This is a genomic window from Williamsia sp. z34 (assembly GCF_059553395.1).
Genome location: NZ_JCANWW010000009.1, coordinates 112,844 through 169,662 on the forward strand (window position 1 = coordinate 112,844; position 56,819 = coordinate 169,662).

The 56,819-nt window shown below is 65.0% G+C and carries 53 protein-coding genes and 2 riboswitches (2 of these 55 running past the window's edge); of the genes, 26 read left to right on the forward strand and 27 right to left on the reverse strand.

Translation table 11 applies throughout. The features are described 5' to 3' along the window. Positions 1-132, forward strand: the final stretch of a protein-coding gene (locus AC51GT_RS20850; protein ID WP_496330026.1) for a TetR/AcrR family transcriptional regulator. The gene continues 474 nt to the left of window position 1, outside the view; only the last 132 of its 606 coding nucleotides appear in the window; its start codon lies beyond the left edge, outside the window; it ends in the stop codon at positions 130-132. A 46-nt stretch (positions 133-178) separates the two neighbouring features. On the opposite strand, the gene AC51GT_RS20855 is transcribed toward AC51GT_RS20850, so the two are convergent. Continuing rightward, positions 179-1,024, reverse strand: a complete 846-nt coding sequence (locus AC51GT_RS20855) for a mycofactocin-coupled SDR family oxidoreductase (protein ID WP_496330027.1) — start codon at positions 1,022-1,024, stop codon at positions 179-181. Positions 1,025-1,486: 462 nt separating this feature from the next. Between AC51GT_RS20855 and AC51GT_RS20860 the strand changes: the two genes are divergently transcribed. Then, entirely contained in the window at positions 1,487-2,248 is a 762-nt protein-coding gene (locus AC51GT_RS20860; protein ID WP_496330028.1) for an FAD binding domain-containing protein, read from the forward strand. On the opposite strand, the gene AC51GT_RS20865 is transcribed toward AC51GT_RS20860, so the two are convergent. From AC51GT_RS20865 to AC51GT_RS20890, 6 genes are all read right to left on the reverse strand, one after another. Further along, entirely contained in the window at positions 2,241-3,083 is an 843-nt protein-coding gene (locus AC51GT_RS20865; protein ID WP_496326873.1) for a mycofactocin-coupled SDR family oxidoreductase, read from the reverse strand. The two genes, AC51GT_RS20860 and AC51GT_RS20865, sit on opposite strands and share 8 nt — an antisense overlap. Before the next feature lie 175 nt (positions 3,084-3,258). Further along, positions 3,259-5,508: an AAA family ATPase gene (locus tag AC51GT_RS20870; protein WP_496330029.1), complete on the reverse strand. Its 2,250-nt coding sequence runs from the start codon at positions 5,506-5,508 to the stop codon at positions 3,259-3,261. A 19-nt stretch (positions 5,509-5,527) separates the two neighbouring features. Continuing rightward, complete coding sequence (locus AC51GT_RS20875) at positions 5,528-6,457, reverse strand: CDP-alcohol phosphatidyltransferase family protein (RefSeq protein ID WP_496326875.1); 930 nt, start codon at positions 6,455-6,457, stop codon at positions 5,528-5,530. Then, positions 6,454-7,167 carry a phosphatidylserine decarboxylase gene (locus AC51GT_RS20880; RefSeq protein ID WP_496330030.1) on the reverse strand — a complete coding sequence of 238 codons (714 nt, stop codon included), beginning with the start codon at positions 7,165-7,167 and terminating at the stop codon, positions 6,454-6,456. Before AC51GT_RS20880 ends, AC51GT_RS20875 begins: the two co-directional genes overlap by 4 nt. 94 nt (positions 7,168-7,261) lie before the next feature. Next, the gene (gene moeA / locus AC51GT_RS20885; RefSeq protein WP_496330031.1) at positions 7,262-8,497 is read right to left on the reverse strand and encodes a molybdopterin molybdotransferase MoeA; all 1,236 of its coding nucleotides are present in this window, start codon (positions 8,495-8,497) and stop codon (positions 7,262-7,264) included. Continuing rightward, complete coding sequence (locus tag AC51GT_RS20890) at positions 8,497-9,858, reverse strand: dipeptidase (RefSeq protein WP_496326878.1); 1,362 nt, start codon at positions 9,856-9,858, stop codon at positions 8,497-8,499. Before AC51GT_RS20890 ends, moeA begins: the two co-directional genes overlap by 1 nt. Before the next feature lie 90 nt (positions 9,859-9,948). Between AC51GT_RS20890 and AC51GT_RS20895 the strand changes: the two genes are divergently transcribed. Beyond that, positions 9,949-10,737, forward strand: coding sequence for an HAD-IIA family hydrolase (locus AC51GT_RS20895; protein ID WP_496330032.1), 789 nt, complete (start codon positions 9,949-9,951; stop codon positions 10,735-10,737). A gap of 12 nt (positions 10,738-10,749) precedes the next feature. Here AC51GT_RS20895 and AC51GT_RS20900 read toward each other — a convergent pair whose 3' ends face one another. From AC51GT_RS20900 to AC51GT_RS20910, 3 genes are all read right to left on the reverse strand, one after another. Then, positions 10,750-11,205: an SRPBCC family protein gene (locus AC51GT_RS20900; protein ID WP_496326880.1), complete on the reverse strand. Its 456-nt coding sequence runs from the start codon at positions 11,203-11,205 to the stop codon at positions 10,750-10,752. Positions 11,206-11,304: 99 nt separating this feature from the next. Next, a complete protein-coding gene (locus tag AC51GT_RS20905; protein ID WP_496330033.1) occupies positions 11,305-12,444 on the reverse strand; it encodes an acyl-CoA dehydrogenase family protein in 1,140 nt (379 codons plus the stop codon). A gap of 36 nt (positions 12,445-12,480) precedes the next feature. Next, positions 12,481-13,653, reverse strand: coding sequence for an acyl-CoA dehydrogenase family protein (locus tag AC51GT_RS20910; RefSeq protein ID WP_496326882.1), 1,173 nt, complete (start codon positions 13,651-13,653; stop codon positions 12,481-12,483). A gap of 422 nt (positions 13,654-14,075) precedes the next feature. Between AC51GT_RS20910 and AC51GT_RS20915 the strand changes: the two genes are divergently transcribed. The 7 genes from AC51GT_RS20915 to AC51GT_RS20945 all read left to right on the forward strand — a co-directional run bounded on the left by AC51GT_RS20915 (position 14,076) and on the right by AC51GT_RS20945 (position 21,169). Next, entirely contained in the window at positions 14,076-14,882 is an 807-nt protein-coding gene (locus tag AC51GT_RS20915) for a class I SAM-dependent methyltransferase (protein WP_496330034.1), read from the forward strand. Between the two features lie 14 nt (positions 14,883-14,896). Continuing rightward, positions 14,897-15,679, forward strand: coding sequence for an AraC family transcriptional regulator (locus AC51GT_RS20920; RefSeq protein ID WP_496330035.1), 783 nt, complete (start codon positions 14,897-14,899; stop codon positions 15,677-15,679). Between the two features lie 181 nt (positions 15,680-15,860). After that, positions 15,861-16,877 (forward strand): iron-siderophore ABC transporter substrate-binding protein, encoded by a 1,017-nt coding sequence (locus AC51GT_RS20925; RefSeq protein WP_496326885.1) that lies wholly within the window; start codon positions 15,861-15,863, stop codon positions 16,875-16,877. Positions 16,878-16,915: 38 nt separating this feature from the next. Then, complete coding sequence (locus tag AC51GT_RS20930) at positions 16,916-17,917, forward strand: FecCD family ABC transporter permease (RefSeq protein ID WP_496330080.1); 1,002 nt, start codon at positions 16,916-16,918, stop codon at positions 17,915-17,917. An 11-nt stretch (positions 17,918-17,928) separates the two neighbouring features. Then, on the forward strand, positions 17,929-18,957 hold the full coding sequence (locus tag AC51GT_RS20935; protein WP_496326955.1) for a FecCD family ABC transporter permease: 1,029 nt from the start codon (positions 17,929-17,931) through the stop codon (positions 18,955-18,957). After that, positions 18,954-19,757 (forward strand): ABC transporter ATP-binding protein, encoded by an 804-nt coding sequence (locus AC51GT_RS20940; RefSeq protein WP_496326886.1) that lies wholly within the window; start codon positions 18,954-18,956, stop codon positions 19,755-19,757. Before AC51GT_RS20935 ends, AC51GT_RS20940 begins: the two co-directional genes overlap by 4 nt. A 296-nt stretch (positions 19,758-20,053) precedes the next feature. Then, complete coding sequence (locus tag AC51GT_RS20945; protein WP_496330036.1) at positions 20,054-21,169, forward strand: HNH endonuclease; 1,116 nt, start codon at positions 20,054-20,056, stop codon at positions 21,167-21,169. Positions 21,170-21,343: 174 nt separating this feature from the next. Here the strand turns inward: AC51GT_RS20945 and AC51GT_RS20950 are convergent, their stop codons facing one another. Genes AC51GT_RS20950 through AC51GT_RS20960 form a run of 3 tightly spaced genes read right to left on the reverse strand, consistent with a single transcriptional unit; the run spans position 21,344 to position 23,924 of the window. Continuing rightward, positions 21,344-22,357, reverse strand: coding sequence for an ABC transporter substrate-binding protein (locus AC51GT_RS20950; RefSeq protein WP_496326888.1), 1,014 nt, complete (start codon positions 22,355-22,357; stop codon positions 21,344-21,346). Further along, complete coding sequence (locus AC51GT_RS20955) at positions 22,354-23,112, reverse strand: ABC transporter ATP-binding protein (RefSeq protein WP_496330037.1); 759 nt, start codon at positions 23,110-23,112, stop codon at positions 22,354-22,356. Before AC51GT_RS20955 ends, AC51GT_RS20950 begins: the two co-directional genes overlap by 4 nt. Further along, positions 23,112-23,924 carry an ABC transporter permease gene (locus AC51GT_RS20960; protein ID WP_496326956.1) on the reverse strand — a complete coding sequence of 271 codons (813 nt, stop codon included), beginning with the start codon at positions 23,922-23,924 and terminating at the stop codon, positions 23,112-23,114. The genes AC51GT_RS20955 and AC51GT_RS20960 overlap by 1 nt, the downstream gene beginning before the upstream one ends. A 256-nt stretch (positions 23,925-24,180) precedes the next feature. Here AC51GT_RS20960 and AC51GT_RS20965 point away from each other — a divergent pair, with 256 nt between their 5' ends. From AC51GT_RS20965 to AC51GT_RS21000, 8 genes are read left to right on the forward strand one after another with little or no spacing between them, the layout of a single operon-like run. Further along, entirely contained in the window at positions 24,181-24,705 is a 525-nt protein-coding gene (locus AC51GT_RS20965; RefSeq protein WP_496326890.1) for an MSMEG_0572/Sll0783 family nitrogen starvation response protein, read from the forward strand. 9 nt (positions 24,706-24,714) lie between these two features. Beyond that, the gene (locus AC51GT_RS20970) at positions 24,715-25,842 is read left to right on the forward strand and encodes an MSMEG_0568 family radical SAM protein (protein ID WP_496330038.1); all 1,128 of its coding nucleotides are present in this window, start codon (positions 24,715-24,717) and stop codon (positions 25,840-25,842) included. Positions 25,843-25,844: 2 nt separating this feature from the next. Next, the gene (locus tag AC51GT_RS20975; protein ID WP_496330039.1) at positions 25,845-27,254 is read left to right on the forward strand and encodes an MSMEG_0567/sll0787 family protein; all 1,410 of its coding nucleotides are present in this window, start codon (positions 25,845-25,847) and stop codon (positions 27,252-27,254) included. Then, on the forward strand, positions 27,251-28,144 hold the full coding sequence (locus AC51GT_RS20980) for a carbon-nitrogen hydrolase family protein (RefSeq protein ID WP_496330040.1): 894 nt from the start codon (positions 27,251-27,253) through the stop codon (positions 28,142-28,144). Before AC51GT_RS20975 ends, AC51GT_RS20980 begins: the two co-directional genes overlap by 4 nt. Then, positions 28,137-28,454: an MSMEG_0570 family nitrogen starvation response protein gene (locus tag AC51GT_RS20985; protein ID WP_496330041.1), complete on the forward strand. Its 318-nt coding sequence runs from the start codon at positions 28,137-28,139 to the stop codon at positions 28,452-28,454. The genes AC51GT_RS20980 and AC51GT_RS20985 overlap by 8 nt, the downstream gene beginning before the upstream one ends. An 11-nt stretch (positions 28,455-28,465) precedes the next feature. Next, on the forward strand, positions 28,466-29,731 hold the full coding sequence (locus tag AC51GT_RS20990; RefSeq protein WP_496330042.1) for an MSMEG_0569 family flavin-dependent oxidoreductase: 1,266 nt from the start codon (positions 28,466-28,468) through the stop codon (positions 29,729-29,731). Positions 29,732-29,742: 11 nt separating this feature from the next. Then, positions 29,743-30,579: a carbon-nitrogen hydrolase family protein gene (locus AC51GT_RS20995; RefSeq protein ID WP_496326896.1), complete on the forward strand. Its 837-nt coding sequence runs from the start codon at positions 29,743-29,745 to the stop codon at positions 30,577-30,579. After that, positions 30,576-31,664: an MSMEG_0565 family glycosyltransferase gene (locus AC51GT_RS21000; RefSeq protein WP_496330043.1), complete on the forward strand. Its 1,089-nt coding sequence runs from the start codon at positions 30,576-30,578 to the stop codon at positions 31,662-31,664. The genes AC51GT_RS20995 and AC51GT_RS21000 overlap by 4 nt, the downstream gene beginning before the upstream one ends. A 24-nt stretch (positions 31,665-31,688) precedes the next feature. Here the strand turns inward: AC51GT_RS21000 and AC51GT_RS21005 are convergent, their stop codons facing one another. Further along, positions 31,689-32,027, reverse strand: coding sequence for a hypothetical protein (locus AC51GT_RS21005; RefSeq protein WP_496330044.1), 339 nt, complete (start codon positions 32,025-32,027; stop codon positions 31,689-31,691). Positions 32,028-32,082: 55 nt separating this feature from the next. Continuing rightward, a complete protein-coding gene (locus AC51GT_RS21010; RefSeq protein WP_496330045.1) occupies positions 32,083-32,529 on the reverse strand; it encodes a GNAT family N-acetyltransferase in 447 nt (148 codons plus the stop codon). A 207-nt stretch (positions 32,530-32,736) separates the two neighbouring features. Here AC51GT_RS21010 and AC51GT_RS21015 point away from each other — a divergent pair, with 207 nt between their 5' ends. Next, positions 32,737-34,338 (forward strand): ABC-F family ATP-binding cassette domain-containing protein, encoded by a 1,602-nt coding sequence (locus tag AC51GT_RS21015; protein ID WP_496330046.1) that lies wholly within the window; start codon positions 32,737-32,739, stop codon positions 34,336-34,338. On the opposite strand, the gene AC51GT_RS21020 is transcribed toward AC51GT_RS21015, so the two are convergent. Then, positions 34,242-35,468, reverse strand: coding sequence for a benzoate/H(+) symporter BenE family transporter (locus tag AC51GT_RS21020; protein WP_496330047.1), 1,227 nt, complete (start codon positions 35,466-35,468; stop codon positions 34,242-34,244). The two genes, AC51GT_RS21015 and AC51GT_RS21020, sit on opposite strands and share 97 nt — an antisense overlap. A 77-nt stretch (positions 35,469-35,545) precedes the next feature. Here AC51GT_RS21020 and AC51GT_RS21025 point away from each other — a divergent pair, with 77 nt between their 5' ends. Together AC51GT_RS21025 and AC51GT_RS21030 are read left to right on the forward strand one after the other, a co-directional pair. Continuing rightward, the gene (locus AC51GT_RS21025; protein WP_496326902.1) at positions 35,546-36,265 is read left to right on the forward strand and encodes a GntR family transcriptional regulator; all 720 of its coding nucleotides are present in this window, start codon (positions 35,546-35,548) and stop codon (positions 36,263-36,265) included. A gap of 2 nt (positions 36,266-36,267) precedes the next feature. Further along, complete coding sequence (locus AC51GT_RS21030) at positions 36,268-37,050, forward strand: DNA-formamidopyrimidine glycosylase family protein (RefSeq protein ID WP_496330048.1); 783 nt, start codon at positions 36,268-36,270, stop codon at positions 37,048-37,050. Here AC51GT_RS21030 and AC51GT_RS21035 read toward each other — a convergent pair. Further along, positions 37,013-38,293: an MFS transporter gene (locus AC51GT_RS21035; RefSeq protein WP_496330049.1), complete on the reverse strand. Its 1,281-nt coding sequence runs from the start codon at positions 38,291-38,293 to the stop codon at positions 37,013-37,015. The genes AC51GT_RS21030 and AC51GT_RS21035 overlap by 38 nt on opposite strands. A gap of 324 nt (positions 38,294-38,617) precedes the next feature. On the opposite strand from AC51GT_RS21035, the gene groL (AC51GT_RS21040) reads away from it, so the two are divergent. The 4 genes from groL (AC51GT_RS21040) to AC51GT_RS21055 all read left to right on the forward strand — a co-directional run bounded on the left by groL (AC51GT_RS21040) (position 38,618) and on the right by AC51GT_RS21055 (position 44,298). Beyond that, positions 38,618-40,243, forward strand: coding sequence for a chaperonin GroEL (groL, locus tag AC51GT_RS21040; RefSeq protein WP_496326905.1), 1,626 nt, complete (start codon positions 38,618-38,620; stop codon positions 40,241-40,243). Positions 40,244-40,417: 174 nt separating this feature from the next. Then, positions 40,418-41,845, forward strand: coding sequence for a wax ester/triacylglycerol synthase domain-containing protein (locus AC51GT_RS21045; RefSeq protein WP_496330050.1), 1,428 nt, complete (start codon positions 40,418-40,420; stop codon positions 41,843-41,845). Positions 41,846-42,646: 801 nt separating this feature from the next. Then, positions 42,647-43,600: an alpha/beta hydrolase gene (locus AC51GT_RS21050; RefSeq protein WP_496330051.1), complete on the forward strand. Its 954-nt coding sequence runs from the start codon at positions 42,647-42,649 to the stop codon at positions 43,598-43,600. A 38-nt stretch (positions 43,601-43,638) separates the two neighbouring features. Then, a complete protein-coding gene (locus tag AC51GT_RS21055; RefSeq protein ID WP_496330052.1) occupies positions 43,639-44,298 on the forward strand; it encodes a DsbA family oxidoreductase in 660 nt (219 codons plus the stop codon). A 286-nt stretch (positions 44,299-44,584) separates the two neighbouring features. On the opposite strand, the gene AC51GT_RS21060 is transcribed toward AC51GT_RS21055, so the two are convergent. From AC51GT_RS21060 to solA, 5 genes are all read right to left on the reverse strand, one after another. Then, entirely contained in the window at positions 44,585-45,331 is a 747-nt protein-coding gene (locus AC51GT_RS21060) for a GAF and ANTAR domain-containing protein (protein WP_496330053.1), read from the reverse strand. Positions 45,332-45,599: 268 nt separating this feature from the next. After that, positions 45,600-46,316: a GNAT family N-acetyltransferase gene (locus AC51GT_RS21065; RefSeq protein ID WP_496330054.1), complete on the reverse strand. Its 717-nt coding sequence runs from the start codon at positions 46,314-46,316 to the stop codon at positions 45,600-45,602. Next, on the reverse strand, positions 46,301-47,476 hold the full coding sequence (locus AC51GT_RS21070) for an LLM class flavin-dependent oxidoreductase (protein ID WP_496330055.1): 1,176 nt from the start codon (positions 47,474-47,476) through the stop codon (positions 46,301-46,303). Before AC51GT_RS21070 ends, AC51GT_RS21065 begins: the two co-directional genes overlap by 16 nt. A 9-nt stretch (positions 47,477-47,485) precedes the next feature. Then, positions 47,486-48,388: a glutathione S-transferase C-terminal domain-containing protein gene (locus AC51GT_RS21075; RefSeq protein ID WP_496330056.1), complete on the reverse strand. Its 903-nt coding sequence runs from the start codon at positions 48,386-48,388 to the stop codon at positions 47,486-47,488. 2 nt (positions 48,389-48,390) lie between these two features. Then, complete coding sequence (gene solA / locus AC51GT_RS21080) at positions 48,391-49,521, reverse strand: N-methyl-L-tryptophan oxidase (protein ID WP_496330057.1); 1,131 nt, start codon at positions 49,519-49,521, stop codon at positions 48,391-48,393. A 242-nt stretch (positions 49,522-49,763) separates the two neighbouring features. Then, positions 49,764-49,881, reverse strand: a riboswitch (SAM riboswitch). A gap of 192 nt (positions 49,882-50,073) precedes the next feature. Beyond that, positions 50,074-50,186: riboswitch (SAM riboswitch) on the forward strand. Positions 50,187-50,271: 85 nt separating this feature from the next. On the opposite strand from solA, the gene AC51GT_RS21085 reads away from it, so the two are divergent. Next, complete coding sequence (locus tag AC51GT_RS21085; protein ID WP_496330058.1) at positions 50,272-51,471, forward strand: aminotransferase class V-fold PLP-dependent enzyme; 1,200 nt, start codon at positions 50,272-50,274, stop codon at positions 51,469-51,471. Here AC51GT_RS21085 and AC51GT_RS21090 read toward each other — a convergent pair. The 5 genes from AC51GT_RS21090 to AC51GT_RS21110 all read right to left on the reverse strand — a co-directional run. Then, the gene (locus AC51GT_RS21090; RefSeq protein ID WP_496330059.1) at positions 51,468-52,667 is read right to left on the reverse strand and encodes a PP2C family protein-serine/threonine phosphatase; all 1,200 of its coding nucleotides are present in this window, start codon (positions 52,665-52,667) and stop codon (positions 51,468-51,470) included. The genes AC51GT_RS21085 and AC51GT_RS21090 overlap by 4 nt on opposite strands. Continuing rightward, the gene (locus AC51GT_RS21095) at positions 52,664-53,473 is read right to left on the reverse strand and encodes an alpha/beta fold hydrolase (protein WP_496326918.1); all 810 of its coding nucleotides are present in this window, start codon (positions 53,471-53,473) and stop codon (positions 52,664-52,666) included. Before AC51GT_RS21095 ends, AC51GT_RS21090 begins: the two co-directional genes overlap by 4 nt. A 168-nt stretch (positions 53,474-53,641) precedes the next feature. Next, positions 53,642-55,291, reverse strand: a complete 1,650-nt coding sequence (groL, locus tag AC51GT_RS21100) for a chaperonin GroEL (RefSeq protein WP_496330060.1) — start codon at positions 55,289-55,291, stop codon at positions 53,642-53,644. Positions 55,292-55,345: 54 nt separating this feature from the next. Continuing rightward, positions 55,346-56,371, reverse strand: coding sequence for an NAD(P)-dependent alcohol dehydrogenase (locus tag AC51GT_RS21105; protein WP_496330061.1), 1,026 nt, complete (start codon positions 56,369-56,371; stop codon positions 55,346-55,348). Further along, positions 56,368-56,819, reverse strand: the 3' portion of a protein-coding gene (locus AC51GT_RS21110; protein ID WP_496330062.1) for an iron-sulfur cluster assembly protein. The gene runs 376 nt beyond the window's last position; 452 of the gene's 828 nt are visible here — the last part of the coding sequence; its start codon lies beyond the right edge, outside the window; the stop codon is at positions 56,368-56,370. Before AC51GT_RS21110 ends, AC51GT_RS21105 begins: the two co-directional genes overlap by 4 nt.

Consider the following 56,819-nt stretch of genomic DNA (forward strand, 5'->3'; position numbering starts at 1 on the left):
ACCGGCATGGCTCGCAACCTCCGCAATGAGGAAGCGGTCGGCGTGACCGCCGGCCATGCCGAACTCTCGGCGTTCATCGAGCGGTTCATCGACGAGTATTCCTCCGTGCCGTCGTCGAAGCGCGACGCGTGAGCTGCCAGAGCTGTCCTGGATCAGTCCCTGAGAAGCCGTCGAGGTGCTACTTCAGCAGGCTTCCGCCGTCGACGGCAAGTGAGGTGCCGGTGACGTAGCGGGATTCGTCGGAGGCCAGGAACAACACTGCGTTGCTGATGTCCTCGGGTTCGACCCAGCCGATCGGCAGGACGTGCATCATCCTTGCGACCACCTCGAGGTCGTCGGGGCCCGGGTTCTCCAGGTCGGGTCGGAACATCTTCATCGTGCCCTCATTCATGAACATCGGGGAGTTCACGTTGGTCGGCAGGACCGAGTTGACGCGGATCGAGTGCTGCCCGAGTTCGACGGCGAAACTTCGCATGAGCCCGATGACGCCGTGTTTGGCAGCGATGTAGTGCCCGGTGTTCGGGTAGGCCTTCATGCCGCCGACCGAACTGGTCAACACGATGGATCCGCCATTTTCGGACGACAGTAGATGTGGCACAGCGGCTTTGACCGTCTTCCAGACACCCGACAAGTTGACGTCGATCATCTCCTGCCAGTCCCGCTCGCTGGTCTTGTCGAGGGTCTCGCCGCCGTTGCCGATGCCCGCGTTGGCAACGATGACATCGAGTCGCCCCAGTTCTTCGACCCCTTTGTCGACCGCCGAGACGAGTGCGTCGAAATCGCGCACATCGACGTGGGAGGCAATGATCCGGCGGTCCAGATCCTCGACCAGCTTGACGGTCTCGGCGAGGTCTTCCGGCGTAGACGCCGCGATGAGTGGCTCGACCTCGTCGGAGATCGGCCCGCAGATGTCGACCGCGATGATGTCGGCACCTTCTTGTGCCAGGCGCACCGCGTGGCTTCGTCCCTGCCCCCGGGCTGCTCCGGTGACGAAGGCGACTTTGCCCTCCATACGTCCCGCCATTGTCCCACCGATCCTTTCGAAGTTGATTGCGTGTCGGCTCGCTTGGCCGCCGGTACAAAACTGATCACTCGATCAGGACTCTCCCACTGCGGCGATGTTCTGTCAACGGCGACAACGGAACCGCTGTGAAGACAAAGGGTGAGGGTAATTGTTGCAGCAGTGCGTAATCGAGTCTCCGCGGAATCAATCTCCAGGTCTGCATGATCCTGCCGGTCGACGAAATATGATCGGTCGATCAGGATGGATTCGGCGAAATGCTTGAAACTCTGAAGGGGAGGAGTTAGCTTTGCCGGGTAGTCGACGGAACCCCTCGCGCCGGTGTTTTCGGCAGCCGCGTGCAGCCGGCGGGTCGTCGCTGCTGTCTCCCAAGCCTGACGACCCCGGATGTTCTCCGAGAGGAAAGACCATGACTGCACGTCGCATGTTTGTCGTCGTGGCTGGGAGCGACGTCAAATGAGCGTGGTGCCGATTAACGTGCCGGGGGTCGAATTGCAGGGCGTTGAACTCGGTCCGGATTCGGTCTGGATCGGTGCGGGTACAACGCATGCCGCGATCAGACACTCGCGGCTGATTCGAGAACATGTCCCTTTGCTCCGGCCGGCGACTCCGGTGATCGGGTCTCCCGGCGCCCGCGGCGACGAGACGATCGGCGGATCGATCGCTCACGCCGATGCCGCGGACGGGTACGCCGCGGTGGCATTGGCGCTGGACGCCGAGTTCGAGACGATCTCACCGCGTGGCAGCCGGACCGTCGAGGCGACGGACTTCTTCACCGGGCCGTGGGAAACGGTGTTGGCCGACGGCGAGGTCCTGACCGGGATCGTGGTTCCCTGCCGCTACGACCGGGGTGGGTACGCCATCGAAGAGCTCGGGCGGTGCGGTGGTGACTCCGCGGCGGTGGGTGCGGCCGTGGTCGTCTGGCTCGATGCCTACGGCCGCGTCGATCACTGCGCGACCGCGCTGTTCGGCCTGGCCCCGTCGGTGGTGCGGGCTCTTGCTGCCGAGCTGGCGGTGGTGGGTCGACACGTGGGGGACATCTGTCCCGAAGACGTTGCTGCTGAATCGATCCGGGGGTCTTGCGGTTTCGGTGACCACCGTGGCCGGGCAGGTGCTGTGGTGGTCGCACGCGGGTGGCGTCGGGCCGTTCGGGACGCGCTGTATCCACGAGGGGCGCGTTGCCTGCCCCTCGTGGATACCGACGATCAGCGGTGCGGGCCTACTTGAGGCAGCTGCCGGCGTCGACGGACAGCGTCACACCGGTGACGTAGCGGGATTCGTCGGAGGCGAGGAAGAGAACCGCGTTGCTGATGTCCTCGGGCTCGACCCAGCCGATCGGTAGTACGTGCATGAACTTCGCGACGAGTTCCAAGTCGTCGGGCCCGGGATTCTCCAGATCGGGTCGGAACAGCTTCATCGTGCCCTCGTTCATGAACATCGGCGTGTTCACATTGGTCGGGTGCACAGAGTTGACGCGAATCGAGTGCTCGCCGAGCTCGACGGCGAAGCTGCGCATCAGCCCGACAACGCCGTGCTTGGCGGCGATGTAGTGGCCGGTGTTCGGATAGGCCTTGAGTCCACCGACCGAGCTGGTCAGGATGATCGAACCGCCGTTGCCGCCTGAGATCAGGTGTGGGACACCGGCCTTCACCGACTTCCAGACGCCGGAGAGGTTGACGTCGATCATCTCCTGCCAGTCCCGTTCGCTGGTCTTGTCCAGGGTGTCACCGCCGTTACCGATGCCGGCATTGGCAACGATGACGTCGAGTCTTCCGAGTTGCTCGACGCCGCTGTCGACGGCAGCCTTGAGTGCGTCGTAGTCACGGACATCAGCCTGTACCGCAACGATCCGGCGGTCGAGGTCCTCGACCAGCTTGACGGTTTCGGCGAGGTCTTCCGGCGTGGACACCGCGATCACGGCCTCCTCGTCGGAGATCGGGCCGCAGATGTCGACCGCGATGATGTCGGCACCTTCCTGCGCCAAACGTACTGCGTGACTTCGTCCTTGCCCGCGCGCTGCCCCCGTGATGAAGGCGACCTTGCCCTCCATGCGTCCCGCCATCGTGCACCAACCCTTTCGAGATCGACTCAACGTCGGTTCTCGCTCGGAGCCGACGATTGCGTAAATGCTGAACACTCGCTCAGCACACTTTCACCAAACGGGTCAGCGTGTCAACGTTTTGACTGAACAGGCGAATTCGGACCTTGACGAGGGGAGTTGCCGTATTCTGCGGCCCTCAGGAGCCGCGTTTGTCGGCGTATTGCCGAAGGTTCTCCACCTGGTCGGGGTCGAGAGAGGGTCGAACCTTGGCCCGGGCCGCGGCCACATCCTCGGCTGTCACGGTCGCGGCGTCGATGTTGCGGCGCATGGCGGCCAGGGCTGCCTCACGCAGGAGCGCCGAACAATCTGCCGCGGAATAACCGTCCAGGTCGGCGGCGAGTTCGTCGAGGTCGATGCCTTCGGCGAGCGGTACCGACCGGCTCGAGGTTCTCAGGATGTCGCCGCGGGCCTCGGCGTCGGGCGGTGGGACGAACACCAGGCGTTCGAGCCGCCCTGGCCGCAACAGCGCCGGGTCGATCAGGTCGGGCCGGTTGGTCGCGCCCAGGACGACCACATCGCGCAACGGTTCGACGCCGTCGAGTTCGGTGAGCAGCGCTGCGACCACGCGATCGCCGACCCCGGAATCGGAGGACTGTCCTCGTCGCGGTGCGAGGGCGTCGATCTCGTCGAGGAAGATGAGCGAGGGTGCGGATTCGCGGGCCCGGTCGAACAGGTCGCGGACCGCCTTCTCTGAACTGCCGACCCACTTGTCCATGAGCTCGGCACCTTTGACGCTGTGGACACTGAGTTGCCCGGATGCGGCCAGTGCGCGGACCACAAACGTCTTGCCGCACCCGGGCGGACCGTAGAGCAGTACGCCGCGTGGTGGGTCGACACCGAGCCGGGTGAAGGTGTCGGGATGCCGGAGCGGCCACAGGACGGCCTCGGTCAGGGCCGCCTTGGTCTCGACCATGTCGCCGACGTCGTCGAGGGTGATACCGCCGACGGCAACCTCCGGTGAGGCCGACCGCGACACCGGCCGGATCACCTCGAGAGCGCCGCTGAGGTCGGCCTCGGTCAGTTTGGGGGGCTTGCCATCTCGTGCGCTCCGGGCGGCGGCGCGCAGCGCGCCTTCGCGGGTCAGGGCAGCGAGGTCGGCGGCGACGAAGCCGGGGGTGCGGGAGGCGATGTCGCCGAGGTCGATGGTCTCGGTGGGGACGTCGGTCAGCAGTGCGGTGAGTAGTCCTCGCCGGATTTTGCTGTCCGGCAGCCCGATCGACAGTTCCCGGTCGCAGAGGTCGGGATCGCGCAGTCGAGTGTCGAGGTTCTCCGGCCGGGAACTGGTGCAGATCAGCGCGACCCGCGGAGCGGTGATGGCGGTCCGCAGGGCGTCGAGGATCAGGGCGGAGACCGGATCGGACTCGGCGGGCAGCAGTGCTTCGACATCGCTGATCAGCAGGACCGACCCTCGGTCGTCGGTCGAGGAGACCAATTGGGTCACAGCGTCTCTGACCGCACCGAGCCGGGCCGATGATTCCAGGGCGCCGGTCACCGGACCGTCGAGGTAGATCAGGTTGCGGTCGGCGCAGACGGCCCGGACCACCGTGGCCTTGCCCGCGCCGGGCGGGCCGGAGACGATCGCGCCGAGCCGGGCCTGGGCGCCGAGCGCGGTGAGCAATTCGGGGTTGTCGAGCGCCAGTCCGATCCACTCGGTGAGCTTGTCGACCTGGGCGTGAACCCCGACGAGTTCATCGACCCGGCGCACCGGCGGCGCCGGTGTACTCGGAGTCTGTACCTGCATCGGTGTGCTCGGGGCGCGCGCGGGTGTCGTCGATGCGGCCGTCGGGGCGCTCCGGTCGGCCCACAGCACTGCGGTGTCGGGCTGCACACTGACCGGACCGGCCGGTTCGGCGGCGACGACGGTCAGCAGTTCATTGGTCCAGGTGATGCCGACCGAACGTGCCAGGGTTCGCGTCGCCTCGGAGGTGGCGAAGTCGGGGCCGAGGTCGCGGGGGAGCAGCGAGACCACGTCGCCCACCGTCACCACCTTGCCGAGCAGGGCCCGGCGCAGCGTTCGTTCGTCGACCGATTCCGAGGTCAGGGACGAACCCCGGACCACGATGCGGGTGGCACCGTGGACGACGGCCGCAGTGAGTACGACCGGTGCATCGGCTTTGATCCCGGCGTTCGACAGCGTCAGTTCGTCGAGCAGTGCGATGCCGGTCGGTTCGGCCGCCGAGGTCGCGGCGATGACCGCGGTGGTGGTCCGGGATCCGATGACCGCGACGCCATCCCATTCGCGCAACCCCAGACCGGTGAGCACCTCGGGGTGCACCCGGACGATGCCGCGGCGGGCCTCGGCGGCCGACAGGTTGAGTCGTGCGGTCAGTGTCAGCTGCGGTGATCCGGAGTGGGCGGGATCAGCGGCAGCGGATTCGGATGTCACAGCAGCAAAACTACCGGTATCAGGACCCGGGACGCCGTAATCCGAGGCGGGCCGCGGATTGGGTCGGACGTCCGCGACGCACCTGACGGATCGCTCGGCGCTCGGCACGCCGTTCCCGCGGATGGAAATCCCAGGTCTCCGGCCGGCTGGCGACCCAGCGCTTGGTGCGCCAGGCGAAGGGGACGTGGACCAGATAGAGGCCGATGGCGGCGAACATCAGGGCATACGGGTAGGTCAGCAGTGCGGCGGCGACCAAGGCCACCCCGATGAGTACCAGCACCATTGCATTGGGCGGTACCGCAATCGATTTGAGTGACGCCGTGGGTAGCCGGCTCACCGCCAGCAGCGCGGTGAAGGTCATCCAGCCGCCGACAAACGCGTCCGAGGTCCACCAGCCCGAGCCGAACTGCTGGTCGAGTGCAATCGGCAGGATCGCGATCAGGGCGGCGGCCGGTGCGGGCACCCCGACGAAGTAGTCCTTGGTGTACTGCGGACGGTCGTCGTCGTCGATCAGGGTGTTGAAGCGGGCCAACCGCAAAACGATTGCGCAGCAGTAGATCAGCGACAACAACCAGCCGACGTCATTGCCCTGCAGCATGAGGACGTACAGGGTCAGTGCCGGTGCGACACCGAAGTTGATGGCATCGGCCAGCGAATCGAGTTCGGCGCCGATCTTGGTTGTCGCGCCGAGCAGTCGCGCGATCCGTCCGTCGATGCCGTCGAGCAGAGCCGCCGCGGCGATCATCGCCACACACAGGTCGACCCGGCCGTCGAGTGCGAACTTGGTCGCCGACAAGCCGGCGCAGATCGCGAGCACCGTGAACGCCGACGGCACCAGCAACTTGCCGGTGTTCAGGGTCCCGGCGCGACTCGGCCGTCGGCGGCCGTTTGTCTGGGTTACGTGGCGGGAGGCTGTGCGCTGGGTTTCGCCCCGTCCGTAGGCAATCATTTCAATTGCGCCAAAACGGTTTCCGCACCCACCGCGCGCTGGCCGACAGCAACCAGCGGGCGAGTGCCCTCGGGGAGATAGAGGTCGACCCGGGAGCCGAACCTGATCAGGCCGTAGGTGTCCCCGAGTGTGACCTGATCACCGGGTACGGCGTCGCAGACGATGCGACGGGCCAGCAGGCCGGCGATCTGGACCACCGCCAGTTCGGCGCCGTCGTCGGTACGGATCAGCATCGAGTTGCGTTCGTTGGCCTCGCTGGCCTCCGGGAGGTCGGCGCTGAGGAATGAACCGGACCGGTATTCGATCGCCTCGACCTTGCCGGCGGCGGGAATGCGCTGCACGTGCACGTCGAAGACCGACAGGAAGATCGAGATCCGGGGCCGCGGGGTGTCGCCGAGTCCGAGTTCGACCGGTGGCGCCGCGTGGTCGACGAGGGCGACCTGCCCGTCGGCGGGCGCGACGACAACACCGGGCGCGTTGGGCGGTACCCGGGACGGATGGCGGAAGAACGCGGCGGTGGCGAGCGCGGCAATGGTGGCCGGAGTGCGAATCCAGCCATGGCGGCGTCCGGCAACGGCAACGGCCGCGGGAACCGCGACAAACGGGATACCGGCCCGATGTAGCGGTGGCACGGTCTCGCGGATGAGGTCGGCGATGTGAGCCAGACCGGTGGTCGGCTCGGCGTCTGTCGGAGTGGGGCGTCTGGCCATGTCGGTCATTGTTCCAGGCGAATGTCCGGCGCCGCGTCCGGTGCCGATGAGGCGGCTGTTGCTGCAGGTCCGCAGCGAGGTCGGCGATCGCTGGTCATAGTTCTTCCAGAACCAGGACGTCGACCGTACTGCCGGCGTCGACCTTGTCGGTGTCGGCGGCGATGTCCAACAGGACGTTGGCCGACGCCATGAACGCGAGGTGATGTGACGCCGGCGGTCCGATGGTCCGGACCCCGACGACGCCGTCGGCCGTCGTCAGTTCTCCGCGGCGGAATTGCCGTTTTCCCTTGGGCGAGGTGAAGGCCTCGGTGACCGACGCCGCGACCGTCCGGCGCTGCGGCGGCAGTCCCATCGCGGACCGGAGCGGCGGGCGGACGAACACCTCGAAGGACACCTGGGCGCTGACCGGGTTGCCCGGCAGCGTGATGATCGGGACCGCATTGCCCGCCGCGCTCGTGTAGGAGCCGCAGCCCTGCGGCATCCCGGGCTGCATCGCCACCTTCACGAACTCGACGCCCTGGCCGGTGAGGGCGTCCTTGACCACCTCGTAGGCGCCCGCACTGACTCCACCCGAGGTGATGATCAGATCGACGCCCGAGCCCTCTTCGCCGTCGATGTAGCTGTCCAGGCGGGCCCGGAACTCGTCGACGTCGTCGGGCACGAAATGAACCTGCTCGGCCTGCGCGCCGGCCTCGATGGCCGCGGCGGTCAACATCGCACTGTTCGACTCATAGATCTGGCCGAACTCCAATGGGGTGCCCGCCGGGACCAATTCGGTGCCGGTGGAGAGGATCAGCACGCGCAGTGGGGCGTAGACCGGTAGTTCGGCCAGGCCCAGTGCAGCGGCCAGACCGAGCTGCGGGGCTCGCAGGACTCGCCCGGCCGGTAGCGCGCGGGCTCCGGCAGCGATGTCGGAGCCGGCCCGGCGGATTGCCGTACCCGGTGCGGCGGCGGCGAAGATCTGCACGTTGTCGGTGCCGCCGTCGGTCCGTTCGACCTGGATCACCGCATCGGCGCCGGCCGGCATCGGCGCCCCGGTCATGATCCGGTGCGCGGTACCGGGTGCCAGCGTCAGCTCGTCGGTGCGTCCGGCGGGGATGTCGGCGGCGACCGGGAGCGTTACCGGGGTGTCCTCGGTGGCGGTGGCGATGTCTGCTGCGCGGACGGCGTAGCCGTCCATGGCCGAGTTGTCGAAGCCGGGCAACGTGATCGGGGCGTCGATGTCATCGGCCAGTGCCCGGCCCAGCGCGGCCGCGGCGGGCACGGTGACCACACGTGGCGCCGGGAAGAGTGCGGCCACCACTCCCTGGTGTTCCGAAACGCTGCGCATCAGTTCTGGGCTCCGTACTTCGAGAGGAAAAGGGCAAGGGACAGGGCTGTTTTGGAGATCTCGTCGGGATCGACGCTCTCATTCGGTGCGTGGATCCGGCAGGCCGGCTCCTCGACGCCGAGCAGTGCGATCTCGGCACTGGGGCAGATTTCTGCCAGCACCGTGCACAGGGGGATCGATCCTCCCTGTCCGGAGTGGACGACAGGTCTGCCGTAGGCCTTGGCCATCGCCGCGGTCAGAGCGGTGTACCCGGGGCCGGTGGTGACGGCCGAGAACGGGGCCCCGGTCGCCTGGATCTCGACATCGACCCTCGCATGCCACGGAATGTGCTGGCGTAGATGATTTTCCAGGGCGATCGCCGCCTCATTGGGATCCATGCCGGGCGGTACCCGCAGGTTCAGCTGTGCGGCCGCCCGCGGGTTGATCGCGGCCGGGGCGCCTGCCGTCGGCGGTGCGTCGATGCCGATCACCGTCACCGCGGGGCGGGCCCACACCATTTCGGCGGCCGAACCCGAACCGATCAGGTCGACACCGTCGAGGGTGGTCGAGTCGGAACGGAACTGCGATGGGTCGTAGGGGGCACCGGACCAGGCCTGATCGTTGGGAAGTCCGTCGATGGTGGTGTTTCCGTCGGCGTCGCGCAGCGTTGCCAGGCCGGCGATCAGGGCCGCGAGTGCGTCCGGTGCGCCGCCACCGAACTGCCCGGAATGAACCTCGGAGGCAAGGGTTTCGGTGGACACCTTCACCGCGGCCATCCCGCGCAGGCTGGTGGTGAGGGTCGGGATCCCGGGCGCGACATTGCCGGTGTCGCAGATGAGGATCATGTCGGCCTGGAAGAGCTCGGGCCGGGTGCGGGCCAGGTGGTCGAGTCCTTCGCCGCCGGCTTCCTCGGATCCTTCGATGACGATGCGGATCCCGACCGGGGGGAGCGGATCGAGTGCGCGCAATGCGGTGAGGATGGCGACCAGGTTGCCTTTGCAGTCGGATGATCCACGGCCGAACCAGCGGCCGTCGCGCTCGGTCAGCGAGAACGGGGCGCTGTCCCACAATTCCTCGGGGCCCGACGGTTGCACATCGTGATGCGAGTAGAGCAGGACCGTCGGCGCACCGGCGGGGCCGGGCACGAACCCCAGGATCGTCTGGCTCCCGTCGACGGTGTCCATCACCAGGGAGTCGACACCGGCATCGGAGAATGCTCCCCGGACCCAGGCCGCGCTGGCCCGGCAGTCGTCGCGCTTGGCGGGATCGAGATGCACCGAGGGCAGTGCGACGACGTCGGCGAGGTCGGAATACGCGCGTGTCATGAGGCCGGTGACTCGTTTGGACAATGCGGAGAACTGGGGTGCACGTTGGTCGGCCATGCCGCCAAGCATGCCGGAACGGAAGGGTGCCTGTCAGCAACCGACCATCCCACCGTGCGGCCGCGCAAGGGCAGGACTAGTTTTTTAGGCATGGCTGAAGGGTTGTTACTCGACATCGACGGGGTGATCGTCACGTCGTGGGAGCCTTTGCCCGGTGCCGTCGAAGCGCTCGAGACGATTGCCGAGTCGGGGATGCCCCGGATGTTCTTGACCAACACCACATCCAAGTCGCGCAGTCAGATCGCGCAGACGCTGACCCGGGTCGGTTTCGCGGTCGACGACAGCGAGGTGCTCACTGCCGCCGTGCTCACCGCCGAATACCTGCGTACCAAACACCCGGGCAAGCGGGTGGCGGTCCTCAACGAGGGGGACGTCAGCGACGACATGGAGGGGATCGACCTCGTCTCCGACGACCCCGACGTGGTCGTGTTCGGCGGTGCCGGCCCCTCGTTCACCCACGAGCTCCTGTCGAAGGCGCTGGGCTGGATGATCGATGGCGTTCCGGCCGTCTCGATGCACCGGTCGCTGTCCTGGTCGACCGCGACGGGGCCGAAGGTCGACACGGGTATCTATCTCGAAGGCCTACAAAAGGCGACCGGCAAGAAGATCCCCGCGATCGGGAAGCCGTCTCCACTGGGGTTCCGGTCCGCGATCGAGATGCTCGGGGTCACCGACCCGGGCGAGGTGGTCATGGTCGGTGATGACATCTACAGCGATGTCCTGGGTGCGCAGAAGGCCGCCATGGTCGGGGTGCTGGTCCGCACCGGAAAGTTCCGGCCCGAACAGCTCGCGGTACTGGAGGCAGACGAGTTCGGGCAGGTCCCCGACCATGTCATCGACTCGATCGCAGACCTGCCCACACTGCTCGAAAAGCTCTGATCAGCCCCCCGGTCAGGAAACGGCGAGCTTGATCTTCGTCAGCGTCTGATTCATCCCGTCGACCAACTCGGCATCAAAGGGCTCCTCGCCGCCCATCGCGGCATTGATGAGGACCTGGGAGACCTTGCTGGTGCCGTTGGGTGCCTCTCGGCGTTCGGTGAGCGTCACGCCGTCGACCGAGGGAGTGATGGTGAAACTCCACACGCTGTTGTTCTCGGCGATCTTGTAGGCGATCTCTTTGTTCGGCTCGAACCGCACCACCTTCGACCTGGTCGGCCACACCAGCAGTCCGCGCTTGTTGATGTTGATGGTCTTGGTCCCGAGGGTGACCGGTCCGCCGCCGCGCACGATGGTCTTGCGGCACTGCGGGCTCCATTCACCCATCCGCTGCAGGTCGGACACCACCTTCCAGACCTGCTCCGGGGTGGCTTTGATCTCGGTGGACGCTTCAAGCAATGGGGCAGCCATGGGAGTTCTCCTGTCGAGGTTCTTACGTCACCGACGAACTCGGCCGGTACGGCGTCGTCGATGAACCGCCCGGGCCGACTTCGTCAATGGACGTTGTCACTATCCGATCAGGATCTTGTCATAGTCTGCGATGCGATCGGAGAGGGTCCGCAGATGTTCCGCGCTGCCGCCGAGAGTGTGTTCGATGGCCAGCAGCCGGCTGGCGTAATGGCCCACCGGATATTCCGCGGTGATCCCGATGCCACCGTGCATCTGGATCGCTTCCTGTGCGACCTTGCGGGCCGACCGGCAGATCTGCAGTTTGGCCCGGGAAGCGATGACCGGGTCGATGTCGCCGTCGGCCAATGAGACCGTCGCGTAGAGGCTCATGCTGCGGGCGAGCTCGACGAGGACGTACATGTCCGCGGCCCGCTGCGTCAGTGTCTGGAACTTGGCCAGCGGCACTCCGAACTGCTTACGCTGCTTGAGGTACTCGGCCGTCAGGCGCAGGGTTTCGTCCATGGCCCCCACGGCTTCGGCGCACAATCCGACCTGGGCGAGTACCTCGCTGCGGATCAACGCGGCCGACGTGTCGCCGGCACCGAGCAGCGTCGCCGGAGCGTCCTGCAGCTCGATCTGGGCACCGCGCCGCGAGTCATGGGTACGGAACGGCGTGCGGGTGATGGCGGTGCTCGATGGTTGAGCTCCGCCGGTATCGACGAGGAACAGCGCCACGGCATTGTCGAGGCGAGCGGTGACGACGAGGAGGTCGGCGCAGTCGCCGTGCAGCACAGGGTTCTTGGTGCCGGTCAAGGTGTAGCCGTCACCGGAGGGGGTCGCGGTTGTCGCGACCGCTGCGTTCGGCCAGCGGTCACCGGGTTCCTGATGGGCAAAGGCGGCCAGCAGTTCACCGGAGGCCAGCGAGGGCAGGTACTTCGACTTCTGCTCGGCGTCACCGGTGTCGGCGATGATCGCACCGGGGATGATCACCGCGTCGAGAAGCGGTTCGGGTGCCAGTGCGCGTCCGAACTCGCCGAGGACGGCGCTGATCTCCTCGGGGCCTGCGCCCATGCCGCCGTCCTCCTCGCTGAACTGCAGACCGAGAATCCCGATCTCGGCCAATGACTTCCAGAGGTCGCGACTCCAGCCGAGGTCGGTATCGGTAACTGCGCGGAGCTTTTCGAGATCGTAGAACTTGGACAGCACGTCGCGTGTGGTGTCACGCAGCATCGTCTGTTCTTCGCTGTATTCGAAATCCATGGTGTTCGGTGGTCCTTTACAGGTGTGCGGGCGAGTTCACAGCCCGAGGATGGAGGACGCGATGATGGTGCGCTGAACCTCTGAGGAGCCGCTGTAGATCGACACCTTGCGGTAGTTCAGATACGTCGGGACGGTCTCCTGGGCCCACTGGGGGGAGCCGATGTCGGCGGCATCGACGGCCAGCGAGTCGACACCGGCGATGTCGGCAAGGATTTCGGTCGAGGCCTGCTGCAACTCACTGCCGCGCAGTTTGAGGACGGATGAGACCGGGTCGGGTTTGCCGTTTGCCGATGCCGCGACAACCCGCATCTGCGTCAGTTCCAGTGCCAGGAGTTCGTTCTCGAGTTCGGCGAGACGGGCGGCGAACAGTGGGTCCTGCAAAAGGGTTCCGTCACCGGAGGGGATCGTCGAGGCGAGCTCTTTGGCGCGGGCCAGCCGGTTCTTGGTGATTCCGACCCGGGTGACCCCGGCGCGTTCGTTGCCCAGCAGGAACTTCGCGTAGCTCCACCCGGCATTCTCTTCCCCGACGAGATTCTCGACCGGTACCCTCACGTCCTCGAAGAAGACCTCGTTGACCTCGTAACTGCCGTCGATCAGCTGGATCGGTCGGACGGTGATTCCCGGGGTCTTCATGTCGATGAGCAGAAAGCTGATGCCTGCCTGACGTTTCGGGGCATCGGGATCGGTCCGCACGAGTGCGAAGATCCAGTCGGCGAACTGCGCCATCGTGGTCCAGGTCTTCTGGCCGTTGACCACGTAGTGGTCGCCGTCGCGTACCGCCCTGGTCTTGAGGGAGGCCAGATCGGAACCGGCCTCGGGCTCGGAGAAGCCCTGGCACCACCAGATGTCGAGGTTGGCCGTCGGCGGCAGGAACCGTTCCTTGAGTTCCTGCGATCCGAAGTTGGCGATCACCGGCCCGACCATGTCGGCGTTGAAAGCCAGCGGTTCCAGGACGGAGGCGAGGTTCATCTCGTTCTGCCAGATGTGCTTCTGCACCGGCGTCCAGTCCTTGCCGCCCCACTCGACGGGCCACTTCGGCACTGCCAGTCCGTGTTCATTGAGTTTGCGCTGCACGGCGATCATGTCGTCGGGAAAAATCGAGGTGCCGGCCGCGGCGCGCTCTCGGAGTTCCTTGGGAATTTCCGTGGTGAAGAAGGTGCGCAGTTCCTCGCGGAAGGCAACGTCTTCGTCGCTGAGTTTGAGGTGCATGGTTCCTTGATACTCCCGTTCCGATGGATTGCGCCGAGATCTGCCACATCGTCCGGTTGTGGAGTTCGGTGACCGGCCGAAGCCGCCGATCCCGGTTCCGAGGGCCGACCAGAGCTTTGGTGGCTGGAAGGCCTCCCTGTGACCAGCCGGTGCAGGCAGGGGGTGAGGACTGCAAAGTCATCACCTGCTTCTGCCTGCCCGCTATACTCAGATGCTGACTCTGGACCTCATTTGGGTCGGCTGGAACAGGTTGCCGAGCCCCCGCGGGTAGCGCCGACGACGCTCAATTGAGAGCAGGTGGCACAGATGGCGGCGAATATGAACAGCACAGCATCACCATGGCGGGTCGGTCCATCAAAGGATCTGTCGGCCGAACACAGCCGGGACACCGCTGATGGATTGGTGATCGTCGAGTATCCGGTATGAGCCCGGCAGAGATGGCCCGGCGGGGCAGCCCGGAATCGGATCCCATCGCCGATCGGCTGCGACGGGCCGGCTGTGTATTCGCCGGAGAAGAAGCGGCGATATTGCGCGAATATGCGAGCGATGCAACCGAACTCGACCACTGGTGCGGTCGGCGCGAGGCCGGTGAACCGCTGGAGCACATCGTCGGCCGGGTCGGGTTCGGGGGTCTGCGTCTGTCCGTAGGTCCGGGGGTTTTCGTGCCACGACAACGGTCCTGGCTTCTGGCGCGGACGACGATCGCCGCCGTGTTGCGGCGCCGGGATCGGGTTGTGTTGGAGGCATTCTGCGGCGTCGCCCCGATTGCGTCGGCGGTCGGACACGCCGCGCCCTGGGTCGACATCCATGTCGCCGATATCGACGACAGGGCTCTGGCACATGCCGAGGCCAATCTGCGCGGTAGGGCGGCACTACATCACGGTTCCGGCTTTGAGTGTCTGCCGGAGGCGTTGCGGGGCCGGATCGACGTGATCGCGGCGGTGGCGCCGTACGTTCCTGCCGCCGCCTGCGGATTCCTTCCCCGGGAGGCACTCGACCATGAACCTCACCGCGCACTCTTTGGTGGGGTGGACGGTCTGGACCACATCAACGGCGTGATCGACGGGGCGCCGGAGTGGTTGTCCGCCAACGGTCTGGTCTTTCTGGAGATGCACCGGGACCAGGTGCCGGCGGTCGCCCGTTGCGCTGGTCGAAGCGGTTTCACCGTCGAGACGTTCGTCGGTGACGATCGGCAGACCGCAGTGGTGGGCATGCACCGCGTTCGCTGACCTATGGTGATCGGGTGAGTATCGAGGTGGCAGACACGCGGAGCCTGCCCGTCTACGAGGCGGGCGCCATCGAGGTTCCGTTCGTCATCGCGGGGATGTACGAGATCATCTCTCGAGACACCCAGTGGGAGGAGCATTCCCACCCGACCCATGAGCTGCTGTGGAGTGCCAAGGGTTCGTCGTCGGCCACCGTCGGTTCCCGGGTTTGGACGATCACGCCGACCCTTGGCCTGTGGATACCTGCCGGGGTCCTGCACTCCGGCTGGACTCCGGCCGGGACCGCCCTCAGCTCAGCGCATTTCAGCATTCGTGCGGTCCCATCCATCTCGGCTGAGCCGGTGGCGGTCGAGGTCTCCCCGCTGTTGCGGTTGCTGCTCGACCGGCTCAACACCGAAGACCTCGACGAGGTATCGCGATCAACCACCGAGACAATGGTTCTCGATGTGTTGACCCCGGCGTCGCATCAGTTGTTGCTGCGGGTTCCGGAGTCGGCGCTGCTGGCGCCGATCGTTGCCACGGTGCAGGCCGACCCCGCCGACGAAACGCAGTTGGGGGAGTGGGCGCAACGCCTCGGTGTCAGCGCGCGCACCATCACGCGGGCATTCGATTCGGAGACCGGTGTGGGTTTCACGCGCTGGGTGGTCACCGCCCGCGTCCAGCATGCGATCACCCTGTTGGCGCAGGGCCGTCCGATCGACGATGTCGCCGGCCGGGTCGGTTACCGCTCGGTGAGCGCCTTCGGTACGGCCTTCCGCCGGATCACCGGGATGAGTCCGGGGCGGTTCCGCGAGCTGTGACCGGTGGGAGGCCGGTGGCCCCGGGGGTGTCCGTTTTGCGACAATCCGTGTCGCTTTTGCTTGATTGCAATCGGGAGCATCCCGATCTAGCCTCTGTTAGGTAATCCTTACCGACATTGCTCGGTTGCCGGTGACTCCGCCGGTGAATGCGTCTTTGTGCTTCACGAATCGAAAGGTAACAATGTCTCGCGCACCCAAGCTGGTGGCATTCGCGGCGGCAGCGCTGCTCACGGTCGGGCTCGCGGCCTGTTCGTCGTCCTCGGACGACAACGGCGGCGACGGCGACTTCAGCCCGATCACCATCGAGCACGCCCTCGGAACCACGACCATCACCGAGAAGCCAGAGCGCGTGGCCACCGTGAACTGGGCAAACCATGAGGTGCCGTTGGCGCTCGGTATTGTTCCCGTGGGCATGGCGGCCGCGAACTTCGGTGACGACGACGGCGACGGTCTGCTGCCGTGGGTCAGCGAGCGGCTCGACGAGCTCGGCGGCGAGGCCCCGGTGCTGTTCGACGAGACCGACGGTGTCGACTTCGAGAGCGTCGCCAACACCAATCCCGACGTGATCCTGGCTTCCTACTCGGGTCTGACCCAAGAGGACTACGACACCCTCAGTGAAATCGCGCCGGTGGTGGCGTACCCCGAGACCGCGTGGGGTACCCCCTGGCAGCAGATGATCGAGCTGAACAGCAAGGGTATGGGCATGGAGGCCGAGGGGCAGGAGCTCATCGCCGACCTCGAGGCGGAAGTTGCCGCTGCCGGGGAGAAATACCCACAGCTGCAGGACAAATCCATCATGTTCCTGACCCACGTGGACACTGCTGATCTCAGTGAGGTCAGCTTCTATACGACCCACGACACCCGCGCCCTATTCTTCGAGGACCTCGGCTTGCAGACCCCCGGCAGCATCGCTGCGGCCTCAGCCGAGACGGAAAAGTTCTCGGCTACACGCAGTGCCGAGCAGATCGACGGACTCAGCGACGTCGACATCATCGTGACCTACGGTGACGAAGCGCTGGTCGCGACCCTCAAGGCCGACCCGTTGCTGTCGCAGATGCCGGCAGTGGCGAACGGCGCCATCGTGGCCCTGCCCAGCACTCCGCTGGGAACCGCTGCGAACCCGACGCCGTTGTCGATTTCCTGGGTGCTCGACGATTACGTCGCGCTGCTCGCGGAAGCAGCAGACAAGTCCAAGTGACACAAAGTACTTCGCAGTCCGTCTCGGGCGTCGCCATCGTGCGGCGCCCGAGACGGGTGCGGGCACTTGGTTTCTTGATCGTCGTCGCGGTCCTCGTGGTGGTCGCGATCGTGTCGGTCAAGGTCGGCTCTCGCGGTGTCGAGTGGTCGGACGTATTTGCCGTTCTCGGTGGCGACTCCGAGGGGATGAACCAGGCCGCAGTCGAAAAACGGATCCCCCGAACGATCCTGGCGATCATCGTCGGAGCCGCACTCGGAGTGTCCGGTGCGGTCATGCAGGGCGTGACCAGAAACCCACTCGCCGACCCGGGCATCCTCGGCGTGAACATGGGTGCGTCGCTCGCGGTGGTCATCGGTATCAGTTACTTCGGTCTGTCCACGGCGTCCAACTACATCTGGGTGGCCATCATCGGTGCCGCGGCCGCCGCTGTCTTCGTCTATTTCGTGGGCTCACTCGGACGTGGCGGTGCCACGCCGCTCAAACTCGCGCTTGCCGGCGCTGCGACCTCGGCGGCGTTGATATCGTTTGTCACCGCAATCATCCTGGGCCGCAACGATGTCGCCGATACCGTCCAATCGTGGCGGGTGGGCGGTGTGGGTGGGGCCACCTATGCCGGAATCGAACAGGTTCTGCCCTTTCTGATCGTCGGATTCATCATCTCGATGTTGTCGGCGCGCGGCCTCAACTCGCTCGCGCTGGGCGACGACCTCGCCGCCGGACTCGGTGAGCGAGTGGCCCTCGTCCGCGGCGGTGGCGCCCTCGGGGCGATCATCCTGTGTGGCGCGGCTACGGCCGTCGCAGGCCCGATTGCCTTCGTCGGACTGGTCGTCCCGCATGCCTGCCGACTGATCGTCGGCGTGGACTATCGCTGGTTGCTGCCCTACTCGGCGGTCACCGGCGCGGTGCTTCTCACCGTGGCCGACGTGATCGGGCGGATCGTCGCGCGTCCTGCCGAAATCGATGTGGGCATCTTGACCGCGCTGATCGGCGCACCATTCTTCATCTACATCGTCCGTCGGCAGAAGGTCGGTGCACTGTGAGTTCGGAAACCATGGTGACGGCGCAGACGATTGCCCGGAACCGCAAGATCCGAGGTGGCCGCCGTCGCTGGGTGATCGCAATCCTGGTGGTACTCATCGTCATCGCCTTCTCGATCACCTTGATGTTCGGCAAGACGTTCTATCCTCCCGGCGACATTCTGAAAGTGATCCTGGGGGAGCAGGTCCAGGGCGCGACCTTCACCGTCGGACGCCTGCGGATCCCGCGGGCAGTGCTTGCCGTTGCCGCAGGTCTGTGTTTCGGACTCGCCGGCATCACCTTCCAGACCATGCTGCGCAACCCGTTGGCCAGCCCCGACATCATCGGGATCAGCGCCGGTGCCAGTGCGGCCGCGACCTTTGCGATTGTCACGCTGTCACTCGGTGCCACCCAGGTGTCGATCTTCGCGATTGTTTCCGCACTGGCCGTTTCGGTGCTGATCTATGTGCTGTCGTTCCGTGGCGGCGTTGTCGGAACCCGCCTGATCCTCATCGGTATCGGAATCGCGGCGATGCTCCACAGCGTCACGGACTATCTTTTGGACCAGGCCGCCGAATGGGACCAGCAGGAGGCGATGCGGTGGTTGACCGGAAGCCTCAACGGTGCCTCGTGGACCCAGACGATCCCGGTGCTGGTCGCACTCGTCGTACTGGCGCCGGTGTTGCTCGGGCAGTCGCGCAATCTCGAGATGTCCGAGCTCGGTGATGATGCCGCATCGGCACTCGGGGTGCGGGTCAACCGAACTCGGCTGATCGTGATCGTCGCTGCCGTGGGACTTCTCGCCTTCGCCACCGCGGCCTCGGGCCCGATCGCATTTGTGGCGTTCTTGTCCGGCCCCATCGCCGCCCGGCTGGTCGGACCGAATGGATCCCTGCTTGTCCCGGCCGCTCTGGTCGGAGCTCTGCTGGTGCTGGTCGCAGACTTCGTCGGACAGTTCGCCTTCGGCACCCGTTATCCGGTGGGTGTTGTCACCGGAGTTCTCGGCGCCCCGTACCTCATCTACCTGATCGTCCGTACCAACCGCGCCGGAGGCTCGCTGTGACAACCAAGCATCAACTCCTTGTCGAGAACCTGACGCTCGGTTATGGCGACCACACCGTCATCGACAATCTCGACCTGTTGGTGCCCCCGGGCAAGGTGACCGCGATCGTCGGTGCGAACGCCTGCGGCAAATCAACTCTGCTGCGGTCGATGTCACGGCTGCTGACCCCGCGCTCGGGCCGGGTTCTGCTCGACGGCACCGAGGTCCACAAGACTCCCGCCAAGGCGCTGGCCCGCACACTCGGCTTGCTGCCGCAGTCGCCGATCACGCCGGAGGGGATCACGGTCGCCGACCTCGTCGGCCGTGGACGGCACCCACACCAGGGCCTGTTCTCTCGCTGGACCCGCGAAGACGACGAAGCCGTCGCCGCCGCACTCGAGACCACCGAGACCTCCGCCCTGGCCGACCGGCCGGTGGATGAACTCTCCGGTGGACAACGCCAACGGGTGTGGATCGCAATGGCTCTGGCCCAGCAGACCGACGTGCTGCTGCTCGATGAACCGACCACATTTCTCGATGTCAGTCACCAGATCGAGGTTCTCGACCTGCTGACCGATCTCAATCGTGACCGTGGCACCACCATCGTGATGGTGTTGCACGACCTCAATCTCGCCGCCCGATACTCCGATCACCTCATCGCCCTTGCCGGTGGAAACGTCCATGCCGCAGGCGAACCCGCCGAGGTCTTGACCGAGGACAACGTCCGGGCAGTGTTCGGCCTCGACAGTCAGGTCATCATCGACCCGACATCGGGCAAGCCGCTGATGCTGCCACTCGGACGTCATCACGTAGTGGTCTGAACCGACCGTCGAGCGTGCCGAACCGACCGTCGAGCGTGCCGAAACCTTCGGAGCGTGAACAGTATTGGCACGGTCGGCGGTGATTAAGGCACGGTCGGCGGCGCGGGTTATGGGGACGGGGCTTGTTCCACTTCTGATTGGCCAGGGCTGTTGGTGAGCAGTAGGTTCCCTCGGCGCTCCTGAGCACTTGAACCGGCGTGCGTGAGCCACGTTTCTTCGCAACGCTATCTAAATCTGTTGTACAACAATAGGTTCGGTTGAGAAATTGCTTGCGAACATACGTTCTAATAGGTATGATGGAATCCGCTGAGCATCAGTTGGCGGTGTGTGCGGCGGTGATTGATGAGTCGGGTATCGCCCGTAAGTCCGGTTCGACGACATCAAAGTTGTTGCAGGCCAACGGAGCGGCACCAGCATCTGCATATCGGTGGCTGCGGATCGGACCAGGCCTGGCCGGCCTGGATCGCACGGCCGGGTATTCGAGGGACGGGTTCCTGTCGTCCGAGCACGTCGATGCGGTGGTCAAAGGGGTGGAGCATGTCGCCGGACGGTATGAGGGTGCGATCACCGCCGAGGAGCGGATCGGGTTCGAGCGGAAGCTGTTGAGTCGCGCCATCTCCGGAGCACCACCCGCGGAGATCAGCGCCGCAGCCCGAGCATTGGGCAACGAGATCGACAAAGACACCGGTGGTCCGCCGCCGGCGGAAGATCGGTCGCTGAACAGCCTCGACTACAAAGTCCGTGAAGGTCGTTGTGTCGGCACGTTCGATCTTGATGCGGTGATTGGGGAAAAGTTGCACTCGGCGTTGGACCTCTGGTCCAGGGCGCGTCCTGAACCCGACGGCTCCGATGATCCGCGTTCTCCGACCCAGCGTCGCGCTGATGCTCTGCATCGGTTGTTGGATTGCGGTGGTGGCGGGCAAAGTCTGGTGTCGGCGCCGCGGACGGAGGCGAACGTGACCGTGCCTGCTGATCACCCCGAGGCTGCCACGTTGGCGTGGATGGGCCCGGTCACCGAAGCAACTGCCGCGATGTTGGCGTGTGATTCGTCGATCACCTCGATCACCCTCGACGGAGAGGAAGTCCCAGTCGATCTGAGTCCACCGAAGCGGCTTTTCACCGGGTTGGTGCGCAAAGCAATCATCATCCGCGACACCTGCTGTGTGAAATGTGGTGGACACGCCAGCTGGTCTGACTGTCATCACATCACCCACTTCGTCGACGGCGGTGCCACCACATTGGAGAACGGATGCCTGCTCTGCCGCACCTGCCATATGGCCGTGCACAACACCGGCTGGGACGTGATCATGGGCTCCGATGGACATCCCTGGTTGATCCCACCGGCCGGCATCGACCCGCAACGAAGACCGTTACCGGCCTACAACCGGCGCATGCTGACCCTCGCCGCCTGACGCCGTCGCGCCGCCTGATCAGACCTCACTGACTTCCCCTCGCGCACCCGAGAACTCTTCGGGACCGCGCACGTATCTTTGACAACTCCACAGTGTGAAGAACGCATTGTGCTGCCGTCCAGACAAGCTGGGCGGCAGCACAATGGACCTTGGTCACGCTTCGGGTTCGGCCGTTCAGGTTCCGAAGTACGGCTCCAGCACGGTGTTGTAGCGGCGGTCGACGAAGGAATCGAAGTCCGGGCTCGCCGGGATCTGGCCGGAATCGTAGAACAGGTCGGCCAGGAGCTGCTCAGATGCGACGACCTCATCGGTCAAGGGGACTGCCGGTTTGATGCTGCGCGCTTGGGCAACCTGCGCCACCTCTGGAGCGACACCGACGGACTGTGCGTAGTGGTTGGCCCATTCCTGCTCATTTGCCTGCGCCCACTTGGTGGCCCGAGCGATCCGCTGGACGAGATCGGAAAGTGCGGTGTTGCGCTTGGGATCTGCGAGTGCCTTCGCAGAGGCGATCCCGAAGGCATAGCTCTGTTCGGCATCGACCAGGGTCTTGGCACCGGTCTGGGCCTCGGCGATGGCGGTGAACGGATCCCAGATCGCCCACGCGTCGACCGAACCCTGCTGGAAGGCCGCGAGTCCATCGGCCGGCTGCAAGAAGACCAATTCCACGTCGTCAACGCTCACGTCGACCGCGTCGAGCTGTTCCAGGACGTTGGCGTGTGCAGAACTTCCCTTGGCCACAGCGATCTTCTTGCCCTTGAGTTCGGGCACCGAGGCCAGCGTCGAGTCCTTGGGGATCAGGATCTTGTCGCCATCCCCGGAGGCCTGGTAGGCCGCGACAACCTTGATGTTGGCATTGTTGGCCGCCCCGAAGATGGGCGGTGTGTTGCCAGTGACGGCGAAGTCGATCTTGTCCCCGGTGGCCGCTTCCACCTGAGGCGGCCCGGAGGTGAACATCGAGAACTCGATCTTGTACGGCAGGCCGTCCAACTCGCCGGCGGCGGCTAGGAGCGGTTCCGTGATGCCCTTCTGGTCACCGACTTTCAGGGTCACCCCGCTGAGCTCGGCGACTGACACCGTTGTGTTGGCGACGTCCTCGCTGCCCTTGTCATCCTGCGACACACATCCCGACGCAACCAATGCGAAGGACAGAGCCAAGGCCGCAGACCCGACGGCACGGAACAGCTTCATTCAACAACTCCCAAACTCTTCAGCAGATGCTGGGCCGCCTCGGCCAGCTCCGGTTGTCCTGCCTCGCGCGGGCGGGGCAGGTCGATCACAACTTCATCTCGGATACGGCCCTCATCGAGGACCACGACGCGGTCGGCGATCGAGACCGCCTCGTGCACATCATGTGTCACCAGCAGGACGCCGAACTTGTGGCGCTTCCACACGGTCAGGAGTAGGTCGTGCATCGTCCGCCGGGTCAGCGCGTCGAGCGCGCCGAATGGTTCGTCGAGCAGCAACAGCTCCGGCTCGCCGACGAGTGCGCGGGCCAGCGAAACACGTTGTGCCTGTCCACCGGACAGCGTCAGCGGCCAGGCGTCGGCCTTGTCGTCCAGACCGACCTGGGTCAGCGCGTCGACGACGCGGGCCTGGGTCTCCGACTTGGCGACCTTCACCCGGTTGAGTCCGTAGCCGACGTTCTGGGCAACGGATCGCCAGGGAAACAGCCGTGGTTCCTGAAAAGCGACGGCGGGGGCGCCGGCAACCGAGGTGTTGCCGGTGTAGTTGTCGGTGAGGCCCGCGAGCACGCGAAGGGTTGTGGACTTGCCGCAGCCGCTGCGACCGATCAGCGCCACGATCTCGCCGTGACGCACCGTCAAGCTCAGATTGTCCAGAACCTGGTTGTCGCCGTAATGCAGTGACACCGACTTCAACTCGGCGGCCACATCAGCCTTGCCGGTGGGCTTGGCCGTCGCCCGAGGGTCAGAGATAAGGGTCATCACACGTCCTCATTGTTGGGTCGATAGCGCAAGGCGTACTGCTCCAGCCGGCGGACGGCGGCGTCGGTGGCGAATCCGAGCAACGCGTAGATCACCAGGCCGAAGAAGATGATGTCCATCCGGAGGAAGTCGCGCGCGTTGTTGATCATGAAGCCGATACCCTCGCCGCCGGCGATCTGCTCGGCCACGATCAGTGTCAGCCAGGCGATGGCCAGAGATTGGCGCAGACCGACGAGGACCTGCGGCGCGGCGCTGGGCAGAATGATGATCCGAAACCGTTGCCAGGCACCGAAACCCAGTACACGGCCGGTTTCGAGGAGTTTCGGCTCGATCTGGCGGATCGCCGAGATGGTGTTGAGGTAGAGCGGGAACATCACGCCGAGCGCGATCATCAGGATCTTCGGGGTCTCACCGATCCCGAACCAGAGGATGAAGGGTGCGATCAGCGCGAGGTGCGGTAGTGCGCGCACCATCTGCAGCGACGGGTCGAGCAGGGAGTCTGCGATCCGCGACAAGCCGACGAGAACGCCCAGTGCGACACCGATCAGGCCGCCGAGAAGCAGTCCCTGGACCACACGCCATCCCGACGCGCTCAGGGCGTCGCCGAGTTCACCCGATTCGATGGTCTCGAGGCCGGCCTCGAAGACGAGGGAAGGTGCCGGGGCCACGTCCTGGGGGATCAATCCGATGGCGCTGCCCAGCTGCCAGAGCAGCAGGACGAACAGGGGCGAGAGCCACCGAACGATAGTCCAGACGCGGTGTGAGCCGCGGTTGGATACGCGAGGCGGTTTCGCGATGGAGGCAGGAGCGATCTGGGTCACCTGAGAGACGGTATGGCGTGTGCGGTGCTCCGAGAACCATTTGAATCGCAGCGAGCGAAAGTCTCCGGGCGGTGCTCTATGTCGGCTGTGTTACCGCTGTGAGCACTTGGCACTCCACTGTTAGTCCCGCGATAACCAGCCTGAAACCGGGAACTTTTGTACTGGTACTCGCAGCCGGTTCCGGCTCTTGGTCAGGCGGCAAAGCAGCCGCAGTGGCCTCAACATCCCGTCGTATCAGGAGGACTCCATGTCCGAGCTCGACCAGTCCATCGCCGAGAATATCAAGAAGTCTATCGCCGAGATCCCGCATCCCTCGTTGCCGAAGGGCACCAACATCTACGGCGGCACCAAGATCTTCCCCGACTACAAGGCGCAGGACGGCGAGTCGTACTTCACCTTGGTCCACGGCATCGCCCACGAGTCGTCGGTGAGTTTTGTGGCGGTCCTGCAGGCCACGCGCGCACTGCGCAAGGGATTCGAGTCGGCGATGTACTTCTACGGACCCGGAGCCATCAACTGCCTGGCCACCCGCGGATTCCCGACCACCGGCGATTCGGGTTTCCCGGGCGAACAGAACATCAACGATTCACTCGCCACGTTCATCTCCGAAGGTGGCACGGTGTTCTGTTGCCGTTTCGGTCTGGCATTGCACGGCGGACGAGAAGAGGACTTGATCGAAGGTGTGATCCCGGCACATCCGCTCGACGTGCAGGACGCGCTGATCCACTACGCGCGCAAGGGCGCGATCATCAATTCCACTTACATGGTCTGAGGCGGCGGGATGCTGGAGACGGAGCGCAGCGGAGCTCGACCGGAGCCGCTGGAGACGGAGAGTGGCGGAGTTCGAGCGGGGTCGGCAGTATCGGCACGTGTAGATCTGGCGCTGCTGGGTGTTCGCGGCTCACCCCCGCTGCGCCGTTCCGCAGGCGCCGGCCCCAGCGACGACGGCCACCTGGTCATCGACGGCCTCAGCGCCGCGATCCCGCGCAATCCGTTGAGTCCTTATGTTCTCGACGGCGGTCAGGTGTTGCTCGACGGAGCCGAGACCGGGCTGGAGGTGACGGCCATCGAACGGCCGGCCTTCTATGACCTGCGCACCGATACCGGCATCGAATACGAGAAGATCGCCAAGCTCCACGGCCGGGATGTGTTGGCCACCACGGTGATGCAGACCTGCATCCGCTACGACAAGTCGCAGCGCTGCAGGTTCTGCACCATCGAGGAGTCACTACGATCCGGTGCGACCGTGGCAGTGAAGAAACCGGCCGAGTTGGCCGAGGTCGCCGAGGCCGCCGTCCGCCTCGACGGTGTGAAACAGATGGTGATGACCACCGGTACTTCCGCGGCGAAGGACCGGGGTGCAAAGCATCTGGCGCGCTGCGTCCGTGCGGTCAAGGCGGTGGTGCCCGATCTGCCCATCCAGGTGCAGTGCGAACCACCCGGTGATCTGGCCACGCTCACCGAGTTGAAGGAAGCCGGCGCCGAGTCGATCGGCATCCACATCGAATCGCTCGACGACTCCGTCCGCAGGCGCTGGATGCCTGGCAAGGCGACGGTGTCCACCGACGACTACCGGACGGCGTGGGCCGAGGCGGTGCGGGTGTTCGGGCGCAATCAGGTGTCGACGTACCTGCTGGTCGGGTTGGGTGAAGACCCCGACGAATTGGTCGACGGCGCACGCGAACTCATCGAGATGGGCGTGTATCCCTTCGTGGTGCCGTTCCGTCCGCACGAGGGATCGCTCGCCGTCGACGTCGACGGTGCCGTCGGCCCACGGGGTGACATCGTCGAGGACGTCACCCGTCGGATCGCCAAAGAGCTGACCGCCGCGGGCATGCTCGGCGCCGACCAGAAAGCCGGCTGCGCCGCCTGTGGTGCATGCAGTGTCTTGCAGAACGTCGGAGGTTGATCATGCACACCGGTATCCCTGATCTGGCCATCCTCACCGGGCCACGCCGCGCAGCGCCACCGGCCGCGTTCATCGTCCAACCAGTTCGGGACACAGCAGAACTCGACGAGTATCGGTCCCTTCGCCACGAAGCGTTTGTGGTGCGGCAAGAGCTGTTCAGCGGATCCGATCATGATGATCTCGACGATGACCCGCGCACCGTGGTTCTCTGCGCGACGGCGCCCGACGGCACAGTTCTCGGCGGGGTGCGCCTGGCGCCGGCCACAGCCGACGACATCGGTTGGTGGACCGGCAGCCGGTTGGTGGTGGCACCCACCGAACAGGCGCGAGGAGTCGGTCCGGCGCTGGTCCGGGCAGCTGGTGCCCATGCCGAGAGTTCCGGGGTCCTGCGGTTCGACGCCGCGGTGCAGCAGCGATACCAGCCGATGTTCACGTCGTTGGGCTGGCAGTACACCGGCGACGTCGAGGTGGCCGGTGTCACGCACGCGGCGATGCGCTGGCCGATCAACAAAATCGAGCGACTCGTCACGGCCACCAAAGCGATGCTCGCCGATGTACTGGCACCGTTGGCGGCGCAGTCGATGGGGTTGGGGCCGAGCGGTTTCCGGGGCGACGACGGTACGCCGGTTCCGGGTGGCGACCTGATCGCGGCCTGCGACGCGATCATTCCGTCGATGGTCGAACGTGACCCGGAATGGGCCGGGTGGTGCGGCGTGTTGGTGAACCTCAACGACCTGTCCGCGATGGGCGCCACCCCGGTCGGACTGCTCGACGCGGTGGCCGCACCCACCCGATCCCAACTGACCCGGATCGTTCGCGGGATGGCCAGAGCCGCTGCCGCATGGGGCGTACCGGTCCTCGGCGGTCACACACAAGCCGGTGTTCCGTCGTCATTGTCGGTGACCGCGCTGGGACGTACCGCGACGCCGATCCCGGCCGGGGGCGGACGGGTGGGTCATGAACTGCGGCTCACCGCCGACCTGGGTGGCCACTGGCGTCCGGGATATGCAGGCCAACAGTGGGATTCGACATCCACGCGCAATTCTGAAGAACTGGTGCGGATGGGAACATTCGTGCAGCGGGCGGCGCCGGCCGCCGCAAAAGATGTCAGCATGGCCGGACTGGTCGGGACCACCGGCATGCTGGCCGAGGCCAGTGGGACCGGTGCGCTGCTCGACATGGCCGCGATCCCACGACCTTCCGGCGTGACGGTGGGCGAGTGGGTCACCGCCTTCCCCGGCTTCGCCATGATCAGCGCAGACGCGCCGGGCCGCGCGGTTCCCGACGCGGGACCGGCGACCAGCGCAGTTTGTGGGCAACTCATCGAAGGCAGCGGTGTCAGCCTGCGCTGGCCCGACGGCACGATCACACAAGCGGTGCACGGCACCGTCACCGGATTGGGGAAAGCATGAGCACCACAATTTCTGTCGCGTCGGCACAGTTCGGCCGCGACATGGAACAGGCGTACCGGACCATCGGCACGCTCATAGACCTGGCGCGGCAACGGGGCAGCGACCTGCTGGTACTCCCGGAGGCTGCACTGGGAGGCTATCTGCCCAGCCTGGGCGGGGGAGACGAGAGTCCGGAGGCAAGGCAGCGACGACTCGAGAGTCTCCCTCCCGCTCTCGAACTCGGCGGCCCGGAACTGGAACGGGTGATCAAGATGGCCGGAGATATGACCGTCACACTGGGATTCTGCGAGGCAGACGGCGACACCCGCTACAACGCGGCCGTCACCCTCAGTGGAGACGGGATTCTCGGTTCGTACCGGAAGGTTCATCAGCCGCTCGGTGAAAACCTCTGCTATTCAGCGGGTTCGGCGTACCCGACCTTCGATACACCGGTGGGCCGGATGGGGATGCAGATCTGTTACGACAAGGCATTCCCGGAAGCTGCCCGGGCGCTGTCGCTCGGTGGTGCCGAGATCGTCGCGTCCCTGTCGGCGTGGCCGACGTCCCGGACCAACACCACACCCAACATGGACGACGACCGCTGGAAGCAGCGGTTCGACATCTACGACCGAGCCCGGGCGTTGGAGAACCAGTTGATCTGGGTGGCGTCGAATCAGGCCGGAACCTTTGGCTCACTGCGATTTGTCTGCAGCGCAAAGGTGGTCGGACCGGGCGGGGAGATCCTCGCCGGCACCGGCACCGAGGAGGGTCTGGCCACCGCCACCGTCGACGTCAAGGCCGCGATGGCAGCGGCCCGTGGCGGCGGCATGTACAACCTGCGTGATCGTCGTCCCGAGATCTACGGCAGTGTCACCGAGCCCAATCGAGTCGAGGAACTGACCTATGCCTGAGATGACGTTCACCGTGCGCTGGCCGGACGGCTCAGAGCAGCAATGCTATTCGCCGTCACTGGTCATGCACGACTTCCTGGAACCGGGTGCGCAGTACTCGGTCGGTGAGTTCGTGTCGCGCAGCACCGAGGCGCTGACCATCGCCAGTGATCGCGTCCGGGCGAAGTTCGGGTTCGCGTGCACGTCGGCGGCCGCGCAGCTCGAGAGCATCGAGACGGCGGCACGCCAGATGCCCGATGGGCGAGTTCAGATCTTGACGATGAGCGGTGCCGAACTGATCGCGCCGACACAGGCAGGACACACATCATGAACGATTCCCCCATGAGTACCCCGATCGAGGAGGTGCCGGTGGTCGTCATCGGTGCCGGTCAGGCCGGGTTGTCCATCAGTTGGCATCTGACCCGGCGCGGTGTGGCGCACGTGGTGCTCGAACGCGACACCATCGCCCACGAATGGCGGGATGGGCGCTGGGACAACTTCACCCTGGTCACGCCCAACTGGCAATGCAATCTGCCGGGTTACGAGTACTCCGGCGACGATCCAGACGGCTTCATGGGTCGTGACGAGGTGTATGCCTGGGTTCGTGACTACGCGAAAACCTTTGGTGCCCCAGTCCGCGAACATGTTTCGGTGACATCGGTCAGTCGCCGCGCCGGCGGCGGGTTCGACGTCGCCACCACCGCCGGACCGCTGCAGGCCCAACAGGTGGTGGTCGCGGTCGGTGGCTATCACACCCCGGTGATCCCGCGCTTCGCGGAGAAGCTGCCGGACCGGATCGCGCAGGTACATTCTTCGCAGTACCGCGGCGCCGATCAACTCCCTGACGGCGCGGTGCTGGTGGTCGGTTCCGGGCAGTCCGGCGCGCAGATCGCCGAAGACCTGCACCTGGCCGGCCGAAAGGTGCACCTGGCCACGGGAAGCGCTCCCCGGGTGTCCCGGTTCTACCGGGGCCGCGACTGCGTGGCCTGGTTGCACGACATGGGCGTCTACGACGTCTCGATCGACGAGCATCCCGGTGGTCTGTCGAAGCGCGAGAAGACGAATCACTATGTGACCGGCCGCGATGGCGGCCGTGATATCGACCTGCGCGCCTTCGCCCGTGACGGAATGCAGCTGCACGGCCGGTCCACCGGACTGGTGGGGACGACGATGACGTTCGCACCGAACCTGGCAAAGAATCTCGCCGCCGCCGACGCTGTCAGCGACGCGATCAAAGACGACATCGACGCCTACATCGAGCGGACCGGTATCGACGCGCCGACGGAACCACGGTATGTGCCGGTGTGGACGCCGGAAACCGAAGTGACCGAACTGGATCTGGCCACCTCGGACGTGTCCGCCATCGTCTGGTCGATCGGCTTTCGCACCGACTATCGGTTCCTCAAGGTGGGAGTGTTCGACGGAGAAGGAATGCCGACCCATCACCGCGGTGTCACCTCGACGCCCGGCGTCTATTTCCTCGGTTTACCGTGGCAGCACACGTGGGGTTCCGGGCGATTCGCGGCCATCGCGCGTGACGCCGAGTACCTGGCCGATCAATTGACCGTAGGGTGTGTTCCGACCGCGCAGGCCACATCGAGTCACTAGGCTCACCGGCTATGGCACCCATTCGTGTTGCCGCACTCGCAGGCCATTTCGGTCGGGATGTCGAGCGCGCGGTGAGCAAGATCGTCGGGATCATCGAGGCGGCCTCACGAGACGGCATCGACCTGCTGGTGCTTCCCGATGCGTCACTCGGCGGATACATCGGTGACCTGAGGTCCCCCGACATCGACCAGCTGCCACCGACCATCGACACCGACGGTCCGGAACTGTCGGCGATCGCCGAGGCGGCGGGGCCGATGACGGTGTGTGTGGGATTCACCGAGGCGGCACAGGGCAAGCGGTACAACACCGCCGTCTGTCTGTCCGGCGACGGGATCCTGGGTCTGCACCGCAAGGTTCATCAACCGGCCGGTGAATCACTGGCCTATGCTGCCGGGAACGACTTCTCGGCGTTCGACACCCCGGTCGGCCGGATCGGCATGCTCATCGATTACGACAAGACGTTTCCGGAATCGGCTCGCACCCTTGCGCTCGACGGGGCCAGGATCATCGCCGCCCTTTCGGCGTGGCCGGCCAGCGTCACCGACCGTGCCTCGCGGCTGCCCAACGACCGGCAGTCCAGGCTGTTCGACCTCTACGACGCGGCCCGCGCCGCGGAGAACCAGGTGGTGTTGGTGTCGTCGAATCAGACCGGCGTAATGGGCAAGCTGCGTTTCCTGGGGCAGGCAAAGGTGGTCGGTCCCGGCGGTGAAGTGCTTGCCAAGACCTGGGCGAAAGGCGGAATGGCAGTGTGCGACATCGATATCGACGCGGAGATCAACCGGGCCCGCACGGTGCTGCACCACCTCGCCGAGCGGCGCACGGACACATACTGGCAGGACGATCTGTGAGAGTTTCACTGCTGACCTACTCCACCAAACCGCGCGGCGGCGTCGTGCATACGCTCAATCTCGCCGAGGCGCTGGCGAAGGCCGGTGCCGAGGTGACCGTCTGGTCCCTGGCGCGTGGCGGCGACCCCGGGTTCTTTCGGCCGGTGGATCCGGCCGTGTCGGTCCGTCTGGCCCGATTCGAGGACCGCGAAGGCGATACGGTCACCGACCGGATCGTCCGGTCGATCGAGGTCATGCGGGCCGAGTTCGATTCGGCTGCAGCAGATATCGTGCATGCCCAGGACTGCATCAGTGCCAATGCGGTGGGCCGGTGCATCCGGACCATCCACCACCTCGACCAGTTCACGACGCCGGTACTGGCCGCCTGTCATGAGAAGGCCATCGTGGAACCGTACGCGCGGATCTGCGTGTCATCGGCGGTGGCTCAGGAGGTTCGAGGGGGGTGGGGCTTCGAGCCGGTGGTGATACCCAACGGTGTCCAGTCGGAGCGGTTTGCCGCTGCCGCCGCGGCAGACCCGGAAGCTGTTGCTGCGCGCCAACGGTGGCGTGACCAGCTCGGACGGTACGTGCTGGCGGTGGGTGGGATCGAACCACGGAAGGGGAGTATCGACCTGCTGGAGGCCTACGCTCTCCTGCGCCGCAGTGACCCGGAGCTCGGACTCGTCTTCGCCGGCGGCGAAACACTGTTCGACTATCGCGACTATCGTGCCGAATTCGACAGTTTGGCAACCAGACTCGGCGTCACGCCGATCATTCTGGGCGCGGTCCCCGACCCCATCTTGCCGGCGCTGGTGGCGCAAGCCGCGGTCCTGGCGTTCCCGTCGACCAAAGAGGGCTTCGGTCTGGCGGCGATGGAGGCCTTGGCGGCCGGCACCCCGGTGGTGGCCCGTGACCTACCGGTTCTGCGGGAGGTATTCGGCGACACCGTGGGCTACGCCCGCACGCCCGAGGACCTGGCCGCAGAACTGACCGCCGCAATGACCATCGATACGGCGAGGCAATCCCGCGGCCGGGATCTGGCAACCAGCCTGACCTGGGACCTCGCTGCGAAGCGGCATCTCGAGTTCTATCGTTCCCTCCTCTGACCCCCACCGTCGAGCGTGCCGATATCACCGCCGAGCGTGCCAAAATCGCCGTCGAGTGTGCCCAAATTTGCGTTCCGCAGGACCGGGCGCCGTGATGCGCTGGATGTAGTCGACGATTTCGACCAGCGCACGCCGCTCGTCGGCGTCGTCGGCCCCGCCGATGCCACCGTCGACGGTGATCGATATGGGTGTTCCGGCGCGGATGTCCAATTCATCCCAACAGAGCGGCAGGCAGTGCGCGTACAGTCGGCGCCCGTTGACAACCAGGTGGATGCGCGGTGCGTAGTCGGCGGACTTCCACGATATCTGCTCTGCGGCATCGTGATCCAGTGAACCGTTGGCAGTGAACTCTTGCAGGTACATCGGCCTTCTCCGGGGTGGTGTCAGCGCAGTTCGATTGTAGTCGTGGGGCAGATACTCACAAGACTTTCGCGTAGTACACCCGGCGATAACCGTCTTCGACTGCGCGGTGTGTCTCGGTGAAACCCTGGCGCGGGTAGTAGCGGAGGTTCTCGGTCATGTGCTCGTTGGTGTGCAATTGCAGACGCCGCAGCCCCAGGTCCCGGGCGTGCGACGCGGCGAAGCCCAACAGTTCCGTCCCGATACCCGACCCTTGTGCGTCGGGTGAGACCGCAAGGACTTCGATCTCCAGGTGATCGGGTTCGGGTATGAGCACGATGGTGCCGACGATCAGGCCTTCGAGCTCGGCGACCCACGCCTGTCCGATGCTGATGAGGTGGTGGTAGTCGAAATGCATCGGGCCGGGTTCGGTGCCGATGCGTTCGGTGTAGTGGGTGAATGCCCGCGACACCAGGTCGGTCACCGCGGCGACATCGGCGGGCAGTGCAGGTCGGATGGGCACCATCGCACCATTCTGCTCGCAGAACAAAGTACTTGCGAGGCCCGGAATTGTTCTGCACACTGGACGACGTCCTGTTCCCGACAGTCAGGCTCCCCGGTGAAGATCATCGACGGCTCCGCGTCCTAGCGCGCTGACACCGTTCGATTGCCGCATGCCACGGCGGGATGAGTTGTCGGCGCACTTTCGTCTTCATCCTTTCTGGGAGTCCGCGTGTCCGCGCAATCTGAATCTGCAATTTCTCTCCGCGACGTAAGCCTCGAGTGGCCGGACGGTTCCTCGGCTCTCTCGCACCTGACGGTGTCCTTCGGCGCCGACCACATCGGCGTTGTCGGCGCCAACGGATCAGGTAAATCAACACTACTCAAAGTCATCGCCGGGGAGCTTGTCCCCACCTCGGGATCGGTCAGGGTCACCGGGGAAACCGCCTACCTGCCACAGGATCTCATCCTTCGTGGTGATACCACGGTGGCAGACCTGCTCGGCATCCGCGCCCGGCTCGATGCGCTGGCGGCGATCGAGGGCGGGTCGACGGATCCCGGCGACTACGACACCCTGGGCGACGACTGGGATGTCGAGGCCCGCGCGCGGCAACTCCTGGCCGAGGCGGGTATCGCGGATCTGGTTCTGGACCGCAATGTCGACACCCTCTCGGGTGGTGAGGTGATCCTGACCGCGATTGCGGGTCTGCGGTTACGCGGAGCACCGATCACGCTGCTGGACGAACCGACCAACAATCTGGACCGGGAGGCCCGGTCGCGCCTGTATGGGCTGGTGCGCAACTGGCCGGGCACTCTGCTGATCGTATCCCATGACACCGCGCTGCTCGAATTGATGGACACCACAGCGGAATTGCACGATCACACCGTTACGGTGTTCGGCGGACCGCTCAGTGAGTACCGCGAATACTTACGGTCCCAACAGTATTCCGCGCAACAGGATCTTCGGACCGCGCAACAAGATCTGAAAGTCCAACAGCGGCAACGTCTCGACACCGAGACGAAAGTTGCCCGACGCAGTCGATATGGGAAGGCGAACACCAATTTGCCCAAGATCCTGTTGGGTGCGCGCAAGCGCCGTGCCCAGGAGGCAACGGGCCGGTTACGAACCGAAGGCGACAACAAGATCGACGAGGCCCGCAGGGCCGTCGAGAGTGCAGCCGAGCTGGTCCGCGACGACAACCACATTCGGATCGAGTTGCCCGACCCGGATGTCCCGGCTGGTCGACGTCTGGCCGAAATACGCAGTGGCGATACGACGATCGTGATCGTCGGCCCGGAACGTGTTGCGCTGACCGGGGTCAACGGCGCCGGCAAGACAGCTCTGCTGCGCACCCTGTGGAACCCGGGACCTGCGGGGGAGGGGCCGTACGCCGTCGCGCACACCGACCACATCGGTTACCTGGCACAACGTCTCGACGATCTCGACGGCACCGCGAGCGTTCTCGACAATGTGCGGTCCGCGGTTCCCGATGTGGAGCCGAACCTGGTGCGGGCCAGGCTGGCCCAGTTCCTGCTACGCGGCGACGCGGTGGACCGGCCGGTCGGTGGACTGTCCGGTGGTGAACGGTTCCGGGTGGCTCTTGCCCGATTGCTGCTGGCGACTCCACCGGTGCAATTGCTGGTCCTCGACGAGCCGACCAACAACCTCGACCTCGACAGCGTCGACCAGCTGGTGGAGGCGCTGTCGGCCTATCGGGGCGGGATGCTGGTGGTCAGTCACGACGACGAGTTCTTGGCCCGTCTCGGAATCTCACGGTCGTTGGTACTCGTCGACGGAGTGGTGGAATCGGGTGACCTCTTCAGCACCGCGTAGACCACCAGTCCGGCGACCAATGCCCAGAATGCCGATCCGATCCCTGCGACGGTGATCCCGGCTGCGGCGACGACAAAGGTCAGAACGGCTGCAGTCCTGGTCTTTTCATCACGCAATCCGGCCGCGAGAGCTCCGGCCAGGGTGTCGAGCAAGGCCAGGCCGGCGACCGTCTCCACCAGGCCGGCCGGCGCGATGGTCACCAGCGCGGCGACGGCCGCCGAACTGATGCCGATGACCAGATAGACCGGGCTCACGGTGGCCGCGGCGATCCAGCGTCGGCGCGGATCGGGTTCGGCGGCGGGGGCCGCGGTGAGTGCGGCACTGATCGCGGCCAGGTTCACCGCGTGCCCGCCGGCCGGGGCCGCCAGCGAGGTCAGGGCGCCGGTCACCAACATCGAGGGGCGCCAAGGGATCCGATAACCGAAGCCGGCCATGACAGCTGTGCCCGGCAAATTCTGTGACGCCATGGTGACGATGTAGAGCGGCAGCGCGATACCGATGCAGGCCTGCAACGACCATTGCGGGACAACCACGTCCATCCGGGGTATCAGCAACTCCGCGGCCACACCCTTGTCCGACGTCAGCAGGACCACCGCGATGACAAGGGCCGCGGTACCGAACGCGGCGGGTACTGCCCATCGCTTGGCAAACCGGAGCAGGATCAGCCACACGACGATGACCGGAGCGATCCAGAGAGGCTCGGCGGCGACCGCTCGGACCGGTTCCAGACACAGGGGCAGGACGATGCCGGCCAACATTGCCTGCGCGATCGGCGTCGGTATGGCCTGCACCAGCGAGCCCAGACGTGGCCACAGCCCGGTCGCCAGGATCATCACGCCGACGATCACGAACGCTCCGACAGCGACCGGGAAACCGCCGTCCGGGGCGGCCGTACCGGCGAGCAGGGCCGCGCCCGGCGTCGACCAGGCCAGCGTGATCGGCATGCGGTACCGGGTCGCCAGGAATCCGACACCGATGGCAATGGCCAGACACAGGGCAAAGAGCCCGGAGGCGGCTTCTCCGGGCGACGCACCGACGGCTCTCAGACCGGTCAGGACCACGGCGAAGGAGCTGGTGAATCCCACCAGTGAGGCGACGACACCGGCGGTGATCGGCTGGATGAGCGACACGCGAACCTCCGCAGGCCTCGGGGCAGTACGGTCATCGTAAAGTAGATTGGATCTTGGATCCAATAATGGGAAGTGGTATGCCGCCGACACGTTCTACGCAGGTTCTCGACACTCTCGGACACCGTCCGACCGCGGTGCATCACGCTCGGACGGTCATCGAATCGACGCTCGCCGAGGCGATTCTCGACGGCTCGCTGGCCAGCGGCATCCCACTGCGGCAGGCGGAGCTCGCGGAGGTGTTCGGGGTCAGCCGGATGCCGGTTCGCGAAGCGCTGCTGTCGCTGCAGGCCCGCGGTCTGGTCGATCACGTGCCACACCGGGGTGCGGTGGTGGTCGGAGTCGACCCGGACGACGTGATCAACACCTACCGGATCAGGCTGCTGCTGGAACCGGAAGCGCTGGCCGGCTCGATTCCGCGGCTGGAGGCGGCAGACATCGACGACGCGCGCCGCGTTCTGGAGGCCATGGAGAACGACCCCGACCTGGTCGACCTCGGTCGGCTGAACTCGGACTTCCATCTGGCTCTCTACCGGCGGCATCCAAACGCCAAGCTGTTGAAGCTGATTGCCGCCGAGCTCGACGACGAGGACCGCTACCTGCGTTTCCATCTGGCCGAGTTGGGGTCGGAGCAATTGGCACAGGACGAACATCGGCAACTGTTCGAGCTGGCTTCCCGTGGCGCGACGGACGACGCGGTAGCGGTGCTGCGGCAGCACATCGGCTCCGCAGCCCAGACCATCGAGGCGTATTTTCGGGATCGTTCACCATCGCCGGGACCGGACGCGGGTATCAAATAGATATGCCCGAAGGTGACACCGTGTTCCAGGCCGCCACGCGTCTGCATCGTGCGTTGGCCGGAAAGACTCTGACCCGGTGCGATGTTCGGGTTCCGAAGTACGCAACGGTGGACCTGTCCGGCGCGCGGGTCGAGGAGGTCGTCGCCCGGGGGAAGCATCTCCTGATCCGCGTAGGTGAGCACACCGTGCACTCCCACCTGAAGATGGAGGGCCGCTGGGACATCTACACAAAAGGGGCCCGGTGGAAGCGCCCGGCGTTCAAGGCCCGGATGATCCTGGAGGCCGGGCAGGTGCAGGCGGTGGGGTTCGAACTCGGAAAGCTCGAGATCCTCCGGCGCGCAGACGAGGACACCGCTGTCGGCCACCTCGGTCCCGATCTGCTCGGAACCGACTGGGACGCTGATGTCGCGATCGCAAATCTGGCCTCGGACCCCGCCCGGCCGATAGGTCTGGCGCTGCTCGATCAGCGGGTGCTGGCCGGCATCGGCAACGTATTCCGTTGTGAGATGTGCTTTCTGCGGCGCACCCATCCACTGGTGCCGGTCGCCGAATCAGGTGATCTGCGCGAATGGGTCGACCTGGCGAAAAAGGTTTTGGAGTTCAACCGCAATCGTTCGATCCGGGTCACCAACGTCGACCGTCCCGGCGAACGGACCTGGGTCTACGGCCGGGCGAAGCGTCCCTGTCGGCGATGTGGGACCACCATCAGATCAGGGGAACTCGGCGGGGGCCCGGACCTCGAGAGGGTCATCTACTGGTGTCCGTCGTGTCAGCCGTCGCCGTGACCAGATTCTCCGCGATGGACGTGACGATCGGATCCGGCTCGGCCCGCCGCGCCGCGCGAGCGCGCCCGATGGCCACGGCTCCCGCGATGGCCACCAGGCACAGGACATACAGGCTGTAGCCGATGGCGGTCGGCCGCAATCCGAAGTGTCCGACCGCGATTCCGCCTGCCACTGCAGGCAGACTGAATCCGATGTAGCTGACCACGAACAGGGTGGAGAAGACCTGGCCGCGTTGCGCGGGATCGGTGGCGGCGATCAGCGCCGCCATGACGCCGGCAAAGGTCGCTCCGAATCCGAAGCCGGCAGTCGCCGAACCGACCAGGTAGATCGGCAAGGTCGCCGACATCGTTCCGGCCAAATTGATGATCAGTCCGGCGCCGAGTGAACTCAGCCCGACCCCGAGTTTGAGGTTTGCCGACCAGGTCGATGTCACCGCGGACGCGATGGCACCCGAGGTGAAGAACGTTCCGAGGATCAGTCCGGTGATCATGTGGTTGTCGACCCCGAAGATGCGCAGCACGATCGACGATCCCAGCGAGAGCGTCAATCCGCCCAGCGACCAGGTGGCCAGACAACCGAAGGCGGCCATCGCGAAGACACCGCGGACCGACCGTGGCAGGCCGGCGCTCGGACGCAGGACCCGCCATAGATGCCGGCGGGAAGTGAACCCGGTGCGGGTGGAGGTCTCGGGGATGAACATGATGCACCCGGCCGCCAGGACGAACGCGGCGATCAAGATCAGGAACACCAGTTCGCGCGGCATCGGGGCATATTCGATGAGGCCACCCGCCGCGATCGCGCCGGAGGCCAACCCGCCCAGCATCGCGGCCGAGTTGGTCAGGGAGCCGACGCGCGCGCTCGGTTGCTGATCGACCAGCGCGGCACTGAGCGTTCCGGTCAGGGCGCCGGCGGCCAGGCCTTGCAGCACGCGGGCACCGAGCAGCATCGGGACGCCGTCGGCCACGACGAACATCACCATGGAGGCAACGATCAGGGCCAGTCCGCCGAACAGCACCGGGCGCCGCCCGACGTGGTCGGACAGCGACCCCACGGTGAGGAGGCCGACCAGCAGAGCGATCACGTACGCCGCGAAGATGACGGTCAGGGTGAACGAGGAGAACCCCCACAGATCCTGATAGATCGGGTACAGGGGAGACGGCGCCGACGACGAGAACATCATTGCGGCAGTGGTCGCCGCGATCACCGTGAACGCCGAGACCTGACCGAACTGTCGGGGTGCCATTCCAGTACTCAATCATCTCGACGCCGGAGTCATTCCTGAGCTCTGCGATAAAACAGACTGTTCATTTTTGTGGGCAATTCGGCGCGCAAACGCTTGATGTGGGTCACACAACGGGCGGTTGGACGCCGAAGGACACATGGCACGAGCTGCAGACCTTGCACTCGCATCCCTAGAGTGCTAAAACGAAACCTGGCACTCACCAACCGTGAGTGCTAGGTCGGAACGGTGAGACCGGTCCCAATGACACGACCGGTCGTCCGTCGCGGGCACCGAACCCGACTAAAGAACTTCCAGTGTCACCCCCTATCGGAGGATCACTTCGTAATGGCCAAGATCATCGCGTTTGACGAAGAGGCCCGCCGCGGCCTCGAGCGGGGCCTGAATGCCCTCGCTGACACCGTAAAGGTGACGTTGGGACCCAAGGGTCGCAACGTCGTGCTCGAAAAGAAGTGGGGCGCCCCCACGATCACCAACGATGGTGTCTCCATCGCCAAGGAGATCGAGCTCGAGGATCCCTACGAGAAGATCGGCGCCGAGCTGGTCAAAGAGGTTGCCAAGAAGACCGACGACGTCGCTGGCGACGGCACCACCACCGCCACCGTCCTGGCTCAGGCACTCGTCCGCGAAGGTCTGCGCAACGTCGCTGCCGGCGCGAACCCGCTCGGCCTCAAGCGCGGCATCGAGAAGGCTGTCGAAGCCGTCACCGAGTCGCTGCTGAAGTCCGCCAAGGAGATCGATACCAAGGAGCAGATCGCTGCCACCGCCGGTATCTCCGCAGGCGACCCGGCCATCGGTGACCTCATTGCCGAGGCCATGGACAAGGTCGGCAAAGAAGGCGTCATCACCGTCGAGGAGTCGAACACCTTCGGCCTGCAGCTCGAACTGACTGAGGGCATGCGCTTCGACAAGGGCTACATCTCGGGCTACTTCGTCACCGACGCAGACCGTCAGGAAGCCGTCCTCGAAGATCCGTACATCCTGCTGGTCTCCGGCAAGGTTGCGACCGTCAAGGACCTGCTGCCGCTGCTGGAGAAGGTCATCCAGGCCGGCAAGCCGCTGCTGATCATCGCCGAGGACGTCGAAGGCGAAGCCCTCTCGACCCTGGTCGTCAACAAGATCCGTGGCACCTTCAAGTCCGTCGCCGTCAAGGCTCCGGGCTTCGGTGACCGTCGCAAGGCCATGCTGGCCGACATCGCCATCCTCACCGGTGGCGAGGTCATCAGCGAAGAGGTCGGACTGTCCCTCGAGGGCGCCGGCGTCGAGCTGCTGGGCACCGCACGCAAGGTTGTCGTCACCAAGGACGAGACCACCATCGTCGAAGGCGCGGGAGACCCCGAGGCCATCGCCGGTCGCGTGTCGCAGATCCGTGCCGAGATCGAGAACAGTGACTCCGATTACGACCGTGAGAAGCTGCAGGAACGTCTGGCCAAGCTGGCCGGTGGCGTTGCTGTCATCAAGGCCGGCGCTGCCACCGAGGTCGAGCTCAAGGAGCGCAAGCACCGCATCGAAGATGCCGTGCGTAACGCCAAGGCTGCTGTCGAAGAGGGCATCGTCGCCGGCGGCGGCGTGGCCCTGCTGCAGTCCGAGTCGGCCATCGACTCGCTGAGCCTGGAAGGCGATGAGGCCACTGGCGCCAACATCGTCCGCGTCGCTCTGGAGGCTCCGGCCAAGCAGATCGCCATCAACGCCGGCCTCGAGCCCGGTGTTGTCGCCGACAAGATCCGTCACAGCCCGCTGGGAACCGGCCTCAACGCCGCCACCGGCGTGTACGAGGATCTGCTGGCCCGTGGCATCAACGACCCGGTGAAGGTCACCCGCTCGGCGCTGCAGAACGCAGCCTCGATCGCGGCTCTGTTCCTCACCACCGAGGCCGTCGTTGCCGACAAGCCCGAGAAGAACAACGCACCGGCCATGCCGGGCGGCGACGAGATGGGTGGCATGGGCTTCTAGTCCACGCTTCCTGGCTCTACCGTTCTCCACTGAACCCGGTCACCATCTGGTGGCCGGGTTCAGTGCTGTCGTGGCTCAGGTGCCGAATCGTGAGTTGAGTGAAAACGGTAACGAGCTTCCTCGGCGAGAGATATGGTGCCGAGCACCAGTAGTGGATTTCCTTGAGGGAGTGTGATGTTGAGCAAGGTGCCGCCGGCGAGCCCGCAGCTGGCACCGCGCGATGCCGAGTTCGTCTACAACGAGAGTGATACGCACGCAGGGCATCTCATGGTCAGTTATTTCTTCGACGCCGATCAAGGATCCTGCGCGGAGGTCACCGAAGAGCAGGCCGTCGCCTGGATCACCGCTCGGCTCGGATATGCCGGCCTGTTCACCACGCGAATACAGCGGACTCCATATGATCTCGACTATCCCCGGTGGGTACCGGCCGGCCGGCCCGACATGGGCCATCACGTGACCGTGCAGCACGTCAGCGCCGGGGGTTGGGAGCCGGTCCGTTCCTATCTGGGGCGGCTGCTCGCGCGGAAACTCGATATGACCAGGCCGCCGTGGGAAATGCATGTGTTGTGCGGCGTACACGGCCTCGATGATCTGCCCGGCCGGTACACCGTGGTCACGCTCAAGATCCATCACAGTGCGGCGGACGGACTCGCCACCAGGGAGCTGACCCAGGCGTTGTTCTCGACGTCCCTCGCGCCTGCTGGGCGGGCGGATACGCCACCGATGACCCGGACGGCGCAGCTGTCCCGAGGCCTGGTCTCGTTCCCCGGTAAGTCATTTCGATTCCTGCAGGGGCTCTCGACGACCCGCCGCGCGGGAGTGGAGGTCGCGGAAGCCGAGCAGTCCGGCGAGATCGTTTCAATTCGAGACGATTTGGCGGCGACCAGGTTCAATCGCTCTCTGCAGGGCGAGGTTTCCGTCGATTTCATGACGCTGACGATGGACGAGGCAAAGGCGATACAGGCCGCGGTACCGGGCGCAAGTTTGAACGATGTCTACCTCACCATCGTGGCTGGCGCATTGGTCGCGTACCTCGACAGCTGCGGAGAAGAACCCAGGGATCCGCTGTGCGCCATGGTTCCCCGGTCGATGCGTCGTATCGAGCACTGGGAGTCGGCAAACCAGCTGGCGATCCTGACGGTCGACCTCAACGTCGATGAGCCGGATCCATTGGTCCGGCTGCGCAAGATCGCCTCTGCTGCATCGGCAGCGAAGACGCGCAGTGAGCATCCCGCTGTGCGGGCCAAGAGCAAGCGGGTGGAGACAGCACCGGCATGGCTGCTGCGACTCACCGGGTTTGCGGTTCGGCACTATCCGCATGATTCTGATCGCGGCCGTCAGTCGCACACGACGGTCAGTAATATCCCGGTGACGGTAGATGGTTGTACATTCGCCGGATCCCCGGCCGTGGCGATTCTCGGTGGGCAACCACCGGTTGATGGCGACGCGCTTCGCCACTATCTCCTCGCCGCCGGCGATGGGAAGTTGATCATCAACTTCTTCAGCTCGTCTGCGGCCATGCCGGATCCGGATACTTATGTGCGCCTTCTTCGAACAAGTCTTGCAGACCTTTCGGACGCGGCGGCGGTCAGCGTGAATTGAGCGCGTATTCATCGAAGTTGACTCCCGATGTCTGACGACGATTCTGGCGGTCTGTATTGGTTGGGAAGGCTCCCATGTTTTCGTCCCCGCATTGCGTTCGAACCCAGAATTTGATGGTGACCTTCAAGCTCAAAAATACTGTGCCGCAGGGGATGCGAAAAATTCGAGAAGAGAATTCCGCATTTCGGTCCAATTTCGGGAACGTGACGATAATGTGTCCTACACATCACAGGGAAGCCCGAATGTGATGTACCTCCCCATTCGAGTGGTCGTTGGCCTCTTGTGTAGAGCCCTGCCGACTTCTCGGTTATCAGCAAGAAAGTAGGCGCAACACATGGGATCTATCGAAGCATTCTTCCTGGCCGGCGGCGAAACCCTTCTGCCGAACATCATCACCATCATGTTGGGGTTGGACAACCTGCTCGGTAACTTCGTCGGATCGGTTGCCGGCTGACGGTGACCGCCGGTTGAACATCCTCTCTATGGCTACAGAAACTAGAAAAAGGAGATTGAAATGGGCAGTGTTGGTGACGTCGTCGGAACAATTGCTGGAACGATCCTTGTGCCGGTAACCGATTTGGCGGTTCGCGGACTCGAGGCTCTCGCTGCGCTGAGCGGCGGAACAGTCAAGGTTCCCAAGTAGATTGACGCCTGCCGTGGCCCGCACCGACTGGTGTGGGCCATGGCTGCGTGTTTGCGGTTCTCCAAGTGTTCAACCGACAGGCCGTGTCGGGCGTTGAAAGTGGGTGGGTGGTGGCGGTGAGTCGGTTGTTGTTTCGTCGTGGTGTTACGACGCTGTTGATGGCCGTTGCAACGGTTTTGATGACCATGCCGGTGCAGGCCGCCGCTGATCCGGCTCGCGGCGGAGGGCTTGACGTGGCCGAAGCTGTTGTGGTGCAGCGGGACGTACCAAACGAGCGCACACTCCAACTTGCTGTGTTCAGCCCGGCGATGGGCCGCGATATTCCGGTGACTGTTTTGTTGCCGGCAGATCGCAGCCGCCCACGCGGGACTCTGTACCTCCTCGATGGCAACTCCGGCCAGGTGGAATCGAACAGTTGGTCGGCCGCGGACAAGGGGAACGCCGCGGCACTGTTCGCCGATGAGAACATCAATGTGGTTCTGCCGGTGGGGGGTACCGGAACTCTCTACACCGACTGGATCGACGAACATCCCGAATTCGGTGTCGTGAAATGGGAAACGTTCCTGACCAAGGAGCTGCCGCAGGCGTTGGAGCCGTACCTCGGTGCGAATGGGGACCGGGCGATCGGCGGGATATCCAGCGGCGCACAGGGTGCGGTGATGCTCGCGCAGCGGAACCCCGGTTTTTATAGAGCGGTGGCGGCCTACAGCGGGTGCTACTTCACCGAAGGGGTTGTGGGTACGACCCTCACCGACCTGACGGTGATCGGTTCGGGTGGGTCATCGCAGCTGATGTGGGGACCGCAGGGCAGCCCACAGTGGAAGGCTCATGACATTTTCGCCAATGCGGCTCGACTGCAAGGCACGTCGGTCTATTTGTCGTCGGGCAGCGGTCTCCCCGGTCCGGGTGAAGGTATTCCGATGCCACCGACCGCGATGGCCCTCGAGTTCGGCTCGAATCTGTGCACCGACCAGCTCACTGATGCGCTGCGCGCCAAGGGGGTGCCGGTGTCCCGCAATGCGCAACCGGTCGGCATGCACCTGTGGCCGTTCTGGCGCAGCGAATTGATCCAGTCGATGCCGACACTGCGAGCTGCGCTCGGCGGCTCGTGAGGGGGAATGGCTTGCACGCAGAGGTTGTTGAACGTTGAATGTCCAACCCCATCACTGTCGACATCTGGTCCGACATCGCCTGCCCCTGGTGCTACATCGGTAAACGAAAGTTCGAGGCCGGACTGGCGGAGTTCGCTGGTCGCGATGACGTCGAAGTGACCTACCGCAGCTATGAGTTGTCCCCGGATACCCCGGAAGATTTTTCCGGGTCCTCTGTCGACTACCTGGTCCAGAAAAAGGGGATGCCAGCTGATCAGGTGGGGCAGATGCTCGACAACGTCAGCGGGATCGCCGCCGAGGTGGGCCTCCACGTCGACTTCGATACGGTGCTGCAGACCAAAACCCTCAAAGCTCATCAGGTGCTGCACCACGCCAGAGCACAGGGCAAGCAACTCGAATGCGCCGAGCGGCTGTTCAAGGCGTACTTCGAGGAGGGCCGTCACGTGGGCCGTAGCGAGGAACTTGCCGACCTCGCCGCCGATGTGGGACTCGACCGGGAAGCGGTGATGGCGGTCCTGGAATCAGGTGAATACGCCACCGCGGTGGACGCCGACATCAATCAGGCTCGCGCTTACGGCATCACGGGCGTGCCGTTCTTTGTGATCAACGGGAAGTACGCCATTTCGGGAGCGCAATCGTCCGAGACGTTCACCGGTGTGCTCGACAAAGTCCGGGCCGAGGAGTCCAGCAATGTCTGATCCGTCGCTCAGCCCGTTCGACCTCATCGGTGACCCCGAGGCCGGCACGTGTGTGGACGGGACGTGTGTCGTACCCACGGCTACGTCGGCAGGGGACAGAAATCGGCTGAACGGTCCCCCGGGCGATACCCCGGCTCCTGCTTGACCCGGGTATCTAAATCGAAGCCTGCGGGCTGAAACCCCGACCTGCCGATTGACTACCCGGCTAACGGAGCCGCAAACCTTTAGCCGCGATCACTAAACTCGACCGGGGCGCTCGGGCCTTCGAACGCTGCACGTGAGGCCCCTACTCAGTGACACCAAATGGCAATGGATGGTCTTGCTCCACCAGTCGGGCCGCTACGTCTGCGACTCGGATGTTCGCGTCCTGCGAGAGCTTGCGTAGGAGCGCGAAGGCCTCCACCGCATGGAGGTTATAGCGTTCCATGATGATGCCCTTGGCCTGGCCGATGATGTCTCGGGAAGCCAGTGCGCTGCGGAACTGATTGCCCTTGCGGGCGGCGCCCAACGCGATGGCAGCGTGGGTGGCGAGGTCGACTGCGAGGTCTTCGGTGTCGGTGTCGAATGCATCGGCAACCTCGGCGTAGAGAGTGAGGGCCCCGAGTTCGTGCCCCTTGGTGTAAAGCTGAAGCGACAGGACCGATCGAATCGGCGTCTGTTCGTACAGCGCCGGCATCAGTTTCGGCCATCGCTGTTCCGTCTCGACGTCGTTGATCCGAACTGTGTACTGGTCCCAGATCGTATCGAGCCCGGGGCCTTCACCGTGCTCGTGCTGCAAGGCGTCGGCCTGCGCGGGAACCGGACCACTGGTCAAAACTGTTTCGAGAATTCCTTCGCGTCCGGGGCCGGGCTTTTTGATCAAGGTGATCCCGGCGTGGGCAACAGTCGGTAGCAGCGCCACGGAGGCCTCGGTAACATCCTTGAGCACCTGTTCAGCGGTCAACTGTTGATCGCGTGACCCATGCAACTCGCGGGCCATTTGCGCGATCTGGTCGTGTATGCCGGACTCGAGATCATTTTGTGGACTGTCCATCTGCTCGCTCCATTGCGCATTTCGCCGGGGTGGTCAAAATCAGTCGGCAGGCCCTGATCCAAACGTATCCGTCGCCGCACGGCGCCGGATACTGTGAAGCCGAGGACGTGGGTGCCCCCTCGGTCTGGAGGACCTCCACGTCACCATTTGTCAGCGATCACAGGGTGAACGCTTGGAGCTGGGCGATACTCCGAAGAGAATCCTACAGCCAGCCCGCCGTCGACAGCCCACGCGCCATTGTCGGCGACGTGTGCGCAATGCCCCTTGATCAGTGATCGGGGGACCGGACCACGGTGAAGGTGATGCGGGTCCGCAACCGAAAGCCCAGGTGTTTGTACAACTCGATGGCGTTGGTGTTCTCGGCCGCCGCGTGTAGGAACGGTGTCTCACCCCGCGCGTAGATCCCGTCGGCGACAGCGAGGACCAGCCGGGTGGCCAGGCCTTCGCCACGGAAGTCGGCGTCGGTACATACCGCGCTGATTTCGGTCCATCCGGGTGGATGGAGGCGCTCGCCGGCCATGGCGATGAGCCGGCCCTCGCGACGGATCCCGAGATATGTTCCGAGTCGGTATGTTTCGGGGCTGAAAGGCCCGGGCTTGGTGCGGTCGATCAACGCGAGCATGTCAGGAACGTCGTCCGCGCCGAGTCGAACGGCGCCGGGTTCGGGCCGTGGCTTCAGCGTCTCGGTGGCAACCATCTGGACGCCCGGGCCGCTCATGACGATCTCCCAGCCGTCGGGCAGATCGGTCACGTCGACAGGCAGTGCAACTTCTTGTCCGGGGCCGATCAGATCGGCGAGATCGGTCCACGTCTGCGCATCGCCCAGATCACCGACCCCGACGAACGGCGAGATCGTCGGGAGGTATCGCCGCGCGCGGGTGGTGCCCTCGCTCAGATGCAGATGGGCTCCTATCAGGCTCTCCCACATGGCATTATCGAGTACACCGGTGTCCGGTGTGGTCTGAGCTGTCACCGGCTGAACCATTCTTTCGCTATGAGTTCGTACGAGCGCACCCGCGCCGCGTAGTCGTGCGTGATGGTCGTGATCGAGAGCTCGGCGGCTCCGGTGGCGTCCCGCAGGACCTCGAGTTTGTCGGCAACGGTGGACGGCGATCCGACGAATTGCGTCAGCACCCGGTCGCGGACCAGTTCGCGGTCGTCGTCGGTCCATTCCAGCGCAGCTGCCTGCGCCGGACTCGGGTACGGGATCGCGCCTTCGCCGCGCCGGATGCTGCGGACCCAAGGTGCATATCCGCTCGCCAATTCGGCTGCTTCGTCATCGGTTTCGGCGATGACCGCATCCACCGATACCGCCACATACGGTTCCGGGACGTCCGCGGACGGTTGGAATGCTGCCCGGTAGGCGTCGACCGCGTCGATGACCGTGCTCGGGCTGTGGTGATAACTGGCAACAAAGCGCAGCCCCTTCGACCCTGCGACGGCAGCGCTGGATCCACCGGAGGCGCCGAGGATCCAGACCTGCACGTCGGCACCAGCTCCCGGGGTGGCGTGAGCGGGAAGCCCATGTGGACTGACATATGTGTCGTCGAGGAGGGCAAGAACGGTGGAGATCTGCTCGTCATAGCTCGGGGCGTACGCGCCGGGTTGCTGGAGCAGGTCGAGTAGGTGAGTGATGGACTTACTCGCAAACGCGCCGGCGATGTTGTAGATCTTGGGCAGGAGCAGACCGTTGGGGGTGTATGTGTCTTCGGTGTGGGCCGCTCCGCCGCGGGCGGACAAATAGTTTTTTGCTGCGACTTCGGTCACCGATTCCGATCCCGTGGTCGTCTCCGGGGCGGGGCGAGAAATGGATCGTCCGATACCGAGGTCGAGGCGACCCGGGTACAGCGTGTTGATCAGGCCGAACTCCTCAACCGTCGCGAGCGGCGTCCGATGACCGAATTGCACTCCGGCCGAACCCAACCGGATGGTCGAGGTGGAACCTGCGATCAGTGCGATCTCGACGGCGGGTGATGAACCGAGGACCCCCGGATTCGTATGGTGTTCGGCGAACCAATAGCGGGTATATCCGAACTGTTCGGCGCGCTGGACCAGGTCGATGGTGTTGCGCATTGCGGTGGTGTTGTCCGACCCGCTGGGACGGGGCAGAAGGTCGAGTACCGACAGGGGGATGGGCGATGCCATTTCGAACTCCTAGTGAGCTGCTGCGGACGACGTGATCGGCGACTGCCATTCATCGGCTATGGCGTCCGATGCGCCGAAGGATGCGAAATCGGTGGTGGCGCGAAATGCATCCAATGAGTACAGATCTCGGGCATAGCGCCACAGATTCGGGAAGTCGATGAGACGCCTGGTACCGGCCCTGGCCGCCGCAGCATCGTGCCGAACCAGCGTCACCCAGAGCCGGACGTCGGCGAGGGTGACGTTGTCGCCGAGGAGGTATCGATTTTCGGAGAGCCGGCTGTCGAGTTCTGAATATGCCTGATACACCGTGGCCGCGGCTTCCTCGGCAACCGAACCGGTTCCGGTGGCCACGTGTGCGGCGCTGTTGACCGTGGCTCGCAACCAGACTTCCAACTCGTCGATCTGCGGGCGCAGATCCTCTGGGTAGAGGTCGAACTCACCGGTGATCTGACGGCGATACTGCGACGCGAGATCGGCGTCGAGTGTGTCGAACGTGTTGCTCACCACCTGCTTCGTCTCGCGGTCCCACAGGGTGGGGACCGACACGTGGCCGTCGAAGCCGGGTTCGGTGGCCTCATAGGCATCGCGCAACAGGGTGAAGCCGTTCACCGGGTCGGGGCCGTGGGTCTCGCGGAATGCCCACCCGCGGGCATCGCGCGCACCGTCGACGTAGCTGACACTGATCACATCGGTGAGGCCGGCCAGCTCGATGACCAGCGTGACCCGCTGAGCCCACGGGCAGAACCAACCGGAATAGACGTGATAGCGATCAGCCACGGCCGGGTAGGGCGTGGATCCGTCGCCGCTGATACGTCCGGCGAATCGATACACCGGTCGGGTGTCGTCCGGTTCGCGAGTGATCGTGTACTCACCGTAGGTCTCGGTATCGGCTGGACTGGCGAATCTCGACATGGCTAGACAACCTTTTCTGCGGAGTGGGAGCGGAAAGAGAACAGCTCGGGGGCATCTTTGTCGGCGGTGAGGTCGGCGAGGAGGCGGCCGATGGCGGGCACGAACTTGAAGCCGTGTCCGGAGAATCCGGCGGCGACCGCAACCGGACCGCGGCGGTCGATGACGAAGTTGGAGTCGGGTGTGGTGGCGTACGTGCAGCTGATCGGGGTCAGTGCGTCGGCATCGACGCCGGGCACCCAATGGCGGACGTATTCCTGCAAGGCCTTGAGTTGCCGTGGTTCCGCCGTGAAATCGCGGTGGTCGGGGTCAACGACCGGTCCGGTTCCATGGAACCCGACCTTGACGCCTTCGGCACCCGAGGACAGGCCGTACACACCACCGAATTCGGGTGCGTTCGGTCCGTCCGGGTCGTGCAGGATCCCGAAGCTGGGCCACTCGGCGTCCTGGTCACGCGGTACAAAGTGTGCAGGTTGCTCTTGAGTGACGGTGATCTGTGGCAGCGGCACGATGCCCGACAACAGCTTCGTCGCCCAGGCGCCGGCCGCCACCACCACACGTCGGGCCACGTACTCCTGGTCATCGGTGCGTACGGTGACCGAGTTGTCGTCTGTGACGTCGATCGAGATCACCTGCGATTCGTGTCGAACCTCTGCGCCGAGGGCTGCTGCGCTGCGTTGTAGCGCGCTGACAGCGTTGTCCGCATGTAGTCGTCCGCTGTTGGGGTAATACAACGCGCGGCCGTCGAATCTGATTCCGGGCCAGCGCTGCGAGGCCTCGTCGGGCTCGAGCCACTGATGGACGAGTCCGAGGTGGGCGAGGGTATCGGAGATGGCGGTCAGACGGTGTGTCCATCCTTGGTCGACGCCACCGGTGATGGTGAGCAGCTCTGACCCGGACTCCTGTTCGAGTTCCGCCCACAGCGTTTCGGCCTCGCGGGCCAGCTCTACGTAGGGGCGCTCGGCGTAGGAGGTGCGAAAGATCCGTGACGCTCCGTGGGACGCGCCGTTGCGGTGTCCGGGTGAAAAGCGTTCCAGCAAAACGGTCTCGGTGCCTCGCCGGGCGAGTTGCCAGGCGGCGGCCGAACCCATCGCCCCGCCACCGACGACGACGGTGTCGACCCTTGTCACGCTCATGTGGATCGACCTGCTCCCGCGTGTTCGTGTCGCTGTTCGAGAGCAGGTACCGCGATGAGCAGGGTGTGGTGGTCAGGGGGACTGTCGACGATCTGCTCCTTGTTGGATCGAAGCCTGTCGGACCACACGGACATCAGGTGCACTCCTGGTAAGTGGGTGCGGTGCTGACCACGCAGCGAGCAGCACGGCGGATGTGAATGATCATCGAACTCCTGGAGATATCCTCGGGCTCAGATGCCTGAACCCCGCGCTTGCCCCATGCCGGTGAAGGCTGGGACCGTGTCTTTGATCCAGGGCACCCCGCCGCGGTGGAGGGTTGCCGACCAGCAAGCTGGAACTTGGCGCTGATACTCGTTGACACAGGGCAGCTGTTGTCCACCAAGCGAATCCGGGCATCGTGGGGGCATGCCCGGGTCGGAGGATTTCAACTGTTGGACAGAACCATACGCACGCTCCTGCCCAAATCCGAAGGATGCGCGGAGTTCCGATCGCCGAGAAGTTAAAGGAAAATGGGTATGGACGACGCCGAAGAAGTCTGTTAGCGTCGTCGTCGGTCACGAGTACCAGCGCACAGCCCCGGCTTGCTGGTCAGCAACCCTCCATCGCGGCGGGGTGCTCCGGGTGAAGACCTGGCCTGTTCGAACCCGAACAGGCAAGCGCGGACCTCCCACGTCCGAGTTCGAACTGCCGCATCGGCAGGGTTCGAACTGGCGGCGCGTGTGGAATCCCTGACACCGGAGGGTGTGAGCAATGAGCACTGCAACACTGGGACAATCCTTGGAAGCCCTTGCAGCGATTGAGGGTTCGGATACCCGAGCGCCACTGAGTGATGGCTCGACCACGCGATACGTCAACTTCGACTACGCGGCGAGTGCGCCGGCTCTGTGCAGCGTCGTCGAGCGGATCACGCAACTCCTGCCGACGTATTCGAGCGTCCACCGCGGGGCCGGTTACGCGTCGCAGGTCACCACCCAGGCATACGAGAGCGCCCGCGCGCAGGTCGCGGAGTTCGTCGGCGCCGGGCAGCAGCACAGCCTGATCTTCACCCGGAACACCACCGATTCCCTGAACCTCCTGGCCGGCTGCGTGCCGGGCAAGGTCGTCGTCCTCGACCTGGAACATCATTCAAATCTGTTGCCGTGGAGTGATGTTCACGTGGTCCGGACCGCGAATACACTCACTGCGACGATCAGCCGGGTGGAGACCGCCCTCAAGGACACCGGCGCGGTGCTGCTGGCGGTCACCGGCGCGTCCAACGTCACCGGTGAGATCCTGCCGATCGATGAATTGGCTGATCTCGCGCACCGCAATGGTGCCCGAATTGCCGTCGACGGAGCGCAGCTGGTACCGCATCGCCGGATCGACATCACCGCCGCCTGCATCGACTACCTGGCGTTCTCCGGACACAAGACCTATGCGCCATTCGGCTCGGGAGTGCTTGTCGGGCTGCGGGATTGGCTTGACGTCGCCGAACCATACCTGGCCGGTGGTGGTGCCGTTCTGAACGTCACCGAGCAGGACGTGACGTGGGCGCGGTCGCCCGCCCGTCATGAGGGCGGCTCACCCAACGTCCTGGGTGCGGCCGCGCTCGCGGCGGCCTGCGTCGAGATCGCGTCCCTCGGTGATGCCGTGGTTTCCCATGAAACCGCGCTCACGGAACAGTTGCGCAACGGCCTGGCACAGATCCCGGGCGTGCACCCCCTGAAGATCTTCACCGACAGCACCGACGCCGTTGGCGTTGTCAGCTTTGTCGTCGACGGGCATCGGGCCGCTGAGGTGGCAGCCCATCTGTCGGCCGAGCACGGCATCGGTGTGCGCGATGGACGATTCTGCGCCCACCCGCTTCTCGATCGCCTGGGCCACGGTTCCGGGGCGGTGCGCGCCAGCCTCGGCCTGGGTTCGACCTCCGAGGACGTCGACCTTCTGCTGGCCGCCCTCCGCGCCCTCTAAACCCCGGATGGGGGGACACTCAGCGCCAAGAGCGCGGTGTCGTCTTCGAGGCCGGCACCGAAAGTGTCGAGCAATGCCCCCAAGTCCTCGATGATCTGGCCTGCCGACGTCGGCGTGTGTGCCGACGCGAACTCGAGCAGCGCACCGTTGTCGTCGTACCGCTCGGGACCCGGTCCGGTCCGCGCCTCGGTGAGCCCATCGGTGTAGAGGACGAGGGTGTCGCCGGCATCGAGATGGATCCGCGTCGAGACGAACCGGGGATCGCGCAGGATGCCGACCAATTGCCCGCCCTCGGTACTCACGTACTGCGCCTGACCGGCGGCGCTGAGCAGCAGTGCGGGTGGGTGCCCACCACTGGCGAGGTGGACGTCGAAACCGTTGTCGCGGCGGGTGAGCACCCCGAAGATCACTGTGCAGAACCGTGGTTCGTCACCATGGTGATTGGCATGCAACACCGTGTGGAGGTTGTGTAACACCGCAATCGGGTCGTCGTCGTACACCGCCGCGGCGCGCAGCGTGTAGCGGGTCAGCGAGGTCACCGCCGCCGCGGTGGCCCCTTTGCCACACACGTCGCCGAGGAAGAACCCCCACTTGTGCGCCGACAGGGCGAACAGGTCGTAGAAGTCGCCGCCGACATCGTCGATCGACGCAGCGTGGTAGTGGGCCGCGGCCTCCATGCCATCGGGAGGTCGCAACGACGGTGGAAGCAGCGAGCGCTGAAGTGTCGAGGCGAGCAGCTGTATGCGCGCATGTTCTTCTTCGGCATGGCGCCGCGCCTCGAGCAACTGCTTCTCGTATGCGCGGCGGTCACGTGCGTCCTGTGCGGTGATGCGGATGAGCACGGCGGTTCCATCGGCGCCGATCTTCACGTTCGCGGTGACGAATACGGGCAGTCGTCGGCCGTCGGCCGCGACGAGGTCGACGGTGATTCCGTTCAGTACCCCTTCGAGCTGCAGCAGCGGTGCGAAGTGGGTTTCGTAGTGGATCCTCCCGCCTGCGGTGAGCAGATCGCTGAAGGGTTTGCCCAACAATGACGCTCGGTCCTGCCCGAGCCACACCGTCAGAGTGGTGTTGACCTTTGCGATGCACCCGTCCGGCCACGTCGACAGATACCCGCACGGCGCGTTCTCGTACAGGTCTTCCAGACTCTCTTGGAGTACGTCCGGTGACCTGATATCACTGTGGTCCGTGCTCATCGACGGCCATCGACGAAGGCCGCGATGGCCTCGGCGGTGGGCACGGGGTTGCTGAGCTGGGGGCAGTGGCCGCTGGCGTCGAGCGTGACGAGTTCGCTGCCCTCGATCTGATCATGCACGTACGCGCCGACGTGCCGGGGCGCCAGAGAATCGCGCTCACATTCGATCACGAGGGTGGGCACGGTGACGCGTGCGAGATCGGTCCGGTTGTCGGACAGGAAGGTGGCGCGGGCGAACACCAGCGCCTTCTCCGGGTCGGTTCGACAGAACGATTCGGTCAACTCGCCGCCGAGCGCGGGTCGATCCGGGTTACCGACGATGTTCGGCGCCATCGACGCCGACCAGCCGAGATAATTGCTCTCGAGAGACTCGAGAAGTTCGTCGATGTCCCCACGCGTGAAGCCACCCCGATATCCATCGGATTCGTCGTCGACATAGCGCGGTGAGGGGGTCAGCAACACCAGCTTGGCGAACCGGTCGGGTTCTTTGGCCACAGCGAGGACACCGATCATCGACGCGACCGAGTGACCGACGAACACCACGTCGCGTAGATCCAGTTCGACGACGATGTCGAGCACATCCTGCGCATAGGTCTCGAGGTTCGAATACCCTTCAGCGTCCCACGCGGCCGGATCGGAGGCGCCGGCGCCGACGTGGTCGAACAGCACCACCCGATGGTCCGGAACCAATCGCTCGGTCACCCGAAACCATAGGTTCTGGTCGCATCCGAATCCGTGGGCCAACATGATCGTCGGCCCGTCTTCGCGCCCGACGATATTGACGTTGTTCTTCGCGCGCACATTCACGTGCTCATCCTCGCACCTGATGTGCAATCCCGTGGGCGGGCCGTGCCCGAACATGATCGGCGCGCAGCCACCTCCGTCCGCCGCGGTCAGTGTCGCGCGGCCGAGGCAGTGAATGCGCAAGGCCTCGTGCAGCTGAGTTGGTCCGGCGAGATGGTCATCACGGTGCCGTCAGTAGATGTTCGAAGGACGGACCATGCCATCGGCGAGGTCGCCGAATCCGGGAGCGACGATGGCACCGGGATTCTGGATGACCTCTTCGACGACCAGGGTCTCGGTGGTCAGGAGCAGCGCCGCGATCGACGCGGCGCTCTGCAGTGCCGAGCGGGTCACCTTGAGCGGGTCGATGATCCCGGCGGTGAACATGTCGCCATAGGTGTCGGTCACCGCGTTGAAGCCGTGCCCTTCCGGAAGGTCGGCGACCCGCTGCACCGCCTCGTCACCGTCGTAGCCGGCGTTGATCGAGATCCAGCGAAGTGGTTCTTCCACTGCGCGCCGGACGATTTCGCGGCCCTCGGCGGCGTCGCCGGTGAGCTCGAGGAGATCGAGTGTGGCCTGCGCCTGGATCAGGGCGGTGCCACCACCGGCGACGATCCCTTCCTCCATCGCGGCCCGGGTTGCCGACAGCGAATCCTCGACGCGATGCTGCTTCTCTTTGAGTTCGACGCCGGTGGCCGCGCCGACATGGATCATCGCGACCCGGCCGGACAACCTGGCGATCCGCAACTGCAGGTTGTCCTGGTCGTGTTCGTTCTCGGTTCGGTCCAGCTCTTGTTCGAGTTGATGGATGCGGGCCCGGACCTCGGCCATGTCACCGCCTCCGTCGACCATCGTTGTCGACAGTTCGGTCACGGTGATCTTCTTCGCCCGGCCGAGGTGTTCGAGACGGACGTCGGCCAGGGACAGGCCCGAGTCGGCACTGACCACCCGGCCACCCAAAATGGCTGCGAAGTCCTCCAACTCGGCAACCCGTCGATGGCCGAAGCCGGGAGCCCGCACGACCACCGAGCGGAACGTGTCGTGCATGTTGTTGGTGATCAGCATCGACAGCGCCGGACCATCCATGTTCTCGCACAGGATCAACAGCGGCCGCTTGCTGCGCTGCACCTGCTCGAGCACCGGCATCAGGGTCTGCACCGTGGTGATCTTCTGATTGGTGAGCAACACGTAGGCGTCGTCGAGCTGTGACTCCATCCGATCCTTGTCGGTGACGAAGTAGGGGGAGATGTAGCCGTGGTCGAACTCCACACCGTCGACGTACGACAGCCCGAGACCGAACTGCGGCCACTCCTCGACGCTGACCACACCACCCACCCCCACGTGGGTCATCGCCGCCGCGATCACATCGCCGATGTCGGGATCGTTGTTGGCCGACAGCATCGCCACGTGCCGGAGTTGTTCCTCACCGGTCACTGCCCGGGAACGTTGTTGCAGCAGAGCAACCACCGCCTCGACCGCCTTCTCGATACCGCGCTTGAGTTGCATCGGATTTGCGCCGTTGTCGACCGCGCGGAGGCCCTCACGCACCATTGCCTGGGCGAGAACCGTTGCAGTGGTGGTACCGTCGCCGGCCACGCCGTTGGTCTTGGTGGCGACCTCTTTCACCAGTTGCGCTCCCATGTTGGCGTAGGGGTCGCGGAGCTGGATCTCCTTGGCGATGGTGACACCGTCATTGGTGATGGTCGGGGGCCCGGTGAGCTTTTCGAGTACCGCGTTGCGGCCCTTGGGCCCGAGGGTCACCTTGACCGCATCGGCAAGGGCATTGACCCCCATCTCCAAGCGGCCCCGAGCGTCCGAACCGAAGCGCAGATCTTTTGCCATTGTGCACGCACCTTCATGTGTAGACGAATTGAAAAGCGATGTGGGATAGGTGGTCTACGGGATGAGAATGGCCCGCCCCCGCACGTTCCCGGCGTCGAGGTCGGAGAGCGCGGTCGCGAAATCGGCCAGCGGATAGGTGCTGGTGTGCAACGACACCTTGCCCTGCGCCGCGAGAACCATCAGTTCGACGAGGTCGTTGTAGGAGCCCACCAGGTTGCCGATGAAGTTGATCTCGGTGGAGATGATGTCGATCGTCGGGATCGACAGCGTGCCACCGTATCCGATCACGTAGTAGTTGCCGGCCCGACGCAGCATCGCAACGCCGTCCTCGATGGCGCCGCCCTCACCGACGAAGTCGATGACGGCCTCGGCGCCGTTGCCGTCGGTGAGGTCGAGAACCTGCTGCACCTGGGTCCCGTCCGCGACAACGGTGTGGTGGGCGCCCAATCCGGCGGCCAGCGCGAGCGCCGGCTCGGACCGGTCGACGACGATCATCCGGGCCGCCGACAATGCCGCCAACACCTGGACCCCGATATGGCCGAGACCGCCGGCGCCGATCACCACCGCGGTGTCCCCGGGCCGCAGGAACCGGGCTGCTTTCGCAACCGCGTGATAGGCGGTCAGGCCGGCGTCGGCCAGCGCCGCGACATCGGCAGGTTGCAGTGACGAATCGAGCTTGACCACGGCACGGGCATTGGTCTTGAGGTACTCGGCGTATCCGCCGTCGCTGTCGATACCGGGGAAAGCCGAAGCGCTGCAATGCACATCGTCACCGGCGCGGCAGGCCCGACACAAACCACACGTCGCCAGTGGATGCAGGATCACCGGATCGCCCGGTGAGACCGAGGTGACCGCGCTCCCGACCTCCTGGACCCAGCCGGCGTTCTCATGTCCGATGGTGTACGGCAATGTGACGCCCGACTTCTGTTCCCACTGGCCCTCGATGATGTGCAGATCGGTGCGGCAGACACCGGCGCCGCCGATCTTCACCACCACATCCAAGGCACCGTCCGCATGCGGATCGGGGACCTCCACCAATTCGGGTTTGGTGTCGTAGGCCGACAGTTGCACCGCTTTCATGACTCGCTCCTCATCGTTGGCATCCCAAGATCCGCATTGTTGGATTCGCCTACGCTGCTGCCGGTTCCGGGGGTGCTGTCGTCGCCGTAGCGGGTGGTCAGCAGACCCCGGCAGAAAATCCCGTTGCCTTCGATGCTGACCCGCACGGACTTGGCAAAACGCAACCGCTTGGGCAGGGCATCCGCGCCGATCGGGGTTCCATCGTGCTCGACCATGACCAGCGCGGAGTGCCCCGACCCCAAGCCGACATCGCGCCGGCGACGCACCAGGGAATCGAGTTCGTGACCGGTCGGGAGGTCACCGATGGTCAGCGCCGAGAACCTCTCGATACCAACGCCGTCGGCCGACAACCGGCGTGACATCCGTTCCAGCGCCGCCAGATAGGCCTTCCGCTGGAACGTCTGACGGAGTTCTTCGAGCTCATCGACCGCCAGTCCGGGAAAGGACC

Excerpts from the sequence above, each read along its gene's own strand:
- AC51GT_RS20970 (WP_496330038.1), top strand. The coding sequence starts at position 24,715 with ATGCTGGAGACGGAGCGCAGCGGAGCTCGACCGGAGCCGCTGGAGACG.
- AC51GT_RS20975 (WP_496330039.1), top strand. The coding sequence starts at position 25,845 with ATGCACACCGGTATCCCTGATCTGGCCATCCTCACCGGGCCACGCCGC.
- AC51GT_RS20865 (WP_496326873.1), bottom strand. The coding sequence starts at position 3,083 with ATGGCGGGACGCATGGAGGGCAAGGTCGCCTTCATCACGGGGGCAGCG.
- AC51GT_RS21055 (WP_496330052.1), top strand. The coding sequence starts at position 43,639 with ATGTCCAACCCCATCACTGTCGACATCTGGTCCGACATCGCCTGCCCC.
- AC51GT_RS20880 (WP_496330030.1), bottom strand. The coding sequence starts at position 7,167 with ATGGCCAGACGCCCCACTCCGACAGACGCCGAGCCGACCACCGGTCTG.
- AC51GT_RS20925 (WP_496326885.1), top strand. The coding sequence starts at position 15,861 with ATGTCTCGCGCACCCAAGCTGGTGGCATTCGCGGCGGCAGCGCTGCTC.
- AC51GT_RS20890 (WP_496326878.1), bottom strand. The coding sequence starts at position 9,858 with ATGGCCGACCAACGTGCACCCCAGTTCTCCGCATTGTCCAAACGAGTC.
- AC51GT_RS20935 (WP_496326955.1), top strand. The coding sequence starts at position 17,929 with ATGGTGACGGCGCAGACGATTGCCCGGAACCGCAAGATCCGAGGTGGC.
- AC51GT_RS21045 (WP_496330050.1), top strand. The coding sequence starts at position 40,418 with ATGTTGAGCAAGGTGCCGCCGGCGAGCCCGCAGCTGGCACCGCGCGAT.
- AC51GT_RS20900 (WP_496326880.1), bottom strand. The coding sequence starts at position 11,205 with ATGGCTGCCCCATTGCTTGAAGCGTCCACCGAGATCAAAGCCACCCCG.
- AC51GT_RS20895 (WP_496330032.1), top strand. The coding sequence starts at position 9,949 with ATGGCTGAAGGGTTGTTACTCGACATCGACGGGGTGATCGTCACGTCG.
- solA (WP_496330057.1), bottom strand. The coding sequence starts at position 49,521 with ATGAGCGTGACAAGGGTCGACACCGTCGTCGTCGGTGGCGGGGCGATG.
- AC51GT_RS21025 (WP_496326902.1), top strand. The coding sequence starts at position 35,546 with ATGCCGCCGACACGTTCTACGCAGGTTCTCGACACTCTCGGACACCGT.
- AC51GT_RS20990 (WP_496330042.1), top strand. The coding sequence starts at position 28,466 with ATGAGTACCCCGATCGAGGAGGTGCCGGTGGTCGTCATCGGTGCCGGT.
- AC51GT_RS21035 (WP_496330049.1), bottom strand. The coding sequence starts at position 38,293 with ATGGCACCCCGACAGTTCGGTCAGGTCTCGGCGTTCACGGTGATCGCG.
- AC51GT_RS20985 (WP_496330041.1), top strand. The coding sequence starts at position 28,137 with ATGCCTGAGATGACGTTCACCGTGCGCTGGCCGGACGGCTCAGAGCAG.
- AC51GT_RS20915 (WP_496330034.1), top strand. The coding sequence starts at position 14,076 with ATGAGCCCGGCAGAGATGGCCCGGCGGGGCAGCCCGGAATCGGATCCC.
- AC51GT_RS21060 (WP_496330053.1), bottom strand. The coding sequence starts at position 45,331 with ATGGACAGTCCACAAAATGATCTCGAGTCCGGCATACACGACCAGATC.
- AC51GT_RS20980 (WP_496330040.1), top strand. The coding sequence starts at position 27,251 with ATGAGCACCACAATTTCTGTCGCGTCGGCACAGTTCGGCCGCGACATG.
- AC51GT_RS21030 (WP_496330048.1), top strand. The coding sequence starts at position 36,268 with ATGCCCGAAGGTGACACCGTGTTCCAGGCCGCCACGCGTCTGCATCGT.
- AC51GT_RS20875 (WP_496326875.1), bottom strand. The coding sequence starts at position 6,457 with ATGATTGCCTACGGACGGGGCGAAACCCAGCGCACAGCCTCCCGCCAC.
- AC51GT_RS21075 (WP_496330056.1), bottom strand. The coding sequence starts at position 48,388 with ATGTCGAGATTCGCCAGTCCAGCCGATACCGAGACCTACGGTGAGTAC.
- AC51GT_RS20905 (WP_496330033.1), bottom strand. The coding sequence starts at position 12,444 with ATGGATTTCGAATACAGCGAAGAACAGACGATGCTGCGTGACACCACA.
- AC51GT_RS21010 (WP_496330045.1), bottom strand. The coding sequence starts at position 32,529 with ATGGTGCCCATCCGACCTGCACTGCCCGCCGATGTCGCCGCGGTGACC.
- AC51GT_RS20950 (WP_496326888.1), bottom strand. The coding sequence starts at position 22,357 with ATGAAGCTGTTCCGTGCCGTCGGGTCTGCGGCCTTGGCTCTGTCCTTC.
- AC51GT_RS20855 (WP_496330027.1), bottom strand. The coding sequence starts at position 1,024 with ATGGCGGGACGTATGGAGGGCAAAGTCGCCTTCGTCACCGGAGCAGCC.
- AC51GT_RS20910 (WP_496326882.1), bottom strand. The coding sequence starts at position 13,653 with ATGCACCTCAAACTCAGCGACGAAGACGTTGCCTTCCGCGAGGAACTG.
- AC51GT_RS21005 (WP_496330044.1), bottom strand. The coding sequence starts at position 32,027 with ATGTACCTGCAAGAGTTCACTGCCAACGGTTCACTGGATCACGATGCC.
- AC51GT_RS21090 (WP_496330059.1), bottom strand. The coding sequence starts at position 52,667 with ATGAGCACGGACCACAGTGATATCAGGTCACCGGACGTACTCCAAGAG.
- AC51GT_RS21085 (WP_496330058.1), top strand. The coding sequence starts at position 50,272 with ATGAGCACTGCAACACTGGGACAATCCTTGGAAGCCCTTGCAGCGATT.
- groL (WP_496330060.1), bottom strand. The coding sequence starts at position 55,291 with ATGGCAAAAGATCTGCGCTTCGGTTCGGACGCTCGGGGCCGCTTGGAG.
- groL (WP_496326905.1), top strand. The coding sequence starts at position 38,618 with ATGGCCAAGATCATCGCGTTTGACGAAGAGGCCCGCCGCGGCCTCGAG.
- AC51GT_RS20955 (WP_496330037.1), bottom strand. The coding sequence starts at position 23,112 with ATGACCCTTATCTCTGACCCTCGGGCGACGGCCAAGCCCACCGGCAAG.
- AC51GT_RS20945 (WP_496330036.1), top strand. The coding sequence starts at position 20,054 with ATGGAATCCGCTGAGCATCAGTTGGCGGTGTGTGCGGCGGTGATTGAT.
- moeA (WP_496330031.1), bottom strand. The coding sequence starts at position 8,497 with ATGCGCAGCGTTTCGGAACACCAGGGAGTGGTGGCCGCACTCTTCCCG.
- AC51GT_RS21065 (WP_496330054.1), bottom strand. The coding sequence starts at position 46,316 with ATGGTTCAGCCGGTGACAGCTCAGACCACACCGGACACCGGTGTACTC.
- AC51GT_RS20965 (WP_496326890.1), top strand. The coding sequence starts at position 24,181 with ATGTCCGAGCTCGACCAGTCCATCGCCGAGAATATCAAGAAGTCTATC.
- AC51GT_RS21050 (WP_496330051.1), top strand. The coding sequence starts at position 42,647 with ATGGCCGTTGCAACGGTTTTGATGACCATGCCGGTGCAGGCCGCCGCT.
- AC51GT_RS21070 (WP_496330055.1), bottom strand. The coding sequence starts at position 47,476 with ATGGCATCGCCCATCCCCCTGTCGGTACTCGACCTTCTGCCCCGTCCC.
- AC51GT_RS20995 (WP_496326896.1), top strand. The coding sequence starts at position 29,743 with ATGGCACCCATTCGTGTTGCCGCACTCGCAGGCCATTTCGGTCGGGAT.
- AC51GT_RS21105 (WP_496330061.1), bottom strand. The coding sequence starts at position 56,371 with ATGAAAGCGGTGCAACTGTCGGCCTACGACACCAAACCCGAATTGGTG.